A 57,135-nucleotide genomic window follows, 5' to 3' on the forward strand; every position below is an offset into this window, starting at 1 on the left:
TCTTGTCCCTATTCCCGCCGCTACCGCCATGTCCCAGAATCCCCTGCTCGCCCCTGTTTCCGACCTCGTCGACTATGCGGCCGTCAAACCCGGACACATCGTACCGGCAGTCGAGGAACTGCTGGGCATCGCCCGCCTGGCCGTGGACCGCGCCGCCGACCCCGCGCTGGCGCCCACCTGGGAAGCCGTGGTTGAGCCGCTGGATACCGCCTCGGAACGCCTGTGGCGCGCCTGGTCGGTCGCCGGCCATCTGAATGCCGTGGTCAACACCCCGGAGCTGCGCGAAGCGTATAACGCCGCCCTGCCCCTGGTGACCGAATTCTCCACCTGGGTCGGCCTGCACGAAGGCCTGTACAAGCAGTACCAGCGCCTGGCCGCCGCCCCCGATTTCGCGTCCTGGACGCCGGTGCGCCGCCGCATCGTGGAAATGGCCCTGCGCGACTTCCGCCTGAGCGGCGTGGAGCTGCAAGGCGCCGACCGCGAACGCTACGCCGCCATTTCCGACCGCGAGGCCCAGGCCTCGCAGAAATTCTCCGAAAACGTGCTGGACTCGATCGACGCCTGGTCGCTGCTGGTCGAGGACGAGGCCCGCCTGGCAGGCATTCCGGCCGACGTGCGGGCCGCCGCCCGCGCCGCGGCCGAGGAAGACGGCAAGCCGGGCTGGAAGCTGACGCTGAAGATGCCGTGCTACCTGCCCGTGATGCAGTATGCCCAGGACCGTACGCTGCGCGAAGCGCTGTACCGCGGCTACGGCACCGTGGCGTCGGAACACGGCGATGGCAAGTTCGACAATTCGCCGCTCATCGAAGAGCTGCTGTCCCTGCGCGCCGAAGAAGCCGGCCTGCTCGGCCTGGGCACCTTCGCCGCGCTGCGCCTGCAAACGCGCATGGCGCGCGACGCGCAGGAAGTCACCGTATTCCTGCGCGACCTGGCCGCGCGCGCCAAGCCCTACGCCCAGCGCGACCTGGCGGAGCTGAAAGCCTACGCCACCGGCGAGCTGGGCCTGGACGACCTGCAGCCCTGGGACGTGGCCTACGCTTCCGAGCGCCTGCGCGAATCGCGCTATGCCTATTCCGAAGACGAGGTGAAGCAGTATTTCACCGAACCGCGCGTGCTGTCCGGCCTGTTCGAGGTCATCGAGACCCTGTTCGACGTGCGCCTGGCGGAAACGCCCGTCTCGTCCTGGCATGGCGACGTGCGCGGCGTGCGCGTGGAAAGCCCCAAGGGCGAACTCATTGGTTATCTGTACCTGGACCTGTACGCCCGCGCCGGCAAGCAGAGCGGCGCCTGGGTCGACAGCGAACGCACGCGCCGCGTCGTGGCTGGCAAGGTGCAGACGCCCATCGCCTACCTGACCTGCAATTTCTCGCGCCCCAACGGCGACAAGCCGGCCGTCCTGACGCATGACGACGTCATCACGCTGTTCCATGAAACCGGCCATGCGCTGCACGCCCTGCTGTCCGAAGTGGACGAACCCGGCGCCGCGGCCTTCGCCAGCGTCGAATGGGACGCGATCGAACTGCCCTCGCAGTTCATGGAGAACTTCTGCTGGGAATGGGCGGTGGTGCAGAAGCTGTCCGCCCACGTCGACACGGGCGAGCCCCTGCCGCGCGCGCTGTATGACCGCCTGGTCGCCGCCCGCAATTACCAGAGCGGCATGCAGACCGTGCGCCAGATCGAGTTCGCGCTGTTCGACATGCTGATGCATGACCGCGCCCAGGGCGCGTCGATTGCCGAAGTGCTGGCCCTGCTGCAGGAAGTGCGCCAGGAAGTGGCCGTGCTGTTCCCGCCCGCCTGGCACCGCCTGCCGCACGCCTTCTCGCACCTGTTCGCGGGCGGCTACGGCGCGGGCTATTACAGCTACAAGTGGGCGGAGGTGCTGTCGGCCGACGCCTACGAAGCCTTCGAAGAGGCGGCGGCCCGTCAGGCCGGCAACGCGCTGGGCACGCTGGATCCCGAAACGGGCGCACGCTTCCGCCGCGAGGTGCTGGCCGTGGGCGGATCGCGCCCGGCGGCAGAGTCCTTCGCCGCCTTCCGCGGGCGCGCGCCGCGCATCGACGCCCTGCTGCGCCATAGCGGCATGACGCCTGCCTGAGCGTCCGCGCCTCCGCGCGCAATCCGACGGCCCGCCCTGGCGGGCCGTTTTCTATGCCGCGGCGGAATCGTCCACCGGCCGGCGCGCCGACATCACCAGCCAGCGCCCGTGCACGGACTGGTCGGAACCGGCCTGCTTCCAGTAGCGACGGCTTTCCTCATCCTGCGCCTGCTTGAGCCTGCGGCCGTAGTAGAGCCGCGACGGCACGGCCAGCACATGCTCCGCCATGCGCTTGGGCTTGTTCTCGTCCACGTCGTGCAAGGTGATGTCGGTGTAACCGTAGTGCTTGAACAGCAGATGCAGCTGCGGAAAGCTCCACGGAAAGTACGTGACGTAATCCTCGCCACGCTGCCGTCCGACCATGGGCCGGAACCCCGAATGAAAGCCGCGCAGCAGGAACTGCAGGCGCGAACGGAAGTACCAGGTGTTGGGCGTGGTGACGATCAGCGTGCCGCCCGGCCGCAGCGCGCGATAAAAGCTCTGCATCAGCACGCCGGGGTTGGTCAGCAAATGGATCGCCTCGCAGCAGACCACGGCATCGTAGGCAGCGGAAACCGTCAATGGCGTTTCCAGGTCGTGCTCCGCCACCTGGCGGTAGCCGCCGTCCGCCGGCGGAAACTCCCACAGACCCACGCCATCGATATCGACCTGCCGGCCGCTGGCGGCGGGCAGCATGTCGCCCAGCCAGCCCAATCCGCAAGGCGCGTCCAGCACCGAATCCGCCAGGCGGCTGCGCAGGATGTCGAGCACGACGGGGTAGTACGGATAGTAGGGATAGCCCAAGGAATTCCTGACCGGCATGTCCATATGTGGCGCCTCTAGCTCTTGAAATCTGACACGGCCCTGAATGTAGCGGCAGCCATGGCACCCGGTCTGGAGAATTCGCCACTTCCAAACAATAACTAGACAAAGCTTTACAAGTGGACGGGGCGGCCCCGCGGCTTGCGCCAGGACAAGCCGCCCCCAAGTCGGCGCCCCTTGCCCGCTGCGCCCTGCCCGCGGCTTGCGGGTAGAATCAAAAGGTTTACCCCCTACCGGCCCTTGGACTCATGCGACACCTCATTTCCGGCCGCGCCCTGCGCAGCCTGCTGCTGACCCTGTGCGTGTTTCTCGCTGCCTGCGGCGACAGGAACGTCGATTGGACCCTGTACAACGTGAAGGGGCACCTGCCCGACCTGAAGTTCTCCCTGCCTGGCGCAGGCGGCAAGTTGGTCAGCAGCGACGATTTGAAGGGCAAGACCGTGCTGCTGTTCTTCGGCTACGCCAGTTGCCCGGACGTCTGCCCCACCACCATGGCGCAGTTGACGGCCGTGCTGCAGAACCTGGGCGACAAGGCCCGCGACGTGCGCATCCTGTTCGTCAGCGTGGACCCGCACCGCGACACGCCGGACATCCTGCAGGCCTACGTCAACGCCTTCAACAACAACGCCATCGGCGTGACCGGCGATGAAAAGCAGATCGCCGACCTGGCGCGCCGCTACCGCGTGGCCTACCAGATCGAGAAACCGCGCCCCGGGGACGACGCCGATATGTACGAAGTCACGCACAGCCGCGGCGTGTATATATTCGACAAGGACGGCAAGGCGCGCTTGCTGGCTTCGGATACCGACAGCATCGAGGCCATGACCAAGGACGTGCGCCAGTTGATCGACCTGACTTCCTGAGCGCCAGCAGGGCGCGATGTTGCCCGCGCGCCCCATACACCAGTTGTTACAGCCGCTGTGCGCGGGGCGTGAGTATCATCTAGCCACACTGCCCCCTTTTACTTCCAGCAAGGAGTACGCGCATGAGCATAATCATCATGATCATCGTCGGGTTCGTCGTGGGCTTGATCGCCCGCGCCATCATGCCCGGAGACCAGAACATGGGGATCATCATGACCACCATCCTGGGTATCGTCGGTTCGGTCGTCGCCGGCTTCCTGGGCCAATCGCTGGGCTGGTACGCGCCGGGCGAACCCGCCGGGTGGATCGGATCGGTCGTCGGCGCGATCGTCGTGCTGTTCGTGGTTGGCCTGATCGCCAAGAAACGCGCCTGACGTTCTGCTGGACCTGAAATGAAAACGGGCCGATCGAAAGATCGGCCCGTTTTTTTTCGCCTGCCCTTACTGCTGCTGGGCCTGCGCGGTCGCCGTGCGTTCGGTCCAGCCGCCGCCCAGCACCTTGTACAGGGTGACGAGATTGGACAGCCTGGCCCGGCGCGTATCCACCAGCGCCTGCTGCGCGGTGTACAGAGAACGCTGCGAATCCAGCACGCTCAGGTAGTCGTCGATACCCTGGCGGAAACGCTGGTCCGACGCGTCGTAGGCGCGCTGGTTGGCGGCTACCAGGAGCCGCTGCGCCTGGATTTGCTCGTCCAGGGTGCCGCGTCCGGCCAGGGCGTCCGCCACTTCGCGGAACCCCGTCTGGATCGACTTCTCGTACTGCGCGACCTGGATGTTCTTCTGCACCTTGGCCAGATCCAGGCCGGCAAGCAGCGAGCCGCCCGCGAAGATCGGCACGGTGATCTGGGGCACGAAGCTCCAGGCGCCCGAGCCGCCTTCGAACAGCCCGCCCAGGCTGGCGCTGGCGGTGCCGGCCGAGCCCGTCAGGCTGATGGTCGGGAAGAAGGCGGCGCGCGCCGCGCCGATATTGGCGTTGGCGCCCTTCAACTGGTGTTCGGCCGCGCGGATGTCCGGGCGGCGGGCCAGCAGGTCCGACGGAAGGCCGGCGGGCAAGGTGGTCGGCAGCATGCCATCGTCGAGCTGGACGGCGTTGTCCAGCGCCGCCGTCAGCTCGGGCGACAGCGGCTGGCCCACCAGCAGGACCAGCGCATTGCGGTCCTGCGCGGCCTGGCGCGTGTATTGCGACAGGTTGCGCTCGGCGGTACGCAGCGACACTTCCGCCTGGCTCAGGTCCAGCGCCGTGGACAGGCCCTGGTCGTAGCTCTGCTGCGTGAGCTTGAAGGAATCCTGCTGGCTCTTGAGCGTGTCGCACGTCAGGCCGACGAGTTCCTGGTCGGCGCGCAGGGTCAGGTAGGCATTGGCCACTTCGGCGATCAGCGTCAGCTGGGTCGCAGTGCGGGTTTCATCCAGCGCCAGATAGGATTCCAGCGCCTTGTCGCTCAGGCTGCGGATGCGGCCGAACAGGTCCAGCTCCCAGGCCGACATGGCGGCGCCGACCTGGTAGCTGTGGCTGGTGGTGGCGCGGCCGCTGGCCGACAAGTCGGCCGGCGAGCGCTGGGCCGATTCCTGGCCGGCGATGCCGATGCTGGGCATCAGGTCGGCGCGCTGGATGCGGTACTGGGCGCGCGCCGCCTCGACGTTCAGGGCCGCCACGCGCAGGTCGCGGTTGTTCGCCAAGGACTGTTCGATCAGCTGTTGCAGCAGCGGATCCGAGCCGAAGAAATCGCGCCAGCCGATATCGGCCGTCATCAGGCCGCCCGCGTCGGCGGGCTGGGCCGCCTGGTAGGACGGCCCCGTGGGATAGGCCGCATCAATCGGCGCGTCCGGCCGTTCGTAGGTGGGGGCCAGCGAGCAGCCCGCCAGGGCCGCCGCCAGGGAAACAGACAGCAAGGTTCTCATCGGAAATGTCATTGCGGTTGGCCCTCCGTCGAGACGCCCTGCGTGCCGTTGGCGCTGGTGTCGTGCTCGTCGACGTTTTCGCTCATGCGCTTGACCTTGAAGACGCGCAGCATGATCACGAAGAAGGCCGGAACAAAGAAGATGGCCAGGAAGGTGCCGGTCAGCATGCCGCCGATCACGCCCGTGCCGATGGCGTTCTGGCTGCCCGAACCCGCCCCCGACGAGATCGCCAGCGGCGTCACGCCCAGGATGAACGCCAGCGACGTCATCAGGATGGGACGCAGGCGCTGCCGCGCGGCGTGGATGGCCGATTCCGTCAGGCTGGCGCCATGCTCGTAGTGCTCCTTGGCGAACTCCACGATCAGGATGGCGTTCTTGGCCGCGAGACCGATGGTTGTGAGCAGGCCCACCTGGAAGTACACGTCGTTGGACAAGCCCCGCATCATGGTGGCGAGCAAGGCCCCGATGATGCCCAACGGCACCACCAGCATCACCGCCGACGGGATGGTCCAGCTTTCGTACAGCGCAGCCAGGCACAGGAACACCACGATCAGCGAAATCGCGTAGAGCGCGGGCGCCTGGGCGCCGGACAGGCGTTCTTCGAACGACAGCCCGGTCCATTCAAAGCCCACGCCCACCGGCAACTTGCTCGCCAGGCGTTCCATTTCCTCCATGGCCGCGCCCGAGCTGTAGCCCGGCGCCGCCTGGCCCTGGATGTTGTACGACGGCACGCCGTTATAGCGGTTCAGCTTTTGCGGGCCGTAGCTCCAGGTGGCCTTGGCGAAGGCCGAGAACGGCACCATGTCGCCCTCTTTGTTGCGCACGTACCATTTGTTCAGGTCTTCCGGCAGCATGCGCGACGACGCCTCGCCCTGCGCGAACACCTTCTTCACGCGGCCGCGGTCGATGAAGTCGTTGACGTACGACGAACCCCAGGCCGTGGCCAGCGTGCTGTTGATGTCCGAGACGGCCACGCCCAGGGCGCGCGCCTTCTCGCGGTCGATGTCCAGCTGATACTGCGGCGCGTCTTCGATGCCGTTGGGGCGCACGCCCTGCAGGACCGGACTCTTGGCGGCTTCGCCCAGCAGCTGGTTGCGCGCGGCAAGCAGCCGCTCATGGCCCACGCCCGCGCGGTCCATCAACTGGAAGTCGAAGCCAGTGACGTTGCCCAGTTCCATCACGGACGGCGGCGGCACCACGAACAATTGCGCACGGCGCTCCGTCTTGCGGAAGTGCGCGTTGGCCCGTCCCGCCACGGCGCCGGCCTTCAGACGCGCGTCGCCGCGTTCTTCCCAGTCGCGCAGCTTGATGAACAGGATGGACGCGTTCTGGCCGCGGCCGCCGAAGTTGAAGCCGTTGACGGCGAACACCGAGGTGACTGCGTCCTTTTCCTCGGTCAGCAGATACTTGGTGGCGTCGTCGATGACGGCCTTGGTGCTTTCCGCCGTCGCGCCGGCAGGCGTCTGGATCTGGGCGAACAGAATGCCCTGGTCCTCGTCCGGCAGGAACGCGGTCGGGATGCGGGTGAACATCCAGCCCATGGCGATAACCAGCGCCAGGTACACCACCATCAGGCGTTTGGTGCGGTTCAGGCCGCGAGCGACGGTATTGGCATAGCCGTGGCTGCTGCGGTCGAACGCGCGGTTGAACCAGCCGAAGAAACCCTTCTTGGAACCATGATGGCCCTTGGGGATGGGCTTGAGCAAGGTCGCGCACAAGGCCGGCGTGAACACGATGGCCACGATCACCGACAGCACCATGGAGGACACGATGGTGATGGAGAACTGGCGGTAGATCACGCCCGTGGAACCGCCGAAGAAGGCCATGGGAATGAACACGGCCGCCAGCACCATGGCGATGCCGATCAGGGCGCCGGTGATCTGCGACATGGACTTCCGGGTGGCCTGCTTGGGCGACAAGCCCTCTTCGGCCATCACGCGCTCGACGTTTTCCACCACCACGATGGCGTCGTCCACCAGCAGGCCGATGGCCAGCACCATGCCGAACATGGTCAGGGTATTGATGGAATAACCGAACGCCGCCAGCACGCCGAACGTGCCCAACAGCACCACCGGCACCGCCAGGGTGGGAATGATGGTGGCGCGGAAGTTCTGCAGGAACAGGTACATCACCAGGAAGACCAGGATGATGGCCTCGATCAGCGTCTTGAACACCTCGTGGATCGAGAGGCTGACGAACGGCGTGGTGTCGTACGGATAGACGACGTCCATGCCCGGCGGGAAGTAAGGCTTCAGGTTGTTGATGGTGTCGCGCACCGCCTGGGCCGTATCCAGCGCGTTGGCGCCCGGCGCCAGCTTGACCGCGAGGCCCGAGGCCGGCTTGCCGTTGTAGAAGCTGTCGATGGCGTAGGTCTGCCCGCCCAGTTCGATGGAGGACACGTCGCCCAGGCGCACTTGCGAGCCGTCGGCGTTGACCTTGAGCAGGATGCGGCCGAAGTCTTCCGCCTTCTCCAGGCGCGACGGCCCGATGATGGTGGCGTTCAGTTGCTGGCCGCGCACGGACGGCAGGCCGCCCAGCTGGCCGGACGACACCTGCACGTTCTGTTCCTTGATCGCCGCCACCACGTCGACCGTGGTCAGGCCGTAGTTGACGAGCTTGGCGGGATCCAGCCAGATGCGCATCGCGTACTGCGAGCCGAACAGCTGGAAGTCGCCCACGCCCTGCGTGCGGCTGATGGGATCCTGGACATAGGAGGCGACATAGTCGGCCAGGTCGTCCTTGGTCATCGAGCCGTCGGTGGACACGAAGCCCGCCACGATCAGGAAGTTCTTGGTGGCCTTGGTGACGCGAATGCCCTGCTGCTGCACTTCCTGCGGCAAGAGCGGCTGCGCCAGCGACAGCTTGTTCTGCACCTGGACCTGCGCGGTATCAGGGTTGGTGCCCTGCGTGAAGGTCAGGGTGATGGACATGCTGCCGTCGGAGTTGCTTTCCGAGGAGATGTACTGCAGGCCGTCCAGGCCGTTCATCTGCTGCTCGATCACCTGCACCACGGTGTCCTGCACGGTCTGCGCGGAAGCGCCCGGGTAGGTCACCGCAATGCCAATGGCCGGCGGCGCGATGTTGGGGTATTGGGAGACCGGCAGCTTCAGGATGGACAGCGCGCCGGCCATCATCAGCACGATCGCGATCACCCATGCGAAGACCGGTCTATCGATAAAAAACTTTGCCATGCAAGGCTCCTGACTACTACTGCTTGGCCGCCGCGGCGGCTGCTTGCGGCTGCTGCGCCGGCTGCGCGGCACTGGCTTCGGTGGCGACGACTTCAGCCCCCGGACGCACCATCTGCAGACCTTCCACGATGACCTTGTCGCCAGCGGCCAGGCCGTCGGTGACCAGCCACTTGTCGCCGATGGCGCGGTCGGTCTTCAGTTCACGCAGTTCTACCTGGTTCTTGGCGTTGACCACCAGCGCCGTCGGGACGCCGCGCTGGTTGCGCGTCACGCCGCGCTGCGGCACCAGCAGGCCGTCGGCGGCCACGCCGTCGGCCAGGCGGGCGCGCACGAACATGCCCGGCAACAGGCGGCGTTCCGGATTGGGGAACACTGCGCGCAAGGTGACCGAGCCCGTGCCCTGGTCCACCGTGACTTCGGAGAACTGCAGCTTGCCCGGCTGGGCGTACTGCGAGCCGTCTTCCAGGGTCAGCGTCACCAGCGCGGCCTGCTCGCCGTCGGCCTTCTTCAGCAGGCCGCTGGCCAGCGCGTTCTGCAGGCGCAGCAGCTGGACGCTGGATTGGGTCACGTCGACGTAGATGGGATCGATCTGCTGCACCGCGGCCAGGGCGGTGGTCTGGTTGGCCGTGACCAGCGCGCCTTCGGTCACCGCCGAACGGCCGATGATGCCGTCGATGGGCGACAGCACCTTGGTGTAGACCAGGTTGATGCGCGCCGTGTCCAGCGCCGCCTTGGCCGACAGCACGTCGGCGGCGGCCTGATCGCGCGAGGCGACGGCGTTGTCATAGGTCTGCTGGCTGACCGCGCGGGTGGCGACCAGCGGCTTGTAGCGCTCGGCCAGCAGCGCGGCCGTCTTTTGCTGCGCCTGGGCGCGCGCCAGGGCGGCCTTCTGGCTGTCCAGGCTGGCCTGGTAGAGCGCGGGATCGATCTGGTAGAGCTGCTGGCCCGCCTTGACCTCGCCGCCTTCGGTAAAGAGGCGCTTCTGGACGATGCCATTGACCTGGGGACGCACTTCGGCCACGCGGAACGGCGAGGTGCGGCCAGGCAGTTCAGTCGTCAGCGAAACGGGCTGCGTGGCAAGCGTCACTACCGTTACCTGGGGCTTGCCCGCCTGGGGAGCGTCTTGCTTCTTGCCGCAAGCGGCCAGCATGAGGGCCGATGCCGTCAGCGTGACGACTGCCGCGCTGCGCCACATAGCGCTTTTCTTATCCATAGATTGCATTCCCGATTTCAACAAAAAAAAAGCCCGCCCCGGATCGCGTAATGAGCGTTCCGTGCGCATCGATTGGGTGGATTTGCCTCGAACACGCAGGCTGGGCTTTGTCGCATTGCTGCATTGCAGAACTCGCATTCTGCGTTATCCCGCCCCAGAAACAAAGAGGCATGTTGAGAAAACATCATTCCATTTATGGGACAATGGCTTCACCGTTGAATATGACAAAATTCCGCCATGAAACGCTTGCAAGGCATGGAACTATTCGTCGAAGTCGCCAAAACGCGCAGCTTCAGCCGCGCGGCGGCGATGCTCGGCGTGCCGAAATCGACACTGTCCCGCCAGGTGGCCGAACTGGAGCGCTCCGTGGGCCTGCGCCTGCTCAGCCGCACCACCCGCAAGGTCGAACTGACCGACGCGGGCCGCCTGTACTTCGACCGCTGCCAGCGCATCGTGGCCGAGGCGCAGATCGCCCATGAGGAACTGCAGAAGCTGGTCGATACGCCGGCCGGGCCGCTGCGGGTGAACATGCCCGCGGATTTCGGCACGGACTTCCTGGCTGAATCGTTCATGGAATTTTCCCGCCGCTACCCCGACGTCACGTTTTTCCTGGACCTGGCCAATCCGGATCACGCGCAGCGCGTGTTCCAGACCTGCGATATTTCGATCGAAATCGGCGAACTGCCCGATTCGTCACAGATTGCGAGGCTCTTGGGCATGCTGCCGGCCCATCTGTACGCCTCGCGCGAATACCTGAAGAAGCACGGCGAACCGCGGCATCCCAGCGACTTGACCCGCCACGAGTGCATAGAGTTCCGCGCCAAGGGCGCCGGACAGGTGACCCGCTGGCCCCTGACCGACGGCCAGCAGCACATCGAATTCACTCCCGGCAACCGCTTTTCCGTCAACGGCGTCGCCATGGCCCGGCGCCTGGCCCTGCTGGGCGCGGGCATCGTGGTGCTGCTGGGCGACCAGTCGGCCGAACAGCAGTCCGGCCAATTGCAGCGTGTGCTGCCTGACTGGCAACTGGGTCCGTTTCCGGTCTACGCGGTGACGGAGACGCGGCTGCTGCCCGCCAAGACCCGGATCTTCATCGAATTCCTGATGGAGCGCCTGGGCGATGTCGGGCAGGCGAAGAATACTCCCGCTTTCATGAAATAAACGGAAGTCGGAAACAGATTGAAAAATTTAGGACTGCCCGACAACACCTGTCGGCCAGTTCGTCCAATCAGAAGCGCTCGTCTTCGCGCAGGTAGCGCCATTGGCCCAGCGGCAGGTCACCCAGCGACACCCGTCCGATGCGCACCCGTTTCAGGCCTATCACCTTCAGGCCTACCAGTTCGCACATGCGGCGGATCTGCCGCTTTTTGCCTTCCCGCAGCACGAAACGCAGCTGGTCGCTGTTCTGCCAACGCACCTGCGCCGGCTTGAGCGCCTTGCCGTCCAGGGACAGGCCGTGGTTCAACAGCGCCAACCCGTTTTCGGACAGGTTGCCCTGCACCCGCACCAGGTATTCCTTGTCCACGCTGGAATCTTCGCCGATCAGGTGCTTGGCGATGCGCCCGTCCTGGGTCAGCACCAGCAGGCCTTGGGAATCGATGTCCAGGCGGCCGGCCACGGCCAGCCCGTCCAGGTGCGAACGCTCGAAACGCTGCGGCGCGCGGTCGCCGGCATAGCGGGAGCGGGAGTCGATCAGGGCCACGGCGGGCGTATAGCCCTTTTCGGCCTGGCCCGAGACGTAGCCCACGGGTTTGTTGATCAGGATGGTCACGCGCGAGGTCTGGCGCGCCTGCGCGGCGCGCTCCAGGGTGATGACCTGGTCAGGGTAGGCCCGGGCGCCCAGTTCGGATACCACAACGCCGTCCACGCGGACCCAGCCGCGCTCGATATAGGTGTCGGCCTCGCGGCGCGAACACAGCCCACGCTCGGACATGAGCTTGGAGATACGTACTTTTTCCATGGCCGGTATTGTATGCGGACGCCATGCCCCCCTCTTCAGGCCGCGGGGTCGTAGTCCGACGGCGCCATGGGATCCAGCGGATGGAGCGGCCGGCTGCGCCGCTGATAGGGAAACAGCGCGAAGTCCGAGCTGGTGACGCCCGCGCTGGCGCATTCCACCAGCGCCTGGGAGATAGGTTCGAACACAGGGCGGCAATACATGCGCGACTTCACCAGCACGAAGCGGGCCCGGCGCGGATCCAGCCCCATGCTCTCGAACACGCCCAGATCCCAGGGCTCGTGGGTTCTCTCGGTGATCACCAATTGCGCGGCGCCTATGTCCAACACCGCGCTGCGGCCCATGCATGCCGTCTGCCCCGTGTACGTCGGACCGGTAATGACATACTCGCCGCCAGTCACGGCGCGGACCACTCCGCGCAGCAGCACGGGCGCCGCCGGGCGGCCGATGGCCGGAATCGGCCGTTTGTTGCCCACCGCCAGCTCCACCTGCGCGCCCTCGCCCGCCGCGGCCAGCGCGGCGACTGCCTCTGGGTCGCAGTACAGGCCCGCAATGATGCCCGTCAGGCCGGCGTCGACCGCGGCCGTCAGCACCTCCATGGTGTCGCAGGTGCCGCCGGACATGCAGTTGTCGCCATGGTCCAGCAGGAGCACGGGCTTGTCCGCGCCGCGGGCCAGTTGCGCCGCGCGGGCCAGCGACTCGCCCAGGGGCTCGCTATCGTAGAAGTAGCCGTCGCGCTCGGCCCAGATGGCCTGCGCCATATCGCTTGCGACCCGTTCCGCCTGCTCCCGCGGCCCGGAGCCCACCACGACCACGCTCAGGCATGGATTGGGGATGTCAGCCAGGGCGAAGCCCGCCAGCACGGAGACGCCCAGCATGCCGTCCGCTTCCGCGCCCCGCGCCGCCTGCACCGCGCGGCGCATGGCGCCCTGGGCCGTGGCGCTGCGCAGGGTGTGCGTCATCAGCGGCAGGCGGCGCCAGGCCATCACCGGGCGCGGGCCGCCATTGAGCCAGTCGTACAGGATGCGGCCCGCGTGCTCGCCGGTCTCGTACATGTCCACGTGCGGATAGGTCTTGAAGCTGATGATCACGTCGGCGTTGGCCATCATCTTGGGCGTGACATTGCCGTGCAGGTCCAGCGCCACGGCGATGGGTACGTCGGGCGTGCGGCATCGCAGGCGTTCGAGCAGGTCGCCTTCGCCGTCGTCGGTAGTTTCGGCCACCATCGCGCCATGCAGATCGAGCAGGATGGCGCCGCAGCCCTGAGCGCCGGCCACGATTGCATCGCACAGTTGGCTATAGGCTTCTGCCGACACCCGGCCGCTGGGGTAGGCCGTGGCGGAAACCGGCGTCACCACCGTCGCGCCGTTGGCCTCGGCAATATCGATGAAGGCGGACATGGCCGTGCGCTTGCCCTTGTTCTCTGCATAGGCCTGGGCGCCGAAGGCGGGGCCGTCATTGCCGAATGCGGACAGCGGCGTGGGCACCGGCGAGAACGTATTGGTCTCGTGGTTCAGGCGGGCGATCATGACCTTCATTGTCCGGCTCCTTCGGCATGCGCATTCAGTTCGTTCAATTGTTCTGGGACGGCCCCGGGCGCAAGGCCCCGAGGCCAAGCTTTTCCATGGCCTCGCTGGCCTCGACGATCATCGCGGCCACTTCCGCCACGCTCACGCGCAGGCCCGTCGCCCGGGTCCGCATGTGCTCATAGGCGGCGCGCTCATCCAGGCGCTGGTGGTCCATCAGCACGCGGATGGCCTTTTCGATGACGCGCCGCGCCTTGATCGTGCTTTCCAGCTTGTTGATCTTGGACTGCTGGCGACTCTGGAACTGCTTGGCCGAACGCGCCAGCACCAGCGTGCTGAGCACCCCCGCGGAGCGGAACGGCCGCGTCAGCACGCCGTGCGCGTTGGTCTTCAGCAATTGCTTCAGCGTGGTCGGGGTTTCGTACTCGGACAAGGCGATCAGGGTGGCCTCGACCTCGCTGGCCGTCCAGGCGGCGCTGTTGCGGCCGCATTGCGATACCTGGAAGAAGATGACGTCCACGCCAGCGGGCGGGCCATCCGGAAACGGCCAGTGCAGATGGATGCGGCAACCGATGCGCTTGAGCTGTTCGACCAGCAGGTCGCGGTCCTCGCCCGGCGGATACACCACGGCGACGGCCACGCTGCGCAGGTCCTCGTAGAGGCGGCGTAGGCTATGGTCCATGGCTATTTCAACCAGAACTCGTCCAGGCCGAACGCGGTGAGGTACGGGTCCGGCTTCACGGGTTCGTCGCTTTCCCAGACGATGTCGAAGCGTCCGTCCTCGCGGCACACGCCTATGCGCGGCGTCAGCACGCTATGGTTGTTTTCCGCCAGCACCGACATCTGCCCGTCCGGCGCGTCGAACTGCACCTGATGCACCGCCTGCACCAGTTTGCGGGTGTCCATGCTGCCCACGCGCTGCAAGGCGCGCGCAAACAGGTGCATCTGGCTGTAGCAGGTCTCGGCATAGACGCTGGCGGGATGGTCGCCGAAGCGGGCGCGCCAGCGTTCCAGGAAATGCGCGTTGGCGGGCGTATCCACCGTATTGAAATAGGTCGCAGCGGTGATGTGGCCCACACAGCGCCGCGGCCCGATCTCCGCCACCTCCGACTCCGCCATGGTCAGGCTGGCGATGGGGATGTGGGCGGTGGCCGCGCCTTCGGCTTGGCAGGCCTCGTGGTAGCGCTGGTAGAAGCGCTGCGCATCGGAGCCGATCAGGGTGGAAAACACCACGTCCGGCTGGATGCGGCGAATGTCAGCCACCACGTCGTTGATCTCGCTGTCGTCGCAGCCCAGGGGCAGATAGGTTTCATCCAGGATCTCGCCGCCATGCTCCTCGACCGTCTCGCGCATGATGCGGTTGGTCTCGCGCGGGTAGATGTAGTCCGCGCCCACCAGGAAGATGCGCGAGCCGCAATTCTGGATCAGGTACGCAGCCAGCTGCATGCTGCCCTGGTTCGGCGCCGCGCCGGTATAGATGACGTTGGGCGAATATTCGAAGCCTTCGTAGACCGAGCCGTACCACAGCAGGGAATTGCTGCGCTCGACCACCGGCAGCATGGCCTTGCGGCAGTGCGAGGTGCAGCCGCCAAAGATGACGCTGACCTCGTCGTCCAGCAGCAGCCTGGCCGCCAGCCGGCGGTACTCTTCGGCGTCGCTGCGCGGGTCATACACCACCGGCGCCAATGGCCGCCCCAGCACGCCGCCCAGTTCGTTGATCTCCTCCACCGCCAGTACCGTGCCGAAGAAGTGCTGCGATTCCGTGGTTCCGGTGACGCCGCTGCGCGAATAGAGCACGCCGATGCGCCAGTCCGGCCGCTCTGCGTGCTTGTCCTGGGGCGTACTCATGAGGGAATCCTTGAACGTGTAGTGCGCGTGTGCGTCATGGCGAATCCGGGCCGCATGGCCTTCATACTTTCAGATGAGCAATGATATTGCCCGCCGCCTCGGGCGCGCCAGCCTCGCCTTCATCGACGATGCTGCCCTGCTTGAGCACCAGATAACGATCGGCCACGTCCAGCGCGAACGCCACGTTCTGCTCCACGATGAACATTGTCGTGCCGTGCCGCTCGCGTTCCCAGTTCAGCGCGCGGCCCAGGCGCTCGATCACCGAGGGCTGCAGCCCTTCCGTGATCTCGTCCAACAGCAGCAGCGCGGGCCGCTGCATCAGCCCGCGCGCCACCAGCAGCATCTTCTGCTCGCCGCCCGACAGGGTGCCGGCATGCTGGCGCAAGCGGCTCGTGAACACCGGAAACAGCTCGGCGATCTGGGCGAAGCGTTCGTCGAAGAGTTGCTCGCGCGGCAGTCCCAGGCGCAGGTTGTCGCGGATGCTCAGGTCAGGAAACAGCGGCTGTTCCTGGGCGGCGTAGGCCACGCCGCAGCGCGCCACTTCGTGCGGCCGCAGCCGGGTGGCGTCGACCCCGCCCACGCTGACCCGCCCGCGCTGCTTGGGCAGATAGCCCATGACGGTCTTGAGCAAGGTGCTCTTGCCCATGCCATTCTTGCCCAGCAGCGCCACGCAGGCGCCGCGCTCGACCGTGAGCGACACGTCATGCAGCACCATGGCCCGCTTGTAGCCGCTGGACACCGCTTCCATGCTCAACGCCGGCGCTGCGATGCTCGTCATTGCCCTGCTCCTTGCGCGGCCGGCGCGCCGCCGGCGTAAATGGTGCGCACCAGTTCTGATTCCACGACCTCGCGGAATCCTCCGTCCATGACGATGCGGCCCTGGTGCAGGACCACAATGCGCGTCGCGATCTCCTTGACGAAATCCAGGTCATGTTCCACCAGCAGGCAGCACAGGCCATAACGGTGCGCCAGGGACGACAGCACGTGGCCGATCTGCAGTCGTTCGGCCTTGCTCAGCCCGGCGGTGGGCTCGTCCAGCAGCACGATGCCCGGTTCCAGCGCCAGCACCATCGCCAGCTCCAGGGCCTGCTGCTGTCCATGCGACAGGTCGCGCGCCACGTGGTCCAGGCAGTGGTCCAGGCCGGTCACGCGCAATGTCTCCAGCGCATAGGGCGGCAGATGCAGCGTGGGCGACCGGCGCCACCACGACGGCCGTTCGCGCAGCGTGGTCGCGATGCGCAGGCTTTCGGCCACGGTCAGCGTATCGAACACGTTGGCATTCTGGAACTTGCGGCCCAGGCCATGGCGCACGCATTGCTCCGGTCCGTCGCGCCGCACTTCGTGGCCATAGAGTTCCAGCCTGCCCTGGGACCGCTCGGCGCCGTCCGCGATGCAGCGCATCAGCGTGGTCTTGCCGGCGCCGTTGGGGCCGATCAGCCCGACCAGTTCGCCGCCGCGGGCTTGCAGGTCTATGCCTTCCAGCACCTTCAGGCTCCCGAAGTGCTTGGACACGCCCGCCAGGCTCAAGGCCTGGGCCGCGCCGCCGGCTTGCCGCGGTGGGATGGCGCGCTCGCCCAGCACGGGTGTGGCCGCCCTACCCGACCTTGCGCGCCAAGGCGCGATCAGCAGGGGCAGAAGCCCCCGCGGCAGCAGCAGGATCACCAGGACGAAGGTCACCCCCAGCAGCAACTGCCAGACGAACGGCATGTTGCCGCTGAGATAGGAGCCCGCCACATTGATGAGTATGGCTCCCAGCACCGGCCCCCAGATGGTGCCGCGCCCGCCCAGCGCCACCCAGATGATGAGTTCCGTGCCGAAGACGAAGCCCGTGAGTTCCGGCGCCACCACGCCGCTGAACGCGCCATAGCCGAAGCCCGCCAGGCCGGCCACCGCGCCGCAGGCCACCAGCAGCGCGATGCGCCAATGGGCGGTGTTCAACCCCAAGTAGCTGCACCGCGCCTCGTTGTCGCGCAGCGCCACCAGGATGCGGCCGCCATCGCTGCGCACCACCACCCAGGCCAGCAGCGCCACCGCGGACAGGCCCCCCGCCGCGATCACATACCAGGCCTCCAGCGACAAGTCGAAGGTTTCGTACCCCGTCAGGCCGGACGAAGAGCCGGTGTAGGTGCCGCCGGACAGCACCAACTGCATCAGCACGATGGGCAGCACCAACGAGATCACCGTGGCGAAGAATGGCGATGCCCCACGGTAGAACGACAGCCAGCCGGTCACCAGCGCCAGCAACGCCGCGGCGCCCACTGCCGCCAAGGCGGCCAGCGCCGCTATCGCAGGCGAGAATCCGTAGTGCGTGAAGGCCAGGCCCGCGGCATATGCGCCCACCCCGAAAAACGCGGACTGGCCGAAGGTCAGGTAGCCGGTGTAGCCCCACAGCACGTCCACGGTGACCGCCGCCACGGCGAAGAACAGCGCCTTGATCAGCACGTTCAGCAGATAAGTGTCGAACAGCCAGGGGCCGGCCGCGGTCAGCACCAGGCAGAGCCCGGCCAGGCCCAGCAGGCTGCGGCTGCGCGCGGCCTTTTGCGCCGTGGCGTCGTCAGCGGCGCCAGCCAGCGTTTGAGGGGTCAATGCGCGGTCAGTCATGGGCGAATCCTTGAGGACGCAAACGCAGCGTCAGCGCGGCCAGGACGGCGATGGTGACGCCGCCCAGGATCGGGCTGACGTAGACGCTTACCAGCACCTGGCAGGCGCCGTAGACCAGGCAGGTCAGCAGCAGCGCGGTGATCGAATGGCCCGACACCATGACCAGCATGAAGGCGCTGACCAGCCACGGCAGCCCCATGTTCGGGTCGACGCTGGACAAGGGCGTGATCAGCGCGCCGGCCAGCGCGCCCAGCCCCGCTCCCAGGCCGAAGGTGGTGAAGCGGATGCGCTCGGCATTGATGCCCAGGCCGCGCGCCAGGTCCTCGTTCATGATCACGGCCCGGGTCCGCACGCCAAAGCGCGTGCCGCTGAGCAGCAGCGTCATGGCGGCATACATCAGCAAGGCCGCGGGCACCAGGAACAGGCGGTACGCCGAATACTCCGTGCCCAGGAAGGACACGGCGCCGTGGATGGGCGAATCCGCGAACTTCACTTCGCGCCCGAATGCCATGGTGATGAGCTGGCCGATCACGATGCCCAGTCCCCAGGTGGCCAGGATGGCGTCCAGCGGCCGCTTGTACAGCGGCTGCACGATCAGCCGTTCCACGCCCATGCCCACCAGCACGCCGACCGCCAGCGCGAACGGCAGCGCCAGCCAGGGATTCAGCCCCAGCTGCGTCACCACCAGGCTGGCGTAGCTGCCCAGCGTAAGAATCGCGCCATGCGCGAAGTTGACGATCTTCATCACGCCGAAGATGATCATCAGCCCGGCCGTCACGATGAACAGCATGGCGGCCGTGCTCAGGATGTCCAGCAGCAAACCCATATCGCTCTCCGGCGCCGCCGGCAGGACCGGCGGCGCTTGTCATGGCATGGCCGTCACTTCAGGTCCGGACACTGCGCGCCCGGGTCGACCTTGTCGAAGGTCTGCAGGATCTTGATGGAGCCGTCCTGCTGCACCTGCCCCAGGCGCATGGTCAACGCCGCGTGGCGCTGGCGGTCCATGGTCACCGGGCCGCGCGGGCCGTCGAACGTGACTGCGCTCAAGGCCTGCACCACCTTGGGCGCATCGGTGCCGCCGGCCTTTTCGACCGCCGCCTTGTACAGGTAGAAGGCTTCATACTGCGGCGCGGAGAATTCGTTGGCGGTCTTGGCGTCGTTGCCGAACTTCGCCTTCAGGCCGTCCAGGAATTTGCGGTTCTGCGGCGTGTCGATGCTGGTCAGGTACGAGGCCGACATGTACATGCCCACCGCCGTGTCGCCCATGGTCTTGGCCGTGCCTTCGTCGATCGCCAGATTGCCGTAGGGCATGGACAGGCCAGCAGCCTTGACCTGCTTGGCCAGGCTGACGTTGGGTCCGCCGCCGGCCGTCGAGCTGATCAACGCATCCGGGTTGGCCGAGCGTATCTTGGAGACCACCGGCGTCCAGTCGGAACCGTCGATCGGCAGGTACTCTTCGCCCACCACGCGTCCGCCCTGCTTTTCAATATATTCCCGTGTGAACTTGAGCATGCCGCGGCCGAAGGCGTAGTCGCTGCCCACCAGGAAGAAGGTCTTGGCCTTGCGGTCCTGCATGAAATGGTCCACCACCGGCGCGACCTGCTGTTCCGGCACCCAGCCATTCACGTGCAGCCAGCGGTTGCAGGAGCGGCCTTCATAGAATGACGTGTAGATATAGGGCACCTTGCCGCGCGACACGATGGGCAGCGCGGCATTGCGCGCCGCGCTGGTTTCCATGGCGATGATCGCGTCCACCTTTTTCTGGAACACCAGGGTGTCATACGCCTTCTGCGCCCCGACCGCGCCCGAGGCGTCATCGGCGATCTCCAGCACGATCTGGCGGCCCAGGATGCCGCCGGCCGCATTGATCTCGTCGGCAGCCAGTTGCGAGGCCTGCACCACGCCCGGCGCGACCACGCTGTTTGCGCCGGACAGGCCGACGGGCACGCCGATGCGCAACGGTTCGGCGGCATGCGCGCTGGCAGCGCCAGCCAGCAATGCGACAAACGACAGGCGGATCCGGCAGCTATTCAATAGGCTCTTCATGGGTTTTCTCCTTGGGGGAACGGCCGTGGACCGTCGTTCAGCGTTGCCGCAGGCCTGCGGCGGCGCCCAACTGCTCGTCATAGATGTCGCGGCGCCTGTCGCGCAGCACATGGTTGAAATCATTCAACTGGCGCGCGCGGCGCGAGGCCTTCAGGTCTATGGGCGCCAGCAGCACCTCCTCCTGGTCGATGCTGGCGGGTCCTGCCGCCGTCCAACCCTGGGACCCCACGATCAGGCTGCGGCCCACGAAGGGCTGGCCGCGCTCGGTGCCGACCCGGTCGGCGCACACCACCGTCAAGCCGTTGCTGTGGGCGCCGCTCATGGTCAACGCATGGGCCATGACCGGCCCGTCGCGGGTCTGCCCCGGCATCGGCACCCAATTGGTCGGCACCGCCACGATGTCCGCGCCGCGCACCGCCAGCAGCCGGTAGACTTCGGGAAACCAGCCGTCGTAGCAGATGGCCACGCCGATGCGGCCCAGCTCGGTGTCGAATACCGGCAACCCCAGGTCGCCCGCCTCGAAGTACAGGTTCTCGTCGCCCCAGAGGTGCAGCTTGCGATAGGTCCCCAGATAGCCATCCGGGCCCGCGACCAGCGCGGAGTTGTAGAGGCGCCCGCCGGCACGTTCCGCAATGCCCGCCACCAGGTAGATGCCCAGGCGCTGCGCCAACGCGATCCAGGCCTGCGAGCTGGGGCCTTCCGGCACGGCTTCGGCCAGGGCGTAGGCCTCATCGCGGCTATCGAACATGTATCCCGTGTTGGCCAGTTCAGGCAGCACCACCAGCCGCGCGCCCTGGGCCGCGGCCTGCTCCACCAGTTCGATGGAACGCGCGATGTTGGCGGCGGTTTCGCCGATCGCGGGCTCCATTTGCACGCTGGCCACCCAGGTCACGGCGGCGGGAGAACGTTGCGGTTCCGACGCTTGCATGCGAGCTCCATATTCAGAAATTGAAAACGAAAAAGCCCCCGACCACGCATTGCGTGCAAGTCGGGGGCTTCTATAGCCGAGACTGTATGTTCAGGCAGCAATCATTGCTGCGGGGTACTGCGAGCCGTTCAGGTCAATGTTGACCGTGTGCGAATGATAGGGAGACGCGGGTTCCTGGGACAATAAGTGCTTTCCCGGACGGCAGGACGGTCCGCCAAAACGCGCGTTCCGGCGCTGCGTCATTGCGACGCATTGGGTCGTCCCAGCCGGCTTGGCATAATACGCAGCCATGAGCAAACCCGCAGCACACCACCCTCCCCTTGCCGCAGGCTGGCTGGCCAGCGCGCCTCCCATCCTGCCTCCTGCCCCGCGCCACTGGCTGTTCCGCCCCGGCGCGCTGACCGCCGGCTTGCGCCAGGTTGGCCAGGTGCGCCTGCGCGTGCTGGCCGAGTACGCGGATGGCGCGCCGCTGGATGAAGCCCGGGCGATGGGCATCGCGCCCGGCGCGCCGGTATGGATCCGCGAGGTGCTGATGTCGGTGGACGGCGTGGACAGCGTGCCCGCCCGCAGCCTGACGCCGCTGCGCGCGTCCCACGGCGCCTGGCAAGGCATGCGCCGCCTCCTGACCCGGCCATTGGCGGACATGCTTTACCACGACAGCACGGTGGTGCGTTCGCCGTTTGCCTGCCGCCGGCTGGCCTCGCCGGTGCCGTTTCATGCCACCGCGCTGGGGGTATTGCCGACCGGGCAGCGCGACCGCGATGGCGGGCGCATCTGGGCGCGCCGCTCGGTGTTCTGGCGCCAGGGCCAGCCGCTGCTGGTGGCCGAGTGCTTCCTGCCGGCGTTCTGGGAGCTGGTTTCTGATCAACCCGTGCCGCCGCTGGTGCCGCATCAGCGCACGCCGCGCTGACACCCCGGCCTCAGCCTTCGTAGCGGCGCCCGCGCTCCAGCAGTTCGGGCGTGCCGATCACGGCGTTCAGACCGTCGAAGTCCAGCATGCCCTCGCGCCACGGCGCGGTCGTGCCATGCTGGCGCAGGCTGGCGTAGTAGCCCTGCAGCGTGTGCGCCACCGCGCGCGCCGTGCCGCCAGGAAAGATGACGATGCGGAATCCCAGCGCGGTCAGCGCATCGGCGCTTTGCACCGGCGTCTTGCCGCCTTCGACCATATTGGCCAGCAGCGGCACGCGATGCGCAAAACGGCTGCACGCCGCCTGCATCTGCTCCGGCGTGCGCAACGCCTCGATGAACAGCGCGTCGGCGCCCGCTTCCAGATACGAGTCCGCGCGGTCCAGGGCGGCTTCCAGCCCTTCCATGGCCAGCGCGTCGGTACGCGCCAGGATCAAGGTGGACGCCTGCGCGCGCGCATCCACCGCGGCCCGCAGCTTGCCGCACATTTCGGCGGCCGGGATCACGGCCTTGCCGTCCAGGTGGCCGCAGCGCTTGGGGAAGGTCTGGTCTTCCAGCTGGATCATGGCGGCGCCGGCGCGTTCCAGTCCGCGTACGGTGCGCTGCGTATTCAAGGCATTGCCGAAGCCCGTGTCGGCGTCCACGATGACGGGCGTGGCCACCCGCTCGGTGATGCGGGCCAGCGTGTCCTCGACCTCGCTGTACGTGGTGAGGCCGATATCCGAGCGGCCCAGCCGCGTGTAGGCAATGGACGCGCCCGACAGGTATAGCGCGCCGAAACCCGCCTGTTCGGCGATCAGCGCGGACAAGGCGTCGTAGACGCCGGGAGCCAGCACGGCGCCGCCGGCCAGCTGTGCTTGCAGATTCTGTTTGTGCATGGTTTGGAAAGTCCTAGGAAAGCTCGCGGCCCAACAGGGATGCGGCCGTCGCCGCGGCGATATGGCCGCCCGCCACCGCGCTGAGCAGGCCGTTGCCGGACAGGTAGCCGGACACGTCGTTGCCCGACACGCCGCGCGCCGCGCCGCCTGCCGCCAGCAGGTTGGGCAAGGGGTTGCCCATCCGGTCCAGCACGCGGCAATGCGCGTCGATGTCCAGGCCGCCCTGCGTATGGAACAGCGCGCCCGTCACTTTGATCGCGTGGTACGGCGCTTGCAGCGCGCGCTCGAAGCGCCGGCCGAGGGCGTCGGCGGCGCCGGGCGACACCCCCGCCAGCGTCGTGCGCAGCGTGGCTTCGTCGCAGCCGATCAGGGCCGCCAGCGCCCCGACATCGGCGCAAGTCTTCAGCGCCTGGCCCATCTCTGCCTGGACGAAGTCCGGAAAGCCGCGCGCCAGCGCCAGCGTGCGGTCGTCGAATACGTTCCAGGCCACGCGGCCGGGTTGCGCCAGCACATGAACCGCGGCCTCGGAATAGCCGTGGGTCTCGTCATGAAAGCGCCGCCCCGCGCCATTGATCTGCACGCCGCCGTCCATCATCACGGCCCAGGAGATCAGTGCGCCCTGCGGCGTGGCCCAGGAGCCGTGCCCCTGGTAGCCGCCCAGGTCGGCCAGGCGCGCGCCCAGTTGCACTCCCCATTCGATCGCGCTGCCGTCGTTGCCGACATGGCCGCCGTAGACAGCCCCTCGCATGGCCGGCAGATGTGCGCCCACCATCGCGGCATTGCCGCCAAAGCCGTTGCAGGCCAGGATCAGCACGTCGCAGCCGATCACGTCGATGGAGCCGTCCGGACGTTCGCAGCCCACCGCGGTGACGCGGCCGCCCTCGTCCGTCCAGATCTGCCGTGCCAGGGCGCGGGTCAGCAGATAGGCGCCGGCTCCGGTGGCGGCGCGCTCCAACGCGGCGACCAGGGCCGCGCCCGTGCGCTCGGGCAAGGTGTGCATGCGGCGGGCGCTGTGGCCCGGATACAGGAAGCCGTCCAGCACCTGGAAATCCAGGCCGTGGCGGGCAAGATTGTCCACTGCGGCAGCTGCCGCCCCCGTGTAGGCATCGACCAGCTGCGGCGCGGCCGTGCCGCCCGCCTTGGCCTGGATGTCCGCGGCAAAGCGCTGCGCGTCGTCCTCGATGCCAGCGGCCCGCTGTACCGCCGATCCCGCCGCCGGAATGAAGCCGGACGACAAGGCGGTGGAGCCGCTGGGCGCGGCATCGCGCTCGATCAGCACGGTCTCGATGCCGGCATCGGCCAGGCGCAGCGCGGCGGTCAGGCCGCAAGCGCCGGCGCCGATGATGGCCACCGGCACATGCATCGCGTCCGTGCCGGGAGCCAAGCCCCGCAGGACTTGCGGCGCGCTCACGAAGCCAGCCTGCCCAGGAAGTCCTGGCAGGACAGCACGTCGGCCACGGTGCGCAAATCCGCCAGCGCGGCATCGTGCATGGCCGGCGTGGGCGCGGCGCAGCCGTCGGCCAGCACCGCTACGTGATAGTCCCGCATGTGGGCATCGCGCGCCGTGCTGGCCACGCCGCCATTGGTGACGATGCCGGCGATCACCACGTTGGAGATGCCCGCGCGCCGCAGCACCCAGTCCAGCTGGGTATTGAAGAAGGCGGAGTACGCCACCTTCCAGACCGACACGTCCACCAGCCCATCCAGCTCGGCCACGTTGGCCTGCCCCTTGGAGCCGGCGACGAAATCGCCCTTGCGCAGGAATGGGCGCAACTGCCGCAGATGCGGCGAAATCATGGGTTCGCCGTGGGCGTCCGGCCATAGCGTGAACTGGCTAGCCGCCACGAAGCCGCCTCGCGCCTTGAGCGCGCGGGCCACGGGCGCGACCCGGGCGGGCAAGGCCCGCGCCTGCGGGCTGACGGCGCCGCCGCGGTCATAGGCGCCGCCGGGCGCGAGGAAATCGTTCTGCAGATCGATGACGACCAGCGCGGTGCTGCGGGGATCGAAGGCTGACATGGGCTCTGCTCCTAGGAAACCTGGCGGGCGATCAGCAGATTGCCCAGGGAATCGACCTGGCCGGCAAAGCCGGGCTCGATCCAGATCGTGGTGTCCGGCTGCTCCAGGATGGCGGGCCCCGCCACCTCCGCGCCCACCGGCAGATCCAGCCGCGCGTAGCGCATGGCGTCATGCCATTGCCCGCCGTGGAAGACGGGTTGCGTGCCCAGCGCGTCTGGCATCGCGGTGCTGGTCGGCGCCAGCAGCGCCAGATCGAACTTGGGCCGCTGGCCGATGCGCGCATAGCGCAGGTTCAGGATGCGCACCGCGATGCCGTCCAGGCTGCGGCCGAAGGCGGCGCGGTAGGCACGCTCGAAGGCTGCGCCGATGCCGGCGCGGTTCAGTTCATCACGCCCGACTTCCACCCGCACCGTATGGCTCTGCCCGACATACAGCATGTCCAGCTCGATGCTCTCGCGTATGCCCTGAAAGCCCACGCCCGCGGAATCCAGCCGCTCCTGGCAGGCCAGCGCCAGGCCGTCTATGCGGGCCAGCAGGTCGTCGGCGTCCAGCGCGGCCAGCGCCACGTTCAAGGTCTGCACGCCGTCGTGCCGCATGTCGGCCATGACGCAGCCCAAGGCCGAGGTCACGCCGGGATAGCGCGGCACGATGCCGCGGGCCGCGTCCACTTCGTTCATCATGGCGCAGACGTGCAGCGCGCCGCCGCCGCCAAACGGCATGTAGGCGAACTTGCGCGGGTCATGGCCGCGCTCGATGGACACGACGCGGATCGCGCCCGCCATCTTGGCATTGGCCACGGTCAGGATGGCCTCGGCCGCGGCATGCACGTCCAGGCCGAGCGGCTTGGCTACATGCTCTTCGATGGCGGCGCGCGCCAGCGCCACGTCCATGGTGGCAAGCAGCCCGCCGCCCAGCGGGCGTTCGGCCGCGATGCGGCCCAGCAGCACGTTGGCGTCGGTCACGGTGGGACGGGTATTGCCCCGGCCATAGCAGGCCGGCCCCGGCACGCTGCCGGCGGATTCGGGACCCACCTGCAACAGGCCGCCCGCGTCCACGCTGGCGATAGAGCCGCCGCCCGCGCCGATGGTCTCGATCTGGATCATGGGCGCGCGCACCACCATGCCGAAGTCGATGGCGGTCTGCGCCGACAGCGAGGCCTCGCTGTCGGCCACCAGCGACACGTCGAAGGAAGTGCCGCCCATGTCGCCGCTGACCACGTTGGGAAAGCCCGCGGCGCGCGCGATGGCGGCGCAGGCGATGACACCCGCGGCCGGGCCGGACAGCGCGGTGCGCACCGGCACGTCGCAGGCCGTCTGGCGCGACATCACGCCGCCGTTGCTCTGCACCACCAGCAGTTCGCCGCCGAAGCCGTTGTCCTTCAGGTCCGCTTCCAGCCGGGTCAGATAGCCGCCGACCACCGGCTGCAGCGCGGCATTGAGCACGGCGGTGGAGCAGCGCTCGAATTCGCGGATCTCGGGCAGCACCTCGGTGGCGGCGGTGACGTTGCCGTTGGGCCAGAGCGCGCGCACGCAGGCCGCGGCCTGCGCCTCGTTGGCCGGATTGGCATAGGCGTTGACGAAAAAGAGGCAGACCGCCTCGCAGCCCTGCTCCAGCAATTGGCGGGCCGCGGCCTCGACCTGGGCCAGGTTCACTGGCGTATGCAAGGTGCCGTCGGCCAGCACGCGCTCTTCGACTTCCAGACGCAGGTCGCGCGGGACCACCGGCTCATAGTTGCCGCGCAGGCCCCAGGTCTGGGGCCGGTCGCGCCGGCGCATTTCCAGCACGTCGCGAAAGCCGGCCGTGGTGATGATGCCGGTGCGCGCCACCTTGCGCTCCAGCAGCGCGTTGGTGCCTACCGTCGTGCCGTGCACGATGGTGGCGATGGCGTCCGCGCCGTCGGCCACTCGGGCGATGCCGTTCATGAAGCCGCGCGCTTCCTCGCCGCGAGTGGAAGGCACCTTCACCACGCGGGCGCTGCCGCCCGCCTCGTCCAGCACGAATATATCGGTGAACGTACCGCCCACGTCCACGCCTACGACCAAACCTTGTGCCGCGCTCATGCCGACTGCTCCTTCAGATTTCCGCTCACGTAACCCATCTTGCGGTCATGCTCGCGCGCCGCCTGCGTGCGCGCGGCAGGCTCGCCATAACCGCCTCCTCCGGGTGTTTCCAGGCGCACCCGGTCGCCGCGCTTGAGCTGGATGCCCAGCATCTTTGAACGCATGGGCGGCGTCTGCCAGCCGCCGTCCTGCTGATAGCGGAAGACGTTCAGCGCCGCTTCCCTGCCGCCGGCGATACCCTTGGGCGCGCTCTTGCCGCGTTCGCCGAAGATGAAGGCCTCGGCGCTGTCTTCCAGCAGTTCGATTTCATAGATGGCGCCCAGCCCGCCGCGGTGCTGGCCGTCGCCCGCCGAATCGGGCCGCAGCGCCCATTGCGTGAAACGCACGGGATAGGCCGCTTCCAGGATTTCCAGCGGCGGAATGGTGGCCGTGGAGATGGGCGCGTTGCCATGGCTGAGCCCGTCGCCGTCCGAGTGGCCGCCATGGCCGCCGCCAAAGAAGCTGAACATCACCCAGCGCTGGCCGCGCCGGGCGGGGTCGCTACGGTAGCCGGCGATCGACAAGGCATTGATGGTGCCGTAGGCCTGCGCCAGCGCGCGCGCCGGCTCGGCCTGGGCCATGGCGCAGAAGATCACGTCGATCATGCGCAGAATGGTTTCCGTGTAGCCTCCGACCGGTCGCGGGCGGTCCGCCGAGATCACCAGGCCGTCCGGAAGCACCACGTCCACCGCGTCCAGCACGCCGGCATTGGCCGGCACGTCCGGGAACAGGTGCTTCAGGGCCACATAGCAGGCCGCGATCGCCGTGGCGCGAGAGATATTCACCGGCCCGGCGCAGGCAGGCGAAGTGCCGGTGAAATCCAGCGTCAGGCGGTCGCCCTGGACGATGAGCTTGAGCGTGATGCGCAGCGGCTGGTCGCGCACGCCGTCGTTGTCCAGCATGTCCTCGAAGGCGTATTCGCCGTCGGGCAGGCGCGAGATGTGGTCGCGCATCAGGCGGCGCGCCCGCTCCCGCAAGGTGTCCAGCGACTCCAGCACGGTGGCGTCGCCGTATTCGTCGAGCAGGCCGTCCAGCCGGCCCGCGCCCAGTTCGAGCGCCGCCAGCTGCCCGTTCAGGTCGCCCCACAGGCTGTCCGGCAGGCGCGTGTTGGCCTTCAGGATGGCCAGCACGTCCAGGTCCAGCACGCCCGCGCGCACGATGCGCACCGGCGGAATCTGCACGGCTTCCTGCCAGCATTCGGTGGCGGCGGGGTTGTAGTTGCCCGGCACCGCGCCGCCGACGTCATGCCAATGGGCCGCCGAGGCCAGGAAGCAGAACAGCTTGCCGTCGCGGAACACCGGACGCACCAGCTTGAAGTCATTGGCGTGGGTGCCGCCTTCGTAGGGATCGTTGAACAGCCAGACGTCGCCGTCGACCATGCCGCCGCGCTCGGCGGCCGCCTTGGCCGCGGCCTTGACGGCAAAGGCCATCGCGCCCACGAATACCGGCAGGCCGGACTTGCCCTGCACCAGCGTGGCGCCGGTGGCGGCATCGTACATGCCGTGGCAGGCGTCATGGGCCTCGGCGATGATGGGATTGAACGCGCTGCGGTACAGCGTGGCGTCCATCTCGTCGGCGATCTGTTCCAGGCGGCCTTTCAGGACCGCGAGTGTGACGGGATCAAGCATGATGTGGTTCCTAATGAGTCTTGCGCTGTTTCAGCAAATTCAGCAGTCCGCCGGCCTGCACCATTTCCAGCAGGAAGGCGGGCACGGTGTCGCAATGCAGTTCCGCGGGTTGCCCCGCGGCGCGGCGGATGCGGCCGGCGGCGGGGTCCAGGGCGATGCGCTCGCCCTCTTGCAGGGTTTCGGCCTGTGGGCAGGTCAACAGCAGCAGGCCCACGTTGAAGGCGTTGCGGAAATACAGGCCGTTGAAGGATGGCGCGACCACCGCGGCGATGCCCAGGCGCACCAGCGCCGCGGCCGCCTGCTCGCGCGAGGAGCCGATGCCGAAGTTGGGGCCGGCCACCAGCACGTCGCCCGGCCGCGCGCCGGCGGCGAACTCGGGCCGCACGCGCTGCAGACAATGGCGCGCGATCTCGTCGATGCCGAACTTCATATAGGCGCCCGGCGCCAACGCGTCGGTGTCGATATCTGCGCCCACGCGCCAGACGCGGTGCGTCACGGACTGCTCGGTCATGCCATGAACTCCCGGGGATCGGCGATGCGGCCGGCTACCGCCGATGCCGCCACCGTATAGGGCGAGGCCAGATAGACCTGGGCCGTCTCCGAGCCCATGCGCCCCTTGAAATTGCGCGCCGTGGTGGCGATGACGCTGGCGCCGTCCGGGATGGACCCGCCATAGCCCGCACAGGCGCCGCAGGAGGTGGCCAGCACATCGGCGCCGGCCTCGCGCAGCGTCCGCATCACCCCTTCCGCCTCGGCCTGGCGCTGGTCCTGCTGGCTGGCCGGCGCCACCATCAGGCGCATGCCGGCGGCCAGCCGGCGGCCGCGCAGCACGCTGGCCGCGGCGCGCAGGTCCTCCAGCTTGGCGCCGGTGCAGGCGCCGATGTAGGCCACCTGCAGCGGCACGTCGCCATACTGATCCACGTCGCGCGCATTGGCCGGGCTGTGCGGCGCGGCAACCTGCGGCGCCAGCGCCGCGGCGTCGAATTCGTGCCACTCGGCCTGCGCGCCTTCGTCGCTGCGCCAGCGCGCCAGATCGATCTCGTCCGTGACGCCTGCCTCGCGCAGGTAGGCAACCGTGGTGGCATCCGGCGCAATCAGGCCGACCTGCGAGCCCAGCTCCGCGCTCATGTTGGACAAGGTCATGCGTTCCTGCATCGACAAGGCGCGCACCGCCTCGCCGCAGAATTCCACCGCCTGGTAGCGGCCGCCGTTCATGCCATAGCGGCCTATCATGTGCAGCATCATGTCCTTGGCGGTCACGCCAGCCGACAGCCGGCCGTTCCAGCGCATCATCAGGGTCTGCGGCACCTTTACCCAGATCTGTCCGGTCACGGCCACGCCCAGCATCTCGGTGCTGCCGATGCCGAACATGTAGGCGCCGAACGCGCCGCCCGTGGGCGAATGCGAGTCCCCGCCCACGCAGAACATGCCGGGACGGATATGCCCGTGCTGCGGCACCACCACGTGGCAGATGCCGAGCGAGTCATAGACGTTGGGCAGTTGCTGTTCGGCCGCCCACTCGCGCGCGATGCGCACGATGCGGCGCGATTCGTCGTCGGATTCGGGCACGTAGTGGTCGATGACCAGCACGATCCTGGACGGATCCCACAGCGTGGCGCCCAGTTCCTGCAGCATGGGCTGCAGGCGGCGCGGGCCGCTGGAATCATGGAACATGGCCAGGTCGACCGCGCAGGTGACGATTTCGCCCTCGGCGACGCAAGCGCGGCCACAGGCCGCCGCGATCAGCTTCTGCGCCAGTGTTTGAGGCTCGGCCATGGCTACATCCCGAGATAGGCCCGGCGCACGTCGTCGCTGGCCATCAATTCCGGGCAGGCGCCGCTATAGCGCACCGCCCCGTTTTCCAGCACGTAGGCGCGCTGTCCCGTTTCCAGCGACTGGCCCACGTTCTGCTCCACCAGCAGGATCGCCAGCCCCTCGCCATGCAGGCGCGCGATCAAGCCGAACAGCTCTTCGACCATCAGCGGCGACAGGCCCAGCGACGGCTCGTCCAGGATCAGGAGGCGCGGCTCGGCCATCAGGCCGCGGCCGATGGCCAGCATCTGCTGTTCACCGCCGGACATGGTGCCGGCCAGTTGGGCCAGGCGCTCGCGCAGGCGCGGGAAGATGTGCAGCACTTTCTCCAGGTTGGCGGCGCGGCGCTCGCGGGCCCGGGTGAACGAACCCAATTCAAGGTTCTCGCGCACGCTCAGGTTGGGGAACACGCGGCGGCCTTCGGGCACCTGGATCAGTCCGGCCTTGACCACGTCGCGGTAATGGCGGCCGGTCAGGTCCCGGCCTTCGAAGCGCACCGTGCCGCCCCAAGGCCGGCACAGCCCGCAGACCGTGTTGTTCAGCGTGGACTTGCCGGCACCGTTGCTGCCCAACAGCACCACTATCTCGCCCTGGTCCACCCGCAGGTCGACGCCGCGCAGCACTTCCATGCGGCCGTAGCCGGCGCGCAATCCCTGGACTTCCAGCAGCGCGCTCATGCCGGCGCTCCCTGCGCGGCCAGCCTGGCCGCCGCGCCCTGGCCCAGATAGGCCTCGACCACCGCCGGATCGCGCGTGACCTCGCCCGGCGTGCCCGAGGCGATCAGGCGGCCCTGCGCCAGCACCCAGACGTGCTCGGCCAGGCTCATCACCGCGCGCATCACGTGTTCGATCATCAACACGGTCACGCCGTCGTCGGCCAGCTTCTTCACCACCGGTATCATCTCGTCGATCTCGCTGGGGTTGAGCCCCGCCAATACTTCGTCCAGCAGCAGCAGGCGCGGCCGCGTGGCCAGCGCGCGCGCCAGCTCCAGTCGCTTGCGTCCGGCCACGGTCAGGTCCGCCGCCGGCCGGTCCAGCAAGGCTTGCAGGTTCACTCGGGCGGCCACCTCTTCGGCCGCTTCCAGCGCCTCGCGGCGGTTGCCCAGGCGCAAGTGCGCTCCCACGGCGATGTTCTGGCGCACCGTCTGCGCGCCGAAGGGCTGCACGATCTGGAAGGTGCGGGTCAGCCCGAGCCGCGCCGACTCATGCGGCGGGCGGCCGGTGATGTCCGCGCCGGCGAAATGCACCGAACCGGAACCGGGCTTGAGGAATCCGGACAAAAGGCCGAACAGCGTGGTCTTGCCCGCGCCGTTGGGGCCGACCAGGGCCGTCAGCGAGCCCTGGCGTACGTCCAGGCTCACGTCCTGGACTGCCTTCAGGCCGCCGAAAGTGATGGAAAGATTGCGCGCTTGCAGCAGGATCTCAGACACGGGCGCGCTCCTTGGCACTGAACAGCCGGCTCAAAGCCTGACCGCTGCCGGTGATGCCGCGGGGGAGGAACATCACGATCACGATGAGCACCACGCCGTAGATGACCATGCTGATGCCCGGCAGCTCGCCGAACAGGTTGCGCGTGAGGTCGCTCAGCGCATGCAGCGTGACCGCCCCCAGCAGCGGTCCCCACAGAGTGCCCAGGCCGCCGACAATGGCGCCGACCAGCGCCTCCACCGACACGGCCGAGCCGAAGGCGATGCCCGGATCGATGTACTGGAACACCTGCACGTAGAAGGCCCCAGCCGCGCTCATGAAGGCGGCCGACAGCGCGATGCCGCCGAGCTTGACCCGCAGCGGATTCACGCCGATGGCGCGCGCCGCGTCCTCGTTGTCGCGCACCGCCTGCAGATAGGCGCCGAAGCGCGAATGCCGCAGCCATGCCGTAACCACCAGCGCCAGCAGCACGAAGCCCAACAGCAGGTAGATGTAGCCGCGGCGCGAACCGAACTGCATGTTCGCCACGCCCTCCTGCAACGGCACCATCAGGCCCACGCCGCCCCCGGTGAACGACACCGACAGCGCCAGGATGCGGAACACCTCGGCGAACGCCAGCGTCACCAACGCGAAATAGGAGCCCTTCAGGCCATAGCGGAACGTCAGCCCGCCCACCGCCAGCCCGACCAGCGCGCCCAGCGCGATGGCCATGGGCAGCGCCAGCCAGGGGTTGATGCCCAGGTTGAGCTGGCCCAGCGCCTGGGCATAAGCGCCCACGCCGAAGAACAGCGCATGGCCGAACGACAGCTGGCCGCCGTAGCCGCCCAGGATGTTCCAGGCCTGCGACAGCAGCGCCGCGTACAGCGACATCATCACGAAGGTCAGGGCGACGCCCGACTCCGTCAGCGCGGCGGCGGCCGCCAGCGCCGCGCCGAACAGCGCGATAGTCAAAAGATCCTTGCCCATGCTCAGCCCCTCGCCCCGAACAGCCCCTGCGGGCGAAACAGCAGCACCGCGATGAAGATCGCGAATATGCCCATCTGGCCCAGCGAGTCGCCCAGGAACAGGCCCCCGATGGACTCCACCACGCCAATCAGCAGGCCGCCGACCAGCGCGCCCACGAAGCTGCCCATGCCGCCCAGCACCACGATGGTGAAGGCCACCAGCACGAAGCCGCCGCCGACCTGCGGATTCACGTAGTACGCCGGCAGCAGGAAGCAGGCCGCCGCGCCCAGGCAGGCCATGCCGATGCCGAACGACAGCGCGTAGACCTTTTCCACGTCTATGCCCATGAGCTTGGCGCCCTGCTTTTCCTTGGCCACCGCGCGGATCGCCCGGCCCAGGTCGGTGCTGCGGATGATCCAGAACAGCACCGCCGCCACCGCCAGCGCGCCGCAGAAGGCGATGATCTTGGGCAAGGCGATCATGGCCGGCCCGATCTCCACCGTGGACAGCGTGTAGGCCGTGTCGATGGTGCGCGTGTCCGACTTGAACCACACCAGCGCCAGGTTCTCCAGCACGATGGCCAGGCCCAGCGTCACCAGCAGGATGTTCTCGTCCTTGCCGTGGCTGGCGCGGTTGATCACGTAGCGCTGCAGGGCATAGCCCAGCGCGAACATGCCCGCCACCACCAGCGGCAGGGCGGCGTAGGGGTCGATGCCGAGGCGGTCCTTCAGCAGATACACGGCGTACAGCGCCACCATCAACGCCGCCCCATGGGCGAAGTTGATGATGTGCAGCACGCCGTAGATCAAGGTCAGGCCCAGGGCGATCAGCGCGTACACCGCGCCCGTGGTCAGGCCGTTGAGCACCGAGGAAAAGAGGATGGCGGGATCGAGCACGCTCAGGCCTTCAGCGGGAAGATGGCATCGGCCTGGCGGTAGTCGGCCGGGATGACGACCTTGATGTCGCCGCCGATCACTTGCGTCAGCAGAGGCTGCGCGCCGGTGTTCTGGCCGTCCACGAACTTGGTCGGGCCGTAGGGCATGATGTGGTCCGAGAAGGTGCTGGAGGCCAGCGCCTCGGTGATGGCGGCGCGGTCGGCGGACTTGGCGCGTTCCAGCGCGTCGGCCAGCAGCAGCACCGAGGTATAGGTCATGAAGACCTCGTAGCTGAAGTAGGCGCCCTTCTCTTCCACGCGCGCCTTCAGCGGGGCAACGCGCGCATCCTTGGGGTTGAACCAGTGGTTGCAGTCGAGGATGCCGTTGGCGATGTCGGGGAATTCCTTCAGGAACTTGTAGCTGGAGGCCGCGCCGCCCAGCACCGAGTAGATCGCCTTGGGCTGCACCTTCTGCTGCTTCATGGCGCGCAGCAGCAAGGCGTATTCGTTGTAGTAGTTGGCCGGGATCACGATGTCCGGATTGAGGGACTTCATGCGCAGCACGATGTTGTTGAAATCGCGGGTCGGGTTCGGATGCTTGACCACGTCCTTGACCTCGAAGCCATGCTGCGGCAGGGCCTTGGACAGCAGCGCCGCGGTGCCGGTGCCGAACAGCGAATCCTCGTGCACGATCATCACGGTCTTGGCCGGCTTGCCCGCCGCGTCGTTGAGCGCGGCCAGGTCGGTGATGGCGCGTTCGCTACAGGCGCGGTAGCCCGGGCCGAAACGGAAAGTGTTCTTCAGGCCGCGCTCGACGATCTGGTCGGCCACGCCCACGTCCACCACGTGCGGCAGGTTGTACTTGGCCGCGGTCTGCGTGGTGGCCAGGCAGATCGCCGACGCATAGGCGCCGACGATGGCCGACACGCCCGCCTCGTTCATTTTTTCGACCTCGGCCGAACCCGCCTCGGGGCGCGACTGCGCGTCGCCCAGCATGGCTTCCAGCGGCGCGCCGCCCAGCGACTTGATGCCGCCGGCCTTGTTGATGTCCTCGATCGCCAGCAGCGCGCCCAAGCGGCATTGCTGGCCCGAATAGGCCAGCGCCCCCGTCACCGGATGCAGGATGCCGATCTTCACGGGTTTGGCGCCCTGGGCGCGTGCCACCCATGGCGCCGACACCAGGGCAGCTGCGGCGGCGGATTGATAGAGGAAAGTGCGGCGCGAATTCATGGGCGATCTCCGAGAGTTCAATGGAATTGGGCGGACAGCTCTTCGCTGACCCATACCTTGGCGTCGATGCTGCCGACGCGTGACAGCTGCAACTGGTACTGATAGCGGTCGGGGCGGTACAGGCCTTGCAGCAGCTGCACCGGCCGCTCGTTCACGTCGCGCACGATGCGCGTCACGGCCAGCAGCGCGGAGCCCACGGCCACGTCCAGGTGGCGCGCCACCTGCGCATCGGCCAGCCGCGCCGAAATGGTCTGGGTCGCGCCGCCGAACTCCACGCCGGCCGCTTCCAGCAACATCAGCAGGGGTTCGCGCTCCAGGTCTGCGCGCGTGAAATCGGCCACGGCCTGCGGCACGTAGGTCGTGATGTGGGACAGCGGCCCGGCCTCGGTGCTGCGCACGCGCAGGCTCTTGTGCACGGGCGCGCCGGGCGCCAGGTCCAGCGCCTCGGCCACCACGGGCGGCGCCGACACCAGGGCGCTGTCCAGCACCTGCACCGAGGTGCGCAGGCCCATGTTGACGATGTTCTCCAGCAGGCCGGTGAGGTGCGCCTTCTGCGGCGGATTGGCCTTGGGCGCGCTGGCCGGATTCGCCGGCGCGCGCAGCGGCCAGGTGCCCAGGCCGGGCCGGCGCGACACCAGTCCGTCTGCCACCAGCATCTCCATGGCCTTGCGGATGGTGATGCGGGCCACGTCGAACTGGTGGGCCAGCGCGTGCTCGCCTGGCACGCCGTCCTGATCGAAGCGCCCTTCCTGCACCTGTTCGCGCAGGACGAGGTAGATCTGGTGGTACTTCGGCAGAGGTAATGAGGTTCCCATGACGGGAACTCTAGGAGTGTCCTAATGTACCGTCAATGGAACAAATGACTTAGACGGTTGTTCTATCGGGAAAACACTGAGGGCGCGGACTCGATCCGGTTGCGCCCGCGCTGCTTGGCGTAATACAGGGCGCGGTCGCTGCGGCTGAGCGCCAGCTCGGCGTCCGCGTCCATGGTGTGCATGGTCGAGATGCCGATGCTGACCGTCAGCGGAATATGCCGGTCGTCGCCCAGCGAAAACGGCGCGGCCGCAATGCGCTGCTGCACGCGCGTGGCGAAGGCGTGCGCGCGCTCGATGTCGGTATCCGGCAGCACCACGGCGAATTCCTCGCCGCCGATGCGCCCCACCAGGTCGACCGCCCGCAGCTGGGCCCGCAGCGTATTGGCGAAGTGCTGCAGCACGCCGTCGCCGATGGCGTGGCCCCAGGTGTCGTTGATGCGCTTGAAATGGTCCAGGTCGCACATCAGCACGGCGGCGCAATCGCTGCCCTGGCGCTTGATCCGGGCCAGTTCCGCGGCGATGCGCGACATGAAATGGCGGCGGTTCGGCAGCGTGGTCAGGGCGTCGGTGGCGGCGAGTTCGCGCAGTTCGAAGTCGGCGCGCTTGCGGTCGGTGATGTCGGTCACGAAACCGTGCCAGACCACGCTGCCGTCGGCCGCCTTGCGCGGACTGGCGTCGCCCTGGCGCCAGCGCAGGCCCTGCTGCGGCAGGCAGACGCGGAACTCCAGGTGCCAAGGGGTCTGCGCCGCGGCCGCGGCCTGCAGCGAGGCGTGATAGGTGGCCAGGTCCTCGGGATGGACGCGCAGCTCGATCGCCGCGGGGTTGGTGCGCACCTCGTAAGGCGTGAGTTCAAACATGTCCCAGATGCCCGCGCTGACATACAGGAAGCGCGACCCGCCCCCGGGCCGCTGGCCGCACTGGAACACCATGCCCGGCACGGCGTCGGTCAGGTTGACCAGCAGGTCCGCCGTGCGCCGCAGGCGTTCCGACATCGCGCGCATCGCGCTGATGTCGGTGGTGGTGCCCATCATGCGCAAGGCCCGCCCCTGCGCGTCGCGGCTGACGACCTTGCCGCGGCTGCAGATCCACTTGTAGCTGCCGTCCTTGCAAAGGATGCGGTGCTCGACTTCGTAGCTCTCGGTCTTGCCCTCGAAATGCGCCTGCATGGCGGCGCGCACATAGTCGGCGTCGTCGGGGTGCAGGCGTTTGTAGGAGTCCTCGATGCGGTTGGTGACTTCGGATTCGGCGTAGCCCAGCAGGGCCTTCCAGCCCGGCGAATAGGTGATTTCGCCGGTTACGACATTGCGGTCCCAGATGCCCGTGCCGCTGCCTGCAATGGCCATGGACAGATTGCGCGCCTCGGTGCGCCAGCCGTCTTCCGCCGCCCGTTCCGCCGCCAGGGCCTCGCGCTTCTCGACGGCCGCGACGGCCAGTTTGGCGAAATCGTGCAAGGCATCCAGGTCTTCGTCGCCGAAGTCCCGCGGCTGGCCGTGCAGCAGCCGGAACGTACCCAGCCGGCGGCCGTCGCAGGCGTGCAGCGGGCAATCCACGGAGAAAGGAAGCGTGCCGGCCGCGGCGGCAGGCAAGGCGCCTGCCTGGGCCTGCCAGACGCCGTCGGCGTCGCTGCAGGCGACCAGCGCCATGTCCACGCCGAACTGCCGCCTGGCCAAGCGGACGAGCCGGTCCAGGGGGCCGTCGAGCCCGGTTTGCACATTCTCCGCGCCGCCGGCGGGCGCGCATGCAGGGGGAACGTCACCTGTTGCTGGCATGTCTGGACCTGACTCAACACGAGATTCATAGACATGGCCATGCCGGTGGCCATGACTGACATTTTGTCACGCTCTGCACCAAAATAGCATCATTTTGAACGATATGATCACCGGCCTATGGAACACCCTACCCGCCTGCTGCAACACGCCTGGCTCCTGCTGCTGGCCATCCTGATCACCCTCCACGGCGGCCTGGCCCACGCCCAGGCGTTCGACCGCCAGGCGGAGAACGCCCGTTACCGGCAATGGCTGGAGGACTTCCGCGCCGACCTGCAGCGCCTGCGGCAATCGCCCGATCCGGCCAAGGCCGACATCGACAGCCTGTTCGCGAAGACCATCGTGCCGGCTTCCCGCGGCACCCAGCTGGTCAGGACACTGGTGGAGGCGCCCGGCGACTCCACCAGCGGCGAGGTCCACTACGCAGGCTTGCAACGCGTCTTCCTGGCCGCCCTGGCCAACGCCGTGGTGGCGGGCGACGGCGGCAACTACCCCGAAACGCAGGCCAAGTATCAGAAACAAGTATTGCGCGTGCGTTACATGCACGTGGACGGCGGCGGCCGGCTGGAGTCTTTTTTCAACGACCCCGAAAACTTCAAGCCCTACCGCCTGCCCGCGCCCGGCACCCTGGAGCGCGACGCCTACCCCTTCCTGCTGTTCGAGGAACATGAGGGCAAGCTGCGGCTGGGCGGCGTGTCCAAGGAATTCTGGGATCTGGTGAAGTTCATGGATACGCAGCAATATGCGTAAGCGACTGGTCCTGCTGCTGGCGGCCATCGCGCATGCCGGCCCTGCCCTGGCGGCCTGCGGCCCGGCCGCCGTCGATTTCGCCGCGCCCGTGGCGCTGAAGGCGGTGCCCGTCTCGGTCGGCCTGGGCGGCGACCGTGTCCTGCTGGGCCGCCAGGGCGAACGCGTTGCCGCCCGCAACAAGCCGGTATGGGTCGACGAAACCGGCGATCCGATGCCCCGGACCTGGATGGACAAGGTCGATTGGTCCGCCTACCGGCTGGAGAGCGCCTCGCGGGCGCCCACGAGGTTGTACTTCGACGACGATGGCCGGCTGTGCCGCGCGGAGTCCTACGACCTGCCCCGGCGCGGCGACGCCGCCCCCTTCCTGTCGGGCGGTTACACGCTGGAATACGACGGCAACGGCGCCCTGACGCGCGTGGTCGAGTACGAACAGACCGCGGTGCGCCGGCCGGCCACCTACGAGGCAAGCGGCCAGGCCTGCCTGAAACGCGATGCCCGGGGCGCACTGACCGCCTTCAGCGATGGAGCTTGCGACGCCAGGCAAGAGCCGGCCGCCGGCCGGTTCTACGCGCGCGACGCCGCAGGCCGCCTGCTGCGCGCCATCGATACCGCCGCCCAAGGCGGCGCATTCCAGGTCCAGACCTATGATGCCGAGGGTCAGCCAAAACAACGTTATGTGCGCCGCTATTCCCCCGGGGATGGCGCCAAATCCTACGCCTCCGTCGCGCACGCCTCCCCGGACTCCCGCCCTTATCCGGTGCACCAGGCAGAGTTGAACCAGCTATCCACCGAGGTTCCGGGCAATGACTGGCGCATCGTCAGCATCGCCGACGAGGTGGCGCTGGACGATCCGGACATGCAGTCCTGGAATCCGGACACGCAAACCATCCTGGCCCAGGGCGTGACCGATGCGCAAGGCCGCGCGCCGCTCTCGGCGGACGCGCAGGCGCGCGTCTGGCAGGCCATGCGCGACAAGCCTGGCAGGATCTTCTGGTATTCGGACCTGATGAGCCGGGTGCTGCTGCTGCCCGCCATGGACGAGGCCCGCTGGCGCGCCTGCGCCGATCCCGGGAATCAGGCCGCCGACGCCTGCGGCTGAGGCGCGCGGCGCGGCCCGGGCCTCACGCTCCGCGCTGCTGCGTCGCGATCGCCCGCCATAACGCGGACATCCGCTCCGCATCCTGCATGAAGCCCACATTGAACCGGAACCACGGCGAGACGGCTCCGGGCTCGGGCAGGAATATGGCCCCGGGCGTCAGCGCGAAGCCGCGTTCCAACAGAGCACGGGTGCATGCCGCCGCGTCCTCCACGCCAGGCAGCTTGCCCCAGAGAAAGAGCGAATGTTCGGGCGTGCAGAACACGGTCGCGCCATGCTTGCCAAACTGCCTGAGCGCATCCTTCACGGCGCGCCGGGTCCGCTGTTGCAGGTCCAGCACGTGCTTGTGGAATCGTCCTTCAGTGATCACCGCATGAACCGTGCGCTCGGCAAACGGGGAGCTGTTGAGCGACAGCACGGTCTTGACCGACACCAGTTCCCTGACATGCCGCGGCGCACAGGCCAGGAAGCCGACGCGCACCACGCTGGACAGCGACTTGGAAAAACTCCCCACATATATCGTGTTTTCCAGCTGGTCCAGCGAGGCCAGGCGCGCGCAATGCCCCGGCTTGTAGTCCGCCAGCGCATCATCGTCGACGATCGTCAGCCCCGCCGAGGCCGCCAGCGCCAGCAGCTCGCGCGCTGTTTCCGCAGAAATGTCGCTGCCCGTCGGGTTATGGCCCACGGATTGCGTGAAGAACAGCTTGGCCCGGCTGGCCCGCAGCGCCCGCTTCAGAAAAACCAGATCGGGCCCTAGCGGCGTTCGGGGCACCCCAATGATTCTTGCGCCTTGCAGGCTGAGCTTGTTGAAGGTGGGATAGAAGCCGGGCGCGTCGACCAGCACGGTGTCTCCCGGCCGGACCATGTGGCGGATCAGGATATCGACCGCCTGGTAGGCGCCCTGGGTGAGGATGATCTGGTCCGAACGCGCCTCGATGCCATAGGCGCCGAGCTTTTGCGAAATGCTCTGGCGCAACGGCAGATAGCCGTAGGGGTCGCCGTAGCGGAACACGCTGCCCAGCCCGCTGCGCCCGATCTTGTGCATGTAGCGGTCGAGCCGGCAGTTCTCCAGCCAGGCCGAGGGCGGCAGGCCCTCGCCCACCGAATGGCCGCCTCCAGCCAGATGGAACGCCGACCGGTCTATGCCGATGCCCGCCAGCGCGTGATCCAGGGCCGGCGCCCAGCGCTCCGCCGAAACCGGCGCCTGCGGCACGCCCACCACGTAGAACCCCGAACCATGGCGAGGCTCCACATAGCCATCCGCCACCAGCAGTTCATAGGCCTGCACCACCGTGTTCTTGGCGACCCCCTTGATCTGCGAGTAGTGCCGCAGCGAGGGCAGCTTGGCGCCTGGGGCCAGATCACCCTGCCGTATCTGCAGCTTGATCTGGTTGGCGATCTGCTCGGAAAGAAGGTCCGGCGGGAAACGAGTGGCCATGGCGGATATCCAACTGTAGCGGCCAACTGTACCACTGGCTTTGCGGTACAGCGGCCTACGATGCAGGCACAACGAATCGATACCCACGGAGACCGCGCAATGCCTCACCCCAACGACCACTCGTTCAACGGCGTCATCGGCAAGACCTACCGCGATTCGACGCCGGACTGGCCGCGCAAGCCAGCAGCTCCCGAACAGGCGCCGAACGTCCTCTTCCTGGTGCTCGACGACGTAGGCTTCTCCGACCTGGGCTGCTACGGCTCCGAGATCCACACCCCGAACATGGACCGGCTGGCTGCGGGCGGGCTGCGCTATACCAACTTCCATGTCACCGCCATGTGTTCGCCCACCCGGGCCTGCCTCATGACCGGGCGCAACGCGCATTCGGTCGGCGTGGGCATCATTTCGGAATGGGCCAACGGCTATCCCTCTTATCAAGGGCGGATCACCCGCCAGGCCGCCACCTTGCCGGAGATCCTGGGCGACTATGCCTATGGCTGCTACGCCACCGGCAAATGGCATCTGACCAATCTCGCCGATTACGGTGCATCGGGGCCGCACGGCGACTGGCCGCTGGGCCGCGGGTTCTCCCGCTGGTACGGCTTTCATGGCGCCCTGATCGACCAATGGAATCCCGAGCTCTACGAGGACAACCACCCCATTCATATCGCGCCGCAACCGGGATACCACCTGTCATCCGACCTGGTCGACAAGACCATCTCGCAGATCCGCGATCACGTGACCTCGTCCGACAACCGGCCATTTTTCAGCTACCTGGCTTTTGGCGCCTGCCACTGGCCGCACCAGGTTCCCGCCAACTACATCCAGAAGTACAAGGGCCGCTACGACCAGGGTTGGGACGCCGTGCGCGCCGAACGTTTCGCCCGGCAAAAGGCCATGGGCGTGGTTCCGCAGAACGCGGAGATGGCTCCCCGCAATCCCGGCATAGGCGCATGGGAAGATCTGTCGGAAGACATGCGGCGCCTGGGCTGCCGTCTGCAGGAAACCTACGCGGCGTTCCTGGACCATACCGATGCCGAGATCGGCCGCCTGGTGGATTATCTGCGGTCCATCGGACAGCTGGACAACACGCTGATCGTGCTGCTGTCGGATAACGGCGCCAGCGCCGAGGGCGGCCCCACGGGCGCGATCAATATGCGCAAGCACATGACCCACGAACAGGAAACCGTGGCCTCCGCCCTGCCCCATATCGACCTGATTGGCAACGAGCATTCATTCAGCCATTACCCGATGGGATGGGCGCAGGTTTCCAACACTCCGCTCAAGTGGTTCAAGAAGGACACCCATGGCGGCGGCGTGCGCGCCCCGCTGATCATGCACTGGCCGGAACGCATCAAGCAGGCCGGCGGGCTGCGCACCCAGTTTCATCATGTGATCGACGTCGTCCCGACGGTGCTCGACTGCCTGGGCGTGGAGCCGCCATCCGTCCACCAGGGCTACAAGCAGCTGCCGCTGCATGGCGTGAGCATGCGCTACAGCTTTGCCGAGCCCGATGCCCCCACCGCCAAGACCACCCAGTATTTCGAACTGCTGGGCGACCGCGCCATCTGGGATCGCGGCTGGAAAGCCGTGGCGCGCCACGTCAAGGGCCAGGACTACGACACCGAGGACCGCTGGGAACTCTACAAGCTGGACGACGATTTCACCGAAACGCGCGATCTGGCCCAGTCCCATCCCGACAAGCTGCGGGAACTGCTGGACCTGTGGTGGCAGCAGGCGGACGAGTTCGGCGTGCTGCCGCTGGACGACCGCGAGGCCGAGCGCGCCCGCGACTTCCTGGGCACGCAAACCCGCACGCACTACGAATTCCAGCCGGACATGGCGCGCATCGACCGCTTCATGGTTCCGGAAATCAGCGACCGCAGCTACTGCATCACGGCGGAATTGGCGGACCTGTCGAGCGCCACCGAAGGCGTGGTCTTTTCCTGGGGCAGCAGATTCGCCGGCTTTGCCTTGTACGCCCTGGGCGGTGAACTGGTCTACGAGTACATCTATACGGAAACCGTCGCCCATCGCCTGGCGGTCCCGCTGCCGCAAGGCACCGCCACCGTCACGCTGCAATTCACGCGCACTGGCCAGAATGCCGGACGCATCGCGCTACGCGTCAACGGCGAACTGATGGGAGAACTTGAGCTGCCGAAAACCTGGTGGACCTACAGCACCACCGCCGGTCTGACCTGCGGGTTGGCGGGCGTGCCGCTGACCGAGGCCTACCGTCCCCCTTTCCGCTTCAATGCCGCCATACTGCGCCTGGCCGTGGACCTGGAAAACGACGGCGGCGACAGCGCCGACGGCAAGCTCTGGACCGTATTCAAACAACAATAGCCCCGCCACACGGAGACAAACCATGAAAGGCATACCACTGGGAAAAACGCTGCTGGGCCTGGCGCTGTCCATCCTCGCCGCTGGCGCCACGGCGGCGCCGCCGGATTACCCCTCCAAACCGATCAGACTGCTGGTGGGGTATCCGCCGGGAGGCACGACGGACCTGCTGGCGCGTGCGCTGGGACAGCAATTGATGCAGGCGCTGAAACAGCCGGTCGCGGTCGAAAACAAGCCCGGCGCGGGCGGCGGGCTGGGAGCGAACCAGGTTGCCCGCGCCGAGCCTGACGGCTATACGCTGGGCGTGGGCAGCGCGGGCAACCTGGCGCTGAATTACGCCACCTACGCCAATATCCCCTATGACTCGCAGAAGGACCTGACCGCGCTGAGCCTGGTGGCCAGCGTGCCGAACGTGCTGGTGGTCAATCCCGCCACGCCGGCCAAGACCGTGCCGGAACTGATCGCCTACTTGAAAAACAAGAAGGGCGGCGGCTTTTTCGCCTCCACCGGCACGGGTAACGGCCCGCATCTCACGGGCGAACTGTTCAAGGCGCGCACCAGCCTCAACCTGACCCACGTGCCCTACCAGGGAGGCGCGCCGGCCATCACCGCGCTGCTCGGCGGCGAGGTCGACCTGCTGTTCGACAACCTGCCGTCTGCGCTGCCGTTCATCCAATCTGGAAAATTGCGCGCCCTGGCCGTCACCAGCGCCCACCGCGCGGCCATCCTGCCCGACGTGCAAACCATGCAGGAGGCCGGCATCGACAATTTTCAGGTCGATGCCTGGTTTGCCTTGTTCGGACCGGCCGCCATGGACCCGGCGGCGGTCGCGAAAATCGGCGCGGCCATCCGCGGCATGTCTGGAAACACGGCCTTTCTGGACGCGCTGAAGAATATGGGCACGGTACCGGAGCTCACCGATGGCACGGCGCTGTCCAAGCTCATAGCCATGGAACGCGAACGCTGGCCGGCCCTGGTCAAGCAAGCCGGCATCAAGCGCGAATAGCGTGCCCGCCGGGAACCTAGCGCCAGGTTTCCGGCTCGACGCTGACCTCGCCCTTGTCGGCCGAGAAATACACCACGCCGTCCGAAATGTTGGCGTTCAGACGCATGGTGCGCTCGGCCAGCTGGGCCAGGGCGCGGGTCTGGTCGGACGGCAGGTTCACGATCTTGAGGTTGCGCGTGCGTTCCAGCTTGTTCTTCACGCCGTCCCACCAGATCTTGCTGGCGGAACCGCCATAGCAATAGACGATGACTTCGTCGGCGCGGCCGCAGGCGCGCAGGATGCGGCGTTCTTCGGGCTGGCCGACTTCGATCCAGAGCTTGACCGCGCCGGTCAGGTCCTTGACCCACAGGTCCGGCTCGTCGGTGTCGCTCAGGCCCTTGGTGAAGGCCAGTTCCTCCTGCGCGTGCAGGGCGTAGGCGACCAGCCGCACCATCATGCGCTCGTCGGTTTCCGAGGGATGGCGGGCGACCGTCAGCGAGTGGCTGCCGTAGTAGTGGCGGTCGGTGTCGGCGACGTTGAGCTCGGCCTTGTAGATGGTGGCGCGCAGGGCCATGGCGTAAATCCGGTGAATGTAGCGAATTGCTGAAGGCCGCCATGATAACGCCTGCGGCGCTGCGGCACGGCGACAGACGGCCGCGGACGCCGGTCCGGCGGCGCTACACTGGCCAGCTCCGCCTTGCCACGCCCGCTACCGGACCCCGCCCATGACCGCCACCGCCGCCCTGCTCGCCTTTACCCTGGCCGCCGCCATCCTGACCGTCACGCCCGGCATGGATACCGCCCTGGTGCTGCGCACCGCCGCCGTCGAGGGCGGCCGCCGCGCGCTCATGGCTGGCCTGGGTATCGCCGCCGGATGCCTGGCCTGGGGCGTGGTGGCGGCATTCGGCCTGGGATCGCTGCTGCTGCTATCGACCCTGGCCTACGACGCGCTGCGCATCTGCGCCGCGCTGTACCTGTTCTATCTGGGGGTGAAGCTGCTGTGGGGCGCCCGGCAAGGCAAGCAAGCCGCCCCCGATTCCGCGCCGCCCGCCCCCGCCGCGGCGGCCAGCGCCGGCGGCTGGTTCATGCGCGGCTGCCTGACCAATGCCCTCAATCCGAAGATCGGGATCTTCTACATCACCTTCCTGCCGCAGTTCATCCCCGCGGGCGCGGACGTGCTGCGCTTCAGCCTGCTGCTGGCAGGCATACACGCGATGCTGGGGATAGTATGGTTTGGCGTGCTGGTGGCGGCGACGCGCCCGCTGGCGCGCTGGCTGTCGCGGCCTGCCGTGATGCGCGGGCTGGACCGCATGACGGGCGCGGTCTTCATCGCCTTCGGCCTGAAGCTGGCGCTCGAAAAGCGCTAGTTTCGGCTCCCCCTGCACGCAGCGGGGGGGATGCCGCCGGCTGCCAGCCGGCGGCCTTCTGCCTCAATAGACCCCGATCGAATGGCGGGCCACGAAGTGGCCTTCGCCCACGGCGACCAGGGGCTCGACCAGCGGATCGTCGCCCAGCTTGCGCATCGGGCTGGGGATCTCGTCGACCAGCAGCGAGCGCTCGCGGTGGCGGCGCTGCGGGTCGGCGATGGGCACCGCCGCCATCAGCTTCTTGGTGTAGGGATGCTGCGGGTTCTCGAAGATGGCCCGGCGCGGGCCGATCTCGACGATCTGGCCCAGATACATCACCGCCACCCGGTGGCTGACGCGCTCGACCACCGCCATGTCATGCGAGATGAACAGGAACGACACGCCCAGTTCACGCTGCAGGTCCAGCAACAGATTGACGATCTGCGCCTGGATCGACACGTCCAGCGCCGACACGGATTCGTCGGCGATCACCACCTTGGGGTTCAGCGCCAGGGCGCGCGCAATGCAGATGCGCTGGCGCTGGCCGCCCGAGAACTCGTGCGGATAGCGGTCGATCATTTCCGGCAACAGGCCGCACTTGTCCATCAGCCAGCGCACCCGGTCCTGCGCCGCCTTGCCGCGCGCCACGCCGTGGATAAGCAGCGGCTCCATGATGGAGTAGCCCACCGTCATGCGCGGATCCAGCGAGGCGAACGGATCCTGGAAGATGAACTGGATGTGCTGGCGCAGGGTCTGCATGGCGCTGCCGCGCAGCGCGCCGATGTTCTTGCCGTCGAATTCGATGCTGCCGGCCTTGCTCTTGACCAGCTGCAGCAGCGAACGGCCGGTGGTGGTCTTGCCGCAGCCGGACTCGCCCACCAGCGACAGCGTCTCGCCCGGATACAGGTCGAAACTGACCTTCTCAACCGCGTGCACGCGCTTCTGCACCCGGCCCAGGATGCCGCCGGTGATGTCGAAACTGGTGGTCAGGTCGCGCACCTTCAGCACCGGGCCGTTTTCGCGGCGCACGGTGGATGCGGCCGCGACGGGCGCGGCGGCTTGCGGTCGCGCGGTGGCGTCGTCCACGCGCAGCAGCGGGAACGGCGCGGGCTCGTCCGTGCCCTGCATGGCGCCCAGCCGCGGCACCGCCGACAGCAGCGCGCGCGTATAGGCGTGCTGCGGACGGGCGAAGACCTCGTCCGAGCTGCCCTCTTCCACCTTGTCGCCGCGATACATGACCAGCACGCGGTCGGCCACTTCCGCCACCACGCCCATGTCGTGCGTGATGAAGATCACGCCCATGTCCATTTCTTCCTGCAACTGGCGGATCAGCTGCAGGATCTGGGCCTGGATGGTCACGTCCAGGGCCGTGGTCGGCTCGTCGGCGATCAGCAGCTGGGGCTTGCACGACAGCGCCATGGCGATCATGACGCGCTGGCGCATGCCGCCCGATAGCTGGTGCGGATAGCGGTCCAGGATGGCGCGGGCCTCGGGGATGCGCACCCGCTCCAGCATGCGCAGCGTCTCGGCGCGGGCCGCGGCGGCGTCCAGCCCCTGGTGCAGCTGCAGGGCTTCGGCAATCTGGTTGCCGGCCGTGAAGCTGGGGTTCAGGGACGTCATGGGCTCCTGGAAGATCATGGCCACGTCCGCGCCGCGCACGCGCTGCAGCGTGCTGTCGGGCGCGTTGAGCAGGTCCAGCACTTCGCCGCTGCGCCGGCGCAGCAGCATGCCGCCATTGACGATACGGCCGCCGCCATACTCGACCAGGCGCATCAGCGCCAGCGAGGTCACCGACTTGCCCGAGCCGGATTCGCCGACGATGGCCAGGGTTTCGCCGCGGTCGACGTGGAAGGAGACTTTGCGCACCGCTTCCACGGTGCGCTCGGGAGTCTTGAAGCGCACGGTCAGGTCGTTGACCTGGACGACGCGCTTGGGGTCCATTGTTGTTGCCATGGTGATTACTTTTCCTGACGCGGATCGAGCGCGTCGCGCAGGCCGTCGCCCAGCAGATTGAAGCCCAGCACCACCAGGAAAATGGCCGATCCGGGGAAGATGGACATCCAGGGCGCCTGGGTCATGAAGTTCTTGGCGGTGTTCAGCATCGAACCCCAGGACGGATTCGGCGGTTGCAGCCCCAGGCCCAGGAACGACAGGCTGGCCTCGGCGATGATGGCCGTGGCGATGGTGATGGTGGCCTGCACGATCAAGGGCGGCATCACGTTGGGGAACACGTGCCGGCCGATGATGCGCAGGTCGGACGCGCCCAGCGCGCGCGCGCTCTGCACGTAGTCCTCGTTCTTGACCGCCAGCACCTGTCCGCGCGTGAGGCGGATGAACTTGGGCGCGGCCGAGACGCCGATGGCGATCATGGCGTTGGTCAGGCTGGGCCCAAGGAACGCGGCCAGCGCGATGGCCAGGATCAGGAAGGGAATGGCCAGCAGCGCTTCGGTGGCGCGGGAGATGATGCTGTCGGTCCAGCCGCCAAAGTAGCCGGCGGCCAGGCCGAAGGGCACGCCCACCGCCAGCGCGATCAGGACCGACACCAGGCCCGCCATCAGCGAGGCGCGGGCGCCATAGACCATGCGGCTGAAGATGTCGCGGCCCAGCTCGTCCGTGCCCAGCCAGTAGGACGCCGAGGGCGCCTTGCGGATGGTGGTGAAGCTGGTCTGGAAGGGATCGTGGCTGGCGATCAGCGGCGCCAGGATGGCGATCACGACAAAGAACAGCACGATCCCCAGGCCCAGCATGGCGATGTGGTTGCGCTTGAATTTGCCCCAGGCGCGGTTGCGGCTGCGGGGCGGCGTGACGGCTGCGGCCGTTGCAGGAATTGCGCTCATGAGTGCCTCAGGCGGGGATTGACCAGGATGTACAGGATGTCGGCCAGCAGGTTCATGATGATGAAACCCACCGCCACGCAGAGCACCACGCCCTGCACCACCGCGTAGTCGCGCGTAAAGACCGCGTCGACCACCAGCTTGCCGAAGCCCGGAATCGTGAAGACCTGCTCGGTCAGCACGGCGCCGGCCAGCAGTTCGCCGAACAGCAGCGTCACCAGCGTGACGATCGGCATGAGCGCATTGCGCAGGGCGTGGCGCAGCACCACGCTGCGCGGCGACACGCCCTTGGCGCGCGCGGTACGCACATAGTCGGCCGACAGGGCTTCCAGCATGGCCGAACGGGTATGGCGCATGAGGTAGGCCGCGATGGCCGTGGACAGCACCAGGGACGGCATCAGCATGGTCTTGATCGACAGCCAGAAGTCCTCGGACGGCGACACGTAGCCCGAGGCCGGCAGCAGTTTCCACTGCACCGACACCACCATGATGAGGATGATGCCGAGCCAAAAGTTGGGGATGGACATGCCCGACAGCGCGGCGATGTTGGCGCCCATTTCGATGGGCTTGCCCTTGCGCACCGCGGCGACGATCCCCATGGGAATGCCGATCAGCAGCGCGAAGAACATGGCCATGGCGGCCAGTTGCAGCGTGACCGGCAGCTTCTGGCCGATCAGCGTGGTGACGGGAACGTCGGTGCGCAGCGATTTGCCCAGGTCGCCTTGCAGGACCTGTCCGGCCCAGGCGGCGTACTGCACGGGCAGCGGATCGTTGAGGCGGTACTTGTCGCGCAAGTAGTCCAGGACGGCCGGATCGCGTTCTTCGCCGGCCAGTGTCAGCACCGGGTCGCCGGGCAGGATTTTCTGCAGCATGAAGACGATCATCGACACCAGTATCAGTGTCGGTATCGCGACGAGCACGCGGCGCAAGATGAGTTTAAGCATATGAGAAACCGTAAGACAGGAACGGCGGACGGGGCGCGGAAGATAAACCGCGGCGCCCTGCCGCCGCAAACGACAACCGGACGCGCGAGGCGCGTCCGGCTGGCGCGGCGCTTGACTGCCGCGCCGCGATCACTTCTGCGCGAACGTCACGCCTTTCAGGCGGATCATGCCGTCAGGATAAGGCGTAAAGCCCTTGACCTTCTTGGCCATGGCGAAGGGCCAGGGCTGATAGTAGTTATACACCCCGGGCAATTCGTCCTGGATGATGGTCTGCGCCTGGTCGTAGATGGCCTTGCGCTTGGCTTCGTCGGGCACGGTGCGGGCCTCGTTCAGCAGCTTGTCCACTTCCGGGTTGCAGTAGTGGCCGTCGTTCAGCGCGCCCTTGCAGGTGACGAAGGCGTGGATGTTGCCGTCCGGATCGACCCGGCCCGACCAGCCCAGCATCACGACCTGGAAGTTGCCGCCGGCCGATTCCTTCTGCAGGGCCGCGTACTCGGTCGGGCGCAGCGACAGGTCGAAGCCCGCCTCGGACGCCATGGCCTGCACGATCTCGGCGATCGAGGACGTGGTGGTGTTGTTGCCGAACATGACCTCGGCCTTCACGCGGTCGAAGCCCGCCTGCTTGAGCAGCGCCTTGGCCTTGGCGACGTCGCGCTTGGTCGGCGGGAACTTGTCGCTGTGGTAGGGGCTGGCGGGCGGGAACGGCTGCTGCGCCGGATCGAAGATGCCGCCGCCGGCCACTTCGCTGATGGCGTTGCGGTCGATGGCGTACTGGAACGCCTGGCGCACCAGCTTGTTCTTGAACGGATTGTCCTCGGCGCGCTTGCCGTTGGCGACGTTGAACATGAACTGCTGGAAGCCCAGGCCGGCCACCGGCGCGAAAGTCAGGCTGGCGTCGCTCTTGACCTGCGGCACGTCGGAGGGATTCAGGCGTTCCAGCATGTCCAGGTCGCCCGCGCGCAGGTTGGACAGGCGCACGGTGGTGTCCGGGATCGGCAGGAAGGTCACGCGCTTGAAGGCGAAATCCTTGGCGTCGTAGTACTGGTCGAATTTTTCCAGCACGATGCGGTCGTTCTGGATGCGTTCGACGAACTTGTAGGGACCGGAGCACACCGGCTTGCGGCCCACGGCGGCGACGTCGTCGGTGAAGGTCTTGGGCGACAACATCATGCCGGCGCGGTCGGACAGTTGCGCCAGCAGGGTGGCGTCGGGCTTTTTCAGCGTCAGCACCAGCGTCGCGGCATCAGGCGCGTCGACCTTTTCGACCGAGGCCAGTTCGCCCTTGCGCAGGCTGTCCGGCAAGGACATGGCCCGTTCCAGGTTGGCCTTGGCCGCGGCGGCGTCGAACTTGGAGCCGTCATGGAACAGCGCGTCTTCGCGCAGCTTGAAGGTCAGCACCTTGTTGTCGGGACTGAACGACCACGAGGTGGCCAGCTGCGGCACGAAGTGCAGCTTGGGATCGATGTCGATCAGCTTGTCGCACAGCGAGGTGAAGACGATGCGGCCCACGTACGTGCGCGCCCGGTGCGGGTCCAGCACGTCCGGATCTTCCTGCAGGCCGATCCGGATGTTCTGGGCGGAAGCCGCGCCCGCGGCCAGCGCCAGCAGGCTGGCGCCGAAGGTCAAGGTCAAGCGTTTCATTATTTAAATTCCCCTTGTGGCTGCGCTATTGCGTATTAGAAGCCGACCGCCTGACCATCGCGCCGGCTGTCGCTGGCGGCGACGTAGCCAAGCTCGTTGTCGTTTTCGGACATGCGCCAGATGAACTGGCCCGCGCCGAAATCCATGTACGGATCGTCGACCGACTTCAAAGCATGCCCGAGGTCTTTCAGGCCCGCAATGGTGGAAGCCTTCATATTGGTCTCGATGTCCAGCGTGAAATCGCGGTTGACCTTCCAGCGCGGCGCGCAGCAGGCGGCCTGCGGATTCTGGTGATAGTCCAGCATGCGCACCACGGTCTGCATGTGGCCTTGCGGCTGCATGTCGCCGCCCATCACGCCAAAGCTCATGACCGGCTTGCCGCCGCGGGTCAGGAAGCCCGGGATGATGGTGTGGAAGGGACGCTTGCCGCCTTCGACCACGTTGGCCGACTTCGGGTCCATCGAGAAGCCCACGCCGCGATTCTGCATGCTGATGCCGGTGCCCGGCACCACCACGCCCGAGCCGAAGCCCATGTAGTTGGACTGGATGAACGAGATCATCATGCCGTTTTCATCGGCGGCGGTCAGGTAGATGGTGCCGCCGGCGTGCGGACGGCCCGCCTCGAAATGGGTGGCGCGGTCCAGGCGGATCAGCTTGGCGCGGCTGTCCAGGTAGGCGTCCGACAGCATCTGCTCCGGCGTCACCTGCATGGAACGCGGATCCGCCACGTACTTGTACAGGTCGGCGAAAGCCAGCTTCATGGCTTCGATCTGGATGTGCTGCGACTGCACCGAGTCCACCGGGATGTCGGCCATGTCGAAGCGTTCGACGATGCCCAGCGCGATCAGCGCGGCAATGCCCTGCCCGTTCGGCGGGATCTCGTGCAGCTCGTAGCCGCGATAGGACTTGGAAATAGGCTTGACCCATTCCGGGCGGTAGTTGCGCAGGTCTTCCAGGGTCATGGCGCCGCCGCATTCCTGGCTGAAAGCGGCGATGCGCTCGGCCAGTTCGCCTTCATAGAAGTCGCGGCCCTTGGAGGCGGCGATGCGGCGCAACGTATTGGCAGCGTCCGGGAAGCGGAAGTGTTCGCCGACCTTGGGCGCGCGGCCTTCGGGCAGGAAGGCCTGGGCGTAGCCCGGCTGCGATTTCAGTTCCTCGGCCGCGGCGGCCCACTTGTGCGCCACCACCGGCGGCACGGCGTAGCCGCGCTCGGCGATTTCGATGGCGGGTTCGAACAGTTGCTCGAACGGCAGCTTGCCCAGCTTTTCATGCAGCGCGGCCCAGCCGGCCACCACGCCCGGCACCGTCACGGCGTCCCAGCCGCGCTTGGGCTGGATCGCCAGGCCGTTGGCGCCCACGCCGTGCTTGCGCTTGAAGTATTCGGTGCTCCAGGCCGCCGGTGCCACGCCCGAGGAGTTCAGGCCGTGCAATTCCTTGCCGTCCCAGACGATGGCGAAACAGTCGCCGCCCAGGCCGCAGGACACGGGTTCGACCAGGACGATGGTGGCGGCCGCGGCGATGGCGGCGTCCACGGCATTGCCGCCCTTGAGCAGCATGCGCAACCCTGCCTGCGCCGCCAGCGGATGCGACGTGGACACCACATTGCGGGCGAACAGCGGAATGCGGACGGAAGGATACGGGTTGCCCCAGTCGAAGGATTTCATGTGGCTAGTCTCATAACGGGTAAGCGGCCGAAGTTACTCCCGTGGTTTAATTAAATCAATTTGAAATTTTGTTCCGTCATAAAAGAGATTTTTGTGAGTACCATCCGCTTTCTGCGCACTTTCCTGGCGGTCGCACACCACGGTTCCTTTTCGGAAGCGGCCGAGCAAGTGGCGCTGACGCAGGCCGCCGTCAGCTTCCAGATGCGCTCCCTGGAAGCGGAACTGGGCCGCGAACTCTTCGACCGCAGCGGCCGGCTCGCCATCCTGAACGCCGCCGGCCGGGAATTACTCCCTGAAATCAAGCACTTGCTGGACCTTTACGACCGCATGCGGCTGCCGCGCACCGTACCGGGCGAGCTGGCCGGGTCGGTCGCCGTGGGCAGCATCGTGTCCTGCATGGGCACCCTGTCCAAGGTCGTATCGGGCATGAAGAAGCAGCACCCCAAGCTGGACGTGCGCATCCTGTCGGGCAAGGCCAGCGAGCTGGCGGGCAAGGTCGAGGACGGCGAGCTGGACGCGGCCTTCCTGGTGGAGGCCGGGCGCAAGATGGCCAGCACGCGCTGGACCGCGCTATATGAAGAGCAACTGGTGGTAATCGCGCCGCGCTCGGCGCCGGGCGAAGACGCGCGCCAGGTGCTGGCGCAGAACCCCTTCCTGCGCTTTGACCGCACCCAGCGCACCGGCCTGCAGATAGACCGGCTGCTGCGCCGCCTGGCGGTGCCGCTGAATGAATTCCTGGAACTCAACGCGATCGAGACCCTGGTCGAACTGGTGCGCCAGGAAGTCGGCGTGACGCTGCTGCCGCTGATCAACGGCTCCAACTGGCAGCACAGTCCGGAACTGCGGATTCTCACCCTGCCGCAGGACCTGGGGCCGGTGGCGCGCGCCATCGGCATGCTGGAGCGGCGCGAGCATGCGCGCCAGGGCATCACGGCGGCGATCTGCGAGGCGTGCGCCCAGGCGTTCCAGGCGCGCGAACCGCAGACCGCCGCCTGAGGCTTACAGCCCCATCGCCGGATCCGTCACCGACGAACGGCCGGTTTCCACGCGGCCGGCGTAGCGGCGCAGATAGGCCGGATCCTCGGCCAGGCGCACGGTGAAGTCGTACCAGCCCTGGCTGCCTTCCAGCGCCCAGTGCTGTTCGACCTGGCCGCCCGCGGGCACGGTGAACTTCCAGCGCTCGTGGTTGGCGTAATAGGCATTGGGCGCGACTTCGAAGGTGCAGGGATTCTGGCCGCCGTTGATGAAGCTGACGTAGACATCGCCCTTGGCGATTTCATAGCAGACCCGGATTTCCGCCGCCAGCGCCGACGTGCGGGCCAAGGCCAGGTCGCCCGCGAAATGGCGGTGGTAGCCGTTGGGGCCCAGCACCCAGAGGTCGTACTTGCCGCCGTCGGCCGCCGCGTCCCAGCTGCCTTCGAGCTGCTTGTCCGGCTCCACCGTGTAGCGGCGCGGCAGGCGGTCCAGGTGCAGGCGGTCATAGACATGGAACACCGCCGCCTGCTTGCCCGTATTGGAGAACACCAGGCGCATGGCGCCCGTGTCGGGCTGGGCGCGGCCGCTGGTGTGCAGTTCGTAGGGCAAGGCGCGGGAATAGCGCACGCCCTGCTCCTGCACCGGCTTGGCCTGGGTGCTGGGGTCGGGCAGCGGCACGGCCTGCAGCGCTTCCTGCGCGCTGCGCTCACTGTCGGAACCCGCGCGGGTCAGCAGATTCAGGTCGGGCAGCTTTTCGTTATTGGGCGTGGCGAAGTTGAAGGCCGAGGTCAGGTCGCCCAGCACCGCGCGGCGCCAGGGGCTGATGTTGTCCTCGGCCACGCCGAAGCGGGCTTCCAGGAAGCGCAGCACCGAGGTGTGGTCGAAGGCCTGGGAATTGACCCAGCCGCCACGGCTCCAGGGCGACACCACGTACATGGGGACGCGCGGGCCGGGGCCATAGACGCGGTCGTCGGCGGCATCCTGGGCCGAGGCATGGGTGTGGCGCTCCAGGTCGGTGTTGACGGTGGAGGCGCCGGCCATCGAGCCGTCCGGATTCAGCGAGGGCGCGGCGGGCGGCGGCACGTGGTCGAAATAGCCGTCGTTCTCGTCGAAGTTGATGAGCAGCACGGTCTTGCTCCAGACCTCGGGATTGGCCGTCAGCGCGTCCAGCGCTTCCTGGATGTACCAGGCGCCCTGGATCGGGCTGGACGGACCGGGGTGCTCGGAATACGTGGCGGGCGCCACGATCCACGACACCTGCGGCAGCGTGCCGTTGAGGGCGTCCTCGCGCAGCGCCTTCAGGAAGCCGCCGTCGGGCATGGTGTTGGCCGTGCCCTTGTAGAGCGGGTTGGCGGCGTCCATGGACGGGGTCCAGGCCGGGTACGGCGCGCCGTTGGCGCTGTTGCCGGCCAGCTCGTTGGCGCGGCGGTACTGCTTGAAGCCGGCCAGCGAGTTGTCGCCGAAGTTCTCCGGCAGGTTTTGGTAAACCTTCCAGGTGACGCCCGCTTCCTGCAGGCGTTCGGGATAGGTCTTCCAGGTCCAGCCGGTGGACGAGGCGCCCAGGCTGTCCCACTGGTTGCGGGTCGAAGGACCGTTGCCCAGGGACAGCGGGTCGTTGGTGCCGGTCCAGAGGAACAGGCGGTTGGTGTTGGTGCCGCCGTGGGTCGAGCAATGGTAGGCATCGCACAGCGTGAAGGCTTCGGCCAGCGCGAACTGGAACTCCACCTCCTTCTTCTTGTAGTAGCCCATGGACTGGTTCTGCTTGTAGCGCGGCCAGTGGTCCATGCGGCCGCCGTCCCAGGCCATCTGCGCGTCCATGTAGTCGTGCGGCGTGCCGGCCACGCGCTGGGCGTTGCCCTGCGTGCTGTCCAGGTGATACGGCATGACAACGCGCGTGCCGTTGCTCTGCTCCCAGACGGAGCGCTTTTCAGGCAGCGGGATGGTGATGCGGTCGCCGAAGCCGCGCACGCCCTTGAACGTGCCGAAGTACATGTCGAAGGAGCGGTTTTCCTGCATCAGGATGACCACGTGCTCGACGTCGTTGATGGTGCCGGTGCGGTTGTTGGCGGGGATGGCCAGCGCGCGGCGGATCGCCGGCGGAAACATCGACAGCGCGGTCAAGCCTGCGGTCGAGGCGGCCGCGTTGCGCAAGAAACGGCGCTTGCCGGCGTGGACCTGGTCTTTATCGAACGTCACGGATTCTATTCCTATGGATCGGGTGGACGCGCGGCTCAAGGCGCGCAACGCAATTCGGGTTTGACGGGCTCGGGCTTCGGCGTCTCGGGTTGGCCGGTGCCGGGGTCTTTGCCGCCGTCGCTGTCGCCGTCATCGCCGCCGCAGGCAGCCAGCGTGGCGCTCAGCATCAGCACCGCGCCCAGGCGCAGGAAACCGCGCAAGATCATGGACATGCTCATTTTTTTATCCTCGATACATCAGGGAAACAGTTCGGAAACGGACTTGCCGGAGAGGGCGAGCGACTTCACTTCAGCTTCGGTGAGCGCGCGCGACCAGTACGCCAGGTCGTCGAAGTACATCGTGTAGGGACCCTTGGTGCCGGCGCAGCAGACGCCATAGGTGCCGCGTCCGTCTTCATTCAGGCCCAGGTGCGGACCGTAGACGCCGGCGATCTTGGTCAGGTCGACCGAGCCCGTGCCGATGGTGCGCTGGGAGAAGCCCAGTTCGCTGTCGTAGACGGACGCCGTCAGGGTCTTGGCCGTCTTGTTCACGGTCATCGCGACGTAGACCGGCTTGTTGGGGGTGAACTTGACGTTGTTGATGTCGACCCGCGAGCCGCCGCCAGCCAGGTTGAAATACAGCACCGGACCGGCCCACTGCGCGATGGTGATGCCGGGGTTGCCGCCGGAGTTGTAGTCCTTGTTGCCCAGGATGGAACGGTCATTGGCGGTGCCATCGGACTGATACCAGAAGCCGATGGTGAAGGCCTGGGCCGCGTCCAGCATGCCGGCCGGATAGTCCAGCTTGAAGCCGCCCAGGGCCGCCGCGCTGCGGTCGTTCTTGAACATCTTGCCGAACACGCCTGTATCCGCGTAGGCCGGCGCCTGCGTGCCGTCGAACGGCGTGATGGCTCCGCCGCCGGCGGCGAGGTCGGTCATGTTGCCTTCGAACGGGAACAGCATCGTCAGGCCGGTGCGCAGCGAAGCCAGCAGCGGCAGCGGCTTGGTGTAGGCCACGGTGGTGCGCGCCGCGCTGACCGCGTTGCCGACCGCCACGCTGTAGTTCAAGGTGTGCACGCCCTCGGTCTCGAACTTGAAACCCTTGTCGACGTACTCGGCGGCCGTGCCGGGCACGCGCGCGATCTCCACGCCGTCGCGGCTGACCACGATGTCGCCGGCGGGTTCGCCCACGCGCACCCAGCTCAGCGTCACGCTCTTGTTGTCGGTGGAGGTGCGGGCCGCGGTGTGGCGCAACGCCAGCTTGCCGGCAAGCGACGTGCCCGCCATGTCGTACTTGGCGGCGGCCGGCAGCGCCTTCAGATGGTCCAGCACCGTCGGCGTCACATCGGCCGCGCTGGGCAGCGCGTACCAGTTGTTGTCCCACAGGCCGTCAAACGATGCATCGTCGGCGCTGCCGCCCAGCAGCGCAGGCTGGTTGGCGGCCAACAGGATGGTCTTGTTCGAGGACATGGGACGGCCGTCGCTGGCGCCAGTCTTGCCCAGGCCGTGGCTGGAAGCCACGATCACCAGCCACTTCTCGCCCGGATGCTCCGCCTTGCGGTCGGCGATCTGCTTGGCCAGC

General features: G+C 67.4%; 48 protein-coding genes (1 of these 48 only partly in view). 11 read left to right on the top strand and 37 right to left on the bottom strand.

Going from position 1 to position 57,135, the window contains the following annotated elements; all coding sequences use genetic code 11:
• The first annotated feature begins 28 nt into the window (after window positions 1–28).
• A complete protein-coding gene (locus tag N5C88_RS23870) occupies window positions 29–2,095 on the top strand; it encodes a M3 family metallopeptidase (RefSeq protein ID WP_118933565.1) in 2,067 nt (688 codons plus the stop codon).
• A 51-nt stretch (window positions 2,096–2,146) separates the two neighbouring features.
• Here the strand turns inward: N5C88_RS23870 and N5C88_RS23875 are convergent, their stop codons facing one another.
• Complete coding sequence (locus N5C88_RS23875) at window positions 2,147–2,902, bottom strand: methyltransferase domain-containing protein (protein ID WP_251880544.1); 756 nt, start codon at window positions 2,900–2,902, stop codon at window positions 2,147–2,149.
• Window positions 2,903–3,144: 242 nt separating this feature from the next.
• Between N5C88_RS23875 and N5C88_RS23880 the strand changes: the two genes are divergently transcribed.
• Both N5C88_RS23880 and N5C88_RS23885 read left to right on the top strand, forming a co-directional pair.
• Window positions 3,145–3,759, top strand: coding sequence for an SCO family protein (locus N5C88_RS23880; RefSeq protein WP_280016364.1), 615 nt, complete (start codon window positions 3,145–3,147; stop codon window positions 3,757–3,759).
• Between the two features lie 122 nt (window positions 3,760–3,881).
• Entirely contained in the window at window positions 3,882–4,133 is a 252-nt protein-coding gene (locus N5C88_RS23885) for a GlsB/YeaQ/YmgE family stress response membrane protein (protein WP_013393352.1), read from the top strand.
• A gap of 66 nt (window positions 4,134–4,199) precedes the next feature.
• On the opposite strand, the gene adeC is transcribed toward N5C88_RS23885, so the two are convergent.
• The 3 genes from adeC to N5C88_RS23900 are packed head-to-tail and all read right to left on the bottom strand — an operon-like array spanning window position 4,200 to window position 10,043.
• Window positions 4,200–5,669: an AdeC/AdeK/OprM family multidrug efflux complex outer membrane factor gene (gene adeC, locus N5C88_RS23890; RefSeq protein WP_280016365.1), complete on the bottom strand. Its 1,470-nt coding sequence runs from the start codon at window positions 5,667–5,669 to the stop codon at window positions 4,200–4,202.
• Entirely contained in the window at window positions 5,666–8,848 is a 3,183-nt protein-coding gene (locus N5C88_RS23895; protein ID WP_251880548.1) for an efflux RND transporter permease subunit, read from the bottom strand. The genes adeC and N5C88_RS23895 overlap by 4 nt, the downstream gene beginning before the upstream one ends.
• A gap of 16 nt (window positions 8,849–8,864) precedes the next feature.
• Window positions 8,865–10,043: an efflux RND transporter periplasmic adaptor subunit gene (locus N5C88_RS23900; protein ID WP_118933564.1), complete on the bottom strand. Its 1,179-nt coding sequence runs from the start codon at window positions 10,041–10,043 to the stop codon at window positions 8,865–8,867.
• A gap of 273 nt (window positions 10,044–10,316) precedes the next feature.
• Here N5C88_RS23900 and N5C88_RS23905 point away from each other — a divergent pair, with 273 nt between their 5' ends.
• Window positions 10,317–11,222: a LysR family transcriptional regulator gene (locus tag N5C88_RS23905; RefSeq protein ID WP_059374511.1), complete on the top strand. Its 906-nt coding sequence runs from the start codon at window positions 10,317–10,319 to the stop codon at window positions 11,220–11,222.
• 67 nt (window positions 11,223–11,289) lie between these two features.
• Here the strand turns inward: N5C88_RS23905 and N5C88_RS23910 are convergent, their stop codons facing one another.
• From N5C88_RS23910 to N5C88_RS23950, 9 genes are all read right to left on the bottom strand, one after another.
• Window positions 11,290–12,021 carry a pseudouridine synthase gene (locus N5C88_RS23910; protein ID WP_280016366.1) on the bottom strand — a complete coding sequence of 244 codons (732 nt, stop codon included), beginning with the start codon at window positions 12,019–12,021 and terminating at the stop codon, window positions 11,290–11,292.
• Between the two features lie 35 nt (window positions 12,022–12,056).
• Window positions 12,057–13,556 carry a M81 family metallopeptidase gene (locus N5C88_RS23915; protein WP_280016367.1) on the bottom strand — a complete coding sequence of 500 codons (1,500 nt, stop codon included), beginning with the start codon at window positions 13,554–13,556 and terminating at the stop codon, window positions 12,057–12,059.
• Window positions 13,557–13,590: 34 nt separating this feature from the next.
• Window positions 13,591–14,226: an ANTAR domain-containing protein gene (locus N5C88_RS23920; protein WP_054456633.1), complete on the bottom strand. Its 636-nt coding sequence runs from the start codon at window positions 14,224–14,226 to the stop codon at window positions 13,591–13,593.
• A 2-nt stretch (window positions 14,227–14,228) separates the two neighbouring features.
• Window positions 14,229–15,392 (bottom strand): transporter substrate-binding domain-containing protein, encoded by a 1,164-nt coding sequence (locus tag N5C88_RS23925; RefSeq protein WP_059374375.1) that lies wholly within the window; start codon window positions 15,390–15,392, stop codon window positions 14,229–14,231.
• Window positions 15,393–15,453: 61 nt separating this feature from the next.
• Entirely contained in the window at window positions 15,454–16,170 is a 717-nt protein-coding gene (locus tag N5C88_RS23930) for an ABC transporter ATP-binding protein (protein WP_118933563.1), read from the bottom strand.
• On the bottom strand, window positions 16,167–17,993 hold the full coding sequence (locus N5C88_RS23935; RefSeq protein WP_280016368.1) for an ATP-binding cassette domain-containing protein: 1,827 nt from the start codon (window positions 17,991–17,993) through the stop codon (window positions 16,167–16,169). The genes N5C88_RS23930 and N5C88_RS23935 overlap by 4 nt, the downstream gene beginning before the upstream one ends.
• Window positions 17,986–18,819: a branched-chain amino acid ABC transporter permease gene (locus tag N5C88_RS23940; RefSeq protein WP_059374371.1), complete on the bottom strand. Its 834-nt coding sequence runs from the start codon at window positions 18,817–18,819 to the stop codon at window positions 17,986–17,988. Before N5C88_RS23940 ends, N5C88_RS23935 begins: the two co-directional genes overlap by 8 nt.
• Before the next feature lie 53 nt (window positions 18,820–18,872).
• Entirely contained in the window at window positions 18,873–20,039 is a 1,167-nt protein-coding gene (locus N5C88_RS23945; RefSeq protein WP_059374367.1) for a substrate-binding protein, read from the bottom strand.
• A gap of 37 nt (window positions 20,040–20,076) precedes the next feature.
• A complete protein-coding gene (locus tag N5C88_RS23950; RefSeq protein WP_059374365.1) occupies window positions 20,077–20,967 on the bottom strand; it encodes a nitrilase family protein in 891 nt (296 codons plus the stop codon).
• Between the two features lie 289 nt (window positions 20,968–21,256).
• Here N5C88_RS23950 and N5C88_RS23955 point away from each other — a divergent pair, with 289 nt between their 5' ends.
• The gene (locus N5C88_RS23955; RefSeq protein WP_118933561.1) at window positions 21,257–21,877 is read left to right on the top strand and encodes a chorismate lyase; all 621 of its coding nucleotides are present in this window, start codon (window positions 21,257–21,259) and stop codon (window positions 21,875–21,877) included.
• A 10-nt stretch (window positions 21,878–21,887) separates the two neighbouring features.
• Here N5C88_RS23955 and N5C88_RS23960 read toward each other — a convergent pair whose 3' ends face one another.
• The 14 genes from N5C88_RS23960 to N5C88_RS24025 form a co-directional block, all read right to left on the bottom strand.
• A complete protein-coding gene (locus tag N5C88_RS23960; protein WP_280016369.1) occupies window positions 21,888–22,751 on the bottom strand; it encodes an isocitrate lyase/PEP mutase family protein in 864 nt (287 codons plus the stop codon).
• A gap of 13 nt (window positions 22,752–22,764) precedes the next feature.
• Window positions 22,765–24,162: an FAD-dependent oxidoreductase gene (locus N5C88_RS23965; RefSeq protein WP_280016370.1), complete on the bottom strand. Its 1,398-nt coding sequence runs from the start codon at window positions 24,160–24,162 to the stop codon at window positions 22,765–22,767.
• Complete coding sequence (locus N5C88_RS23970; protein ID WP_059374360.1) at window positions 24,159–24,767, bottom strand: isochorismatase family cysteine hydrolase; 609 nt, start codon at window positions 24,765–24,767, stop codon at window positions 24,159–24,161. Before N5C88_RS23970 ends, N5C88_RS23965 begins: the two co-directional genes overlap by 4 nt.
• 11 nt (window positions 24,768–24,778) lie before the next feature.
• Window positions 24,779–26,827 (bottom strand): hydantoinase/oxoprolinase family protein, encoded by a 2,049-nt coding sequence (locus tag N5C88_RS23975; RefSeq protein WP_280016371.1) that lies wholly within the window; start codon window positions 26,825–26,827, stop codon window positions 24,779–24,781.
• Window positions 26,824–28,494 carry a hydantoinase B/oxoprolinase family protein gene (locus N5C88_RS23980; RefSeq protein ID WP_280016372.1) on the bottom strand — a complete coding sequence of 557 codons (1,671 nt, stop codon included), beginning with the start codon at window positions 28,492–28,494 and terminating at the stop codon, window positions 26,824–26,826. The genes N5C88_RS23975 and N5C88_RS23980 overlap by 4 nt, the downstream gene beginning before the upstream one ends.
• 10 nt (window positions 28,495–28,504) lie before the next feature.
• Window positions 28,505–29,005, bottom strand: a complete 501-nt coding sequence (locus tag N5C88_RS23985; protein WP_059374354.1) for a 3-isopropylmalate dehydratase — start codon at window positions 29,003–29,005, stop codon at window positions 28,505–28,507.
• Window positions 29,002–30,270, bottom strand: a complete 1,269-nt coding sequence (locus N5C88_RS23990; protein WP_280016373.1) for a 3-isopropylmalate dehydratase large subunit — start codon at window positions 30,268–30,270, stop codon at window positions 29,002–29,004. The genes N5C88_RS23985 and N5C88_RS23990 overlap by 4 nt, the downstream gene beginning before the upstream one ends.
• A 2-nt stretch (window positions 30,271–30,272) precedes the next feature.
• The gene (locus N5C88_RS23995; RefSeq protein ID WP_280016374.1) at window positions 30,273–30,983 is read right to left on the bottom strand and encodes an ABC transporter ATP-binding protein; all 711 of its coding nucleotides are present in this window, start codon (window positions 30,981–30,983) and stop codon (window positions 30,273–30,275) included.
• Entirely contained in the window at window positions 30,980–31,735 is a 756-nt protein-coding gene (locus tag N5C88_RS24000; protein ID WP_059374346.1) for an ABC transporter ATP-binding protein, read from the bottom strand. The genes N5C88_RS23995 and N5C88_RS24000 overlap by 4 nt, the downstream gene beginning before the upstream one ends.
• Window positions 31,728–32,699 (bottom strand): branched-chain amino acid ABC transporter permease, encoded by a 972-nt coding sequence (locus tag N5C88_RS24005; protein WP_118933553.1) that lies wholly within the window; start codon window positions 32,697–32,699, stop codon window positions 31,728–31,730. The genes N5C88_RS24000 and N5C88_RS24005 overlap by 8 nt, the downstream gene beginning before the upstream one ends.
• 2 nt (window positions 32,700–32,701) lie before the next feature.
• Window positions 32,702–33,574 carry a branched-chain amino acid ABC transporter permease gene (locus tag N5C88_RS24010; protein ID WP_059374344.1) on the bottom strand — a complete coding sequence of 291 codons (873 nt, stop codon included), beginning with the start codon at window positions 33,572–33,574 and terminating at the stop codon, window positions 32,702–32,704.
• Window positions 33,575–33,576: 2 nt separating this feature from the next.
• Window positions 33,577–34,782, bottom strand: a complete 1,206-nt coding sequence (locus N5C88_RS24015; protein ID WP_118933552.1) for an ABC transporter substrate-binding protein — start codon at window positions 34,780–34,782, stop codon at window positions 33,577–33,579.
• A gap of 17 nt (window positions 34,783–34,799) precedes the next feature.
• Window positions 34,800–35,597 (bottom strand): GntR family transcriptional regulator, encoded by a 798-nt coding sequence (locus N5C88_RS24020; RefSeq protein ID WP_059374342.1) that lies wholly within the window; start codon window positions 35,595–35,597, stop codon window positions 34,800–34,802.
• 62 nt (window positions 35,598–35,659) lie between these two features.
• A complete protein-coding gene (locus N5C88_RS24025; RefSeq protein ID WP_240633364.1) occupies window positions 35,660–37,309 on the bottom strand; it encodes a sensor domain-containing diguanylate cyclase in 1,650 nt (549 codons plus the stop codon).
• Window positions 37,310–37,483: 174 nt separating this feature from the next.
• On the opposite strand from N5C88_RS24025, the gene N5C88_RS24030 reads away from it, so the two are divergent.
• Both N5C88_RS24030 and N5C88_RS24035 read left to right on the top strand, forming a co-directional pair.
• A complete protein-coding gene (locus N5C88_RS24030) occupies window positions 37,484–38,113 on the top strand; it encodes a hypothetical protein (protein WP_280016375.1) in 630 nt (209 codons plus the stop codon).
• Window positions 38,106–39,212, top strand: coding sequence for a hypothetical protein (locus tag N5C88_RS24035; protein ID WP_280016376.1), 1,107 nt, complete (start codon window positions 38,106–38,108; stop codon window positions 39,210–39,212). The genes N5C88_RS24030 and N5C88_RS24035 overlap by 8 nt, the downstream gene beginning before the upstream one ends.
• A gap of 22 nt (window positions 39,213–39,234) precedes the next feature.
• Here the strand turns inward: N5C88_RS24035 and N5C88_RS24040 are convergent, their stop codons facing one another.
• Window positions 39,235–40,647, bottom strand: a complete 1,413-nt coding sequence (locus tag N5C88_RS24040; protein WP_280016377.1) for a PLP-dependent aminotransferase family protein — start codon at window positions 40,645–40,647, stop codon at window positions 39,235–39,237.
• 99 nt (window positions 40,648–40,746) lie between these two features.
• Here N5C88_RS24040 and N5C88_RS24045 point away from each other — a divergent pair, with 99 nt between their 5' ends.
• Entirely contained in the window at window positions 40,747–42,993 is a 2,247-nt protein-coding gene (locus N5C88_RS24045; RefSeq protein ID WP_280016378.1) for an arylsulfatase, read from the top strand.
• 22 nt (window positions 42,994–43,015) lie between these two features.
• Window positions 43,016–43,996: a tripartite tricarboxylate transporter substrate binding protein gene (locus N5C88_RS24050; protein ID WP_280016379.1), complete on the top strand. Its 981-nt coding sequence runs from the start codon at window positions 43,016–43,018 to the stop codon at window positions 43,994–43,996.
• Window positions 43,997–44,012: 16 nt separating this feature from the next.
• On the opposite strand, the gene N5C88_RS24055 is transcribed toward N5C88_RS24050, so the two are convergent.
• Complete coding sequence (locus N5C88_RS24055) at window positions 44,013–44,549, bottom strand: YaeQ family protein (protein ID WP_059374335.1); 537 nt, start codon at window positions 44,547–44,549, stop codon at window positions 44,013–44,015.
• A 151-nt stretch (window positions 44,550–44,700) separates the two neighbouring features.
• Between N5C88_RS24055 and N5C88_RS24060 the strand changes: the two genes are divergently transcribed.
• Window positions 44,701–45,342 (top strand): LysE family translocator, encoded by a 642-nt coding sequence (locus N5C88_RS24060; RefSeq protein ID WP_280016380.1) that lies wholly within the window; start codon window positions 44,701–44,703, stop codon window positions 45,340–45,342.
• Between the two features lie 63 nt (window positions 45,343–45,405).
• Here N5C88_RS24060 and N5C88_RS24065 read toward each other — a convergent pair whose 3' ends face one another.
• The 5 genes from N5C88_RS24065 to ggt form a co-directional block, all read right to left on the bottom strand.
• On the bottom strand, window positions 45,406–47,262 hold the full coding sequence (locus N5C88_RS24065) for a dipeptide ABC transporter ATP-binding protein (protein WP_118933543.1): 1,857 nt from the start codon (window positions 47,260–47,262) through the stop codon (window positions 45,406–45,408).
• A gap of 17 nt (window positions 47,263–47,279) precedes the next feature.
• Entirely contained in the window at window positions 47,280–48,158 is an 879-nt protein-coding gene (locus N5C88_RS24070) for an ABC transporter permease (RefSeq protein WP_054456608.1), read from the bottom strand.
• The gene (locus N5C88_RS24075; RefSeq protein ID WP_059374332.1) at window positions 48,155–49,099 is read right to left on the bottom strand and encodes an ABC transporter permease; all 945 of its coding nucleotides are present in this window, start codon (window positions 49,097–49,099) and stop codon (window positions 48,155–48,157) included. The genes N5C88_RS24070 and N5C88_RS24075 overlap by 4 nt, the downstream gene beginning before the upstream one ends.
• A 129-nt stretch (window positions 49,100–49,228) precedes the next feature.
• Window positions 49,229–50,740: an ABC transporter substrate-binding protein gene (locus tag N5C88_RS24080; RefSeq protein ID WP_059374331.1), complete on the bottom strand. Its 1,512-nt coding sequence runs from the start codon at window positions 50,738–50,740 to the stop codon at window positions 49,229–49,231.
• A gap of 35 nt (window positions 50,741–50,775) precedes the next feature.
• Window positions 50,776–52,404: a gamma-glutamyltransferase gene (gene ggt, locus N5C88_RS24085; RefSeq protein WP_059374330.1), complete on the bottom strand. Its 1,629-nt coding sequence runs from the start codon at window positions 52,402–52,404 to the stop codon at window positions 50,776–50,778.
• Between the two features lie 93 nt (window positions 52,405–52,497).
• Here ggt and N5C88_RS24090 point away from each other — a divergent pair, with 93 nt between their 5' ends.
• Window positions 52,498–53,400 (top strand): LysR family transcriptional regulator, encoded by a 903-nt coding sequence (locus tag N5C88_RS24090; RefSeq protein ID WP_280016381.1) that lies wholly within the window; start codon window positions 52,498–52,500, stop codon window positions 53,398–53,400.
• Window positions 53,401–53,403: 3 nt separating this feature from the next.
• Here N5C88_RS24090 and N5C88_RS24095 read toward each other — a convergent pair whose 3' ends face one another.
• The 3 genes in view from N5C88_RS24095 to N5C88_RS24105 are tightly spaced (at most 35 nt apart) and all read right to left on the bottom strand, a layout consistent with a single transcriptional unit that may run on beyond the window.
• Entirely contained in the window at window positions 53,404–55,575 is a 2,172-nt protein-coding gene (locus tag N5C88_RS24095; protein ID WP_251880582.1) for a phospholipase C, phosphocholine-specific, read from the bottom strand.
• A gap of 35 nt (window positions 55,576–55,610) precedes the next feature.
• Window positions 55,611–55,793, bottom strand: a complete 183-nt coding sequence (locus tag N5C88_RS24100) for a hypothetical protein (protein ID WP_059374323.1) — start codon at window positions 55,791–55,793, stop codon at window positions 55,611–55,613.
• Between the two features lie 18 nt (window positions 55,794–55,811).
• Window positions 55,812–57,135, bottom strand: the 3' portion of a protein-coding gene (locus tag N5C88_RS24105) for an alkaline phosphatase family protein (protein ID WP_280016382.1). Its footprint extends 683 nt past the window's final position; only the last 1,324 of its 2,007 coding nucleotides appear in the window; the start codon falls outside the window, past its right edge; it ends in the stop codon at window positions 55,812–55,814.

The sequence above is a fragment of the Achromobacter sp. GD03932 genome (assembly GCF_029839485.1).
GTDB classification, from domain to species: Bacteria; Pseudomonadota; Gammaproteobacteria; order Burkholderiales; family Burkholderiaceae_B; genus Achromobacter; species Achromobacter bronchisepticus_A.

Excerpts from the sequence above, each read along its gene's own strand:
- N5C88_RS23870 (WP_118933565.1), top strand. The coding sequence starts at position 29 with ATGTCCCAGAATCCCCTGCTCGCCCCTGTTTCCGACCTCGTCGACTAT.
- N5C88_RS23875 (WP_251880544.1), bottom strand. The coding sequence starts at position 2,902 with ATGGACATGCCGGTCAGGAATTCCTTGGGCTATCCCTACTATCCGTAC.
- N5C88_RS23880 (WP_280016364.1), top strand. The coding sequence starts at position 3,145 with ATGCGACACCTCATTTCCGGCCGCGCCCTGCGCAGCCTGCTGCTGACC.
- N5C88_RS23885 (WP_013393352.1), top strand. The coding sequence starts at position 3,882 with ATGAGCATAATCATCATGATCATCGTCGGGTTCGTCGTGGGCTTGATC.
- adeC (WP_280016365.1), bottom strand. The coding sequence starts at position 5,669 with ATGACATTTCCGATGAGAACCTTGCTGTCTGTTTCCCTGGCGGCGGCC.
- N5C88_RS23895 (WP_251880548.1), bottom strand. The coding sequence starts at position 8,848 with ATGGCAAAGTTTTTTATCGATAGACCGGTCTTCGCATGGGTGATCGCG.
- N5C88_RS23900 (WP_118933564.1), bottom strand. The coding sequence starts at position 10,043 with ATGTGGCGCAGCGCGGCAGTCGTCACGCTGACGGCATCGGCCCTCATG.
- N5C88_RS23905 (WP_059374511.1), top strand. The coding sequence starts at position 10,317 with ATGGAACTATTCGTCGAAGTCGCCAAAACGCGCAGCTTCAGCCGCGCG.
- N5C88_RS23910 (WP_280016366.1), bottom strand. The coding sequence starts at position 12,021 with ATGGAAAAAGTACGTATCTCCAAGCTCATGTCCGAGCGTGGGCTGTGT.
- N5C88_RS23915 (WP_280016367.1), bottom strand. The coding sequence starts at position 13,556 with ATGAAGGTCATGATCGCCCGCCTGAACCACGAGACCAATACGTTCTCG.
- N5C88_RS23920 (WP_054456633.1), bottom strand. The coding sequence starts at position 14,226 with ATGGACCATAGCCTACGCCGCCTCTACGAGGACCTGCGCAGCGTGGCC.
- N5C88_RS23925 (WP_059374375.1), bottom strand. The coding sequence starts at position 15,392 with ATGAGTACGCCCCAGGACAAGCACGCAGAGCGGCCGGACTGGCGCATC.
- N5C88_RS23930 (WP_118933563.1), bottom strand. The coding sequence starts at position 16,170 with ATGACGAGCATCGCAGCGCCGGCGTTGAGCATGGAAGCGGTGTCCAGC.
- N5C88_RS23935 (WP_280016368.1), bottom strand. The coding sequence starts at position 17,993 with ATGACTGACCGCGCATTGACCCCTCAAACGCTGGCTGGCGCCGCTGAC.
- N5C88_RS23940 (WP_059374371.1), bottom strand. The coding sequence starts at position 18,819 with ATGGGTTTGCTGCTGGACATCCTGAGCACGGCCGCCATGCTGTTCATC.
- N5C88_RS23945 (WP_059374367.1), bottom strand. The coding sequence starts at position 20,039 with ATGAAGAGCCTATTGAATAGCTGCCGGATCCGCCTGTCGTTTGTCGCA.
- N5C88_RS23950 (WP_059374365.1), bottom strand. The coding sequence starts at position 20,967 with ATGCAAGCGTCGGAACCGCAACGTTCTCCCGCCGCCGTGACCTGGGTG.
- N5C88_RS23955 (WP_118933561.1), top strand. The coding sequence starts at position 21,257 with ATGAGCAAACCCGCAGCACACCACCCTCCCCTTGCCGCAGGCTGGCTG.
- N5C88_RS23960 (WP_280016369.1), bottom strand. The coding sequence starts at position 22,751 with ATGCACAAACAGAATCTGCAAGCACAGCTGGCCGGCGGCGCCGTGCTG.
- N5C88_RS23970 (WP_059374360.1), bottom strand. The coding sequence starts at position 24,767 with ATGTCAGCCTTCGATCCCCGCAGCACCGCGCTGGTCGTCATCGATCTG.
- N5C88_RS23975 (WP_280016371.1), bottom strand. The coding sequence starts at position 26,827 with ATGAGCGCGGCACAAGGTTTGGTCGTAGGCGTGGACGTGGGCGGTACG.
- N5C88_RS23980 (WP_280016372.1), bottom strand. The coding sequence starts at position 28,494 with ATGCTTGATCCCGTCACACTCGCGGTCCTGAAAGGCCGCCTGGAACAG.
- N5C88_RS23985 (WP_059374354.1), bottom strand. The coding sequence starts at position 29,005 with ATGACCGAGCAGTCCGTGACGCACCGCGTCTGGCGCGTGGGCGCAGAT.
- N5C88_RS23990 (WP_280016373.1), bottom strand. The coding sequence starts at position 30,270 with ATGGCCGAGCCTCAAACACTGGCGCAGAAGCTGATCGCGGCGGCCTGT.
- N5C88_RS23995 (WP_280016374.1), bottom strand. The coding sequence starts at position 30,983 with ATGAGCGCGCTGCTGGAAGTCCAGGGATTGCGCGCCGGCTACGGCCGC.
- N5C88_RS24005 (WP_118933553.1), bottom strand. The coding sequence starts at position 32,699 with ATGGGCAAGGATCTTTTGACTATCGCGCTGTTCGGCGCGGCGCTGGCG.
- N5C88_RS24015 (WP_118933552.1), bottom strand. The coding sequence starts at position 34,782 with ATGAATTCGCGCCGCACTTTCCTCTATCAATCCGCCGCCGCAGCTGCC.
- N5C88_RS24020 (WP_059374342.1), bottom strand. The coding sequence starts at position 35,597 with ATGGGAACCTCATTACCTCTGCCGAAGTACCACCAGATCTACCTCGTC.
- N5C88_RS24030 (WP_280016375.1), top strand. The coding sequence starts at position 37,484 with ATGGAACACCCTACCCGCCTGCTGCAACACGCCTGGCTCCTGCTGCTG.
- N5C88_RS24035 (WP_280016376.1), top strand. The coding sequence starts at position 38,106 with ATGCGTAAGCGACTGGTCCTGCTGCTGGCGGCCATCGCGCATGCCGGC.
- N5C88_RS24040 (WP_280016377.1), bottom strand. The coding sequence starts at position 40,647 with ATGGCCACTCGTTTCCCGCCGGACCTTCTTTCCGAGCAGATCGCCAAC.
- N5C88_RS24045 (WP_280016378.1), top strand. The coding sequence starts at position 40,747 with ATGCCTCACCCCAACGACCACTCGTTCAACGGCGTCATCGGCAAGACC.
- N5C88_RS24050 (WP_280016379.1), top strand. The coding sequence starts at position 43,016 with ATGAAAGGCATACCACTGGGAAAAACGCTGCTGGGCCTGGCGCTGTCC.
- N5C88_RS24055 (WP_059374335.1), bottom strand. The coding sequence starts at position 44,549 with ATGGCCCTGCGCGCCACCATCTACAAGGCCGAGCTCAACGTCGCCGAC.
- N5C88_RS24060 (WP_280016380.1), top strand. The coding sequence starts at position 44,701 with ATGACCGCCACCGCCGCCCTGCTCGCCTTTACCCTGGCCGCCGCCATC.
- N5C88_RS24065 (WP_118933543.1), bottom strand. The coding sequence starts at position 47,262 with ATGGACCCCAAGCGCGTCGTCCAGGTCAACGACCTGACCGTGCGCTTC.
- N5C88_RS24070 (WP_054456608.1), bottom strand. The coding sequence starts at position 48,158 with ATGAGCGCAATTCCTGCAACGGCCGCAGCCGTCACGCCGCCCCGCAGC.
- N5C88_RS24075 (WP_059374332.1), bottom strand. The coding sequence starts at position 49,099 with ATGCTTAAACTCATCTTGCGCCGCGTGCTCGTCGCGATACCGACACTG.
- N5C88_RS24080 (WP_059374331.1), bottom strand. The coding sequence starts at position 50,740 with ATGAAACGCTTGACCTTGACCTTCGGCGCCAGCCTGCTGGCGCTGGCC.
- ggt (WP_059374330.1), bottom strand. The coding sequence starts at position 52,404 with ATGAAATCCTTCGACTGGGGCAACCCGTATCCTTCCGTCCGCATTCCG.
- N5C88_RS24100 (WP_059374323.1), bottom strand. The coding sequence starts at position 55,793 with ATGAGCATGTCCATGATCTTGCGCGGTTTCCTGCGCCTGGGCGCGGTG.